Raw genomic sequence first — 51,464 nt, 5'->3', positions numbered from 1 at the left:
GCAAATGATGATAATTTTCGAGCCAATTTCCTTTCACTAAAAAATTCAATCTATTCCAGCTATGAATTTTATGGTATAATAGAACGAAATAATTCGGGAATTTATGAATATAGCTTAGGAAGAGGGCTATATAATTTTTCAGGTATTAATATTAATATTCCCCATGCTATAGATGGATATATACACTCCCATTTTGAAGGGCTTATACCTAATTTTTTCATTTGATGATGTAGCGGCTATTTATTATATGCATGAAAATGACTTATTGGCCAATGGCCTTGAATCCTTTTTTATCGGGGTGATCTCTAAAGAGGCGGCTTATATATTGAAAATAGAAGATGAAGCTAAATTTTTAGAATTTGCAGAACAAAATTTTGATTCTCAAGCTTCCTTTGACGCTTTAGAAATCTATTTTAATAATTGGTTCACGGTAAATAGGGCTTTGCAACTTTCTGATATTCAAAGTTATGAAAGTGCCTTTTTAAAAACCTTAGAGGATGCAGGAATAGTTTTATTTAAAGGAGATAACAATTCTCTTAATTCGTGGGAAAAAAGAATATTGAATAATCAAAATCAATCAACAAAAGGAGGATGTTAAATACATGAATTATGAAAAATTTTAAAATAGTATTATTTATAGGAGTTTTTCTTTTTATTACAAATATTGGTAAAGCTCAATATTTTGAAAGGGATGAAATAAAAAATTTCGAAGGTAAATGGTTAGCTATGGTCCATGGTGCAGATAGTGTCATATTGGAAATGAATATGGAAAAGAAATATCCACTCAAAAATAAAAGTGTGAATACCGGATATCAAACGGATGTGCTGTTGATGAATATAAATTATTATCAATCTGGTGAAATAGTATATTCACCTTTAAATATAGACAGTAAACATAGAAACCATAGTTTTGTAGCCGTCCTTGTATCTCCTTCCGGTTCAGATAATGTAACCTTTCAATTTACCTATGAGGATGATAATAATTCAACTGCAGGGGCAATAGGAATGGGTAAATTAAAGTATATAGATGGTGTTTTGGAAATGGAAATAGATAATAGACGGGAAGGAATTCACATAACGAGACCAAATGGAGATAAAAAATCGAAAAACAGTTCTAAACTATCCATTCCAAAACAGCTGACCTTTAAAAAGAAAGGGGAATAGTACATAAATCGTTATCTAATATAATTTTCAACCCTCCTTTGATAGTAATAATCAAAGGAGGGTTAATTTTTGTAGTTACAGAAATTTTACTGCTAAAAAAATAGCCTAAAAATAAGTGATATACTCCCGGATCTTGAATTATTTACTAATCACAATATGACCGCAGAAGCATATGGTAATCTAATTACAGAGGACGTGGTGCACGAGTACCCATATGCACCTGTTCCGTTCGCAAATCGGGTAGAGGGGCGCGACGCGGTTATGGCACACCTTGTAAACGTAACCCGGCTTGCTTCCAACTGGAACTTTACGGACATAACTTTTTCGGCCACGTCTGACCCCATTACAATATTTGTAGAGTTCGAAGGCGGTGGCTTAGTAACGGCAACCGGTAAAGCCTACCACCAGGTATACAGCGCCCGCCTGACCATGCGGGGCGAACAAATAGCCCATTACAGGGAATTTTTTAATCCAAATCAGATGCTCGAAGCCTTCTTCCCCAGCCCATCCGATGAAAAAAATGTTAAGGAGCATACAGCATCAAACCGCCTTGATTATTTCCATCATGTAGGTATCACCGTGCGCGACCTGGAAGCGACGATCACCTGGTATGAAAAACATCTCGGCTTCAAGCGATTGACTGATTTTGGCTTTCCGGGAGCCAGCGTGGCGTTTATCGGACGTGGCGATCTCAGGCTTGAGTTCTTTCAAATAGAGAAGGCAAGGCCGATGGAGGATGGACGGAAAGAGGCTGAATCAAATCTAAGCTTCGGAGGAATCCATCACTTCGCCATTTTTGTAGATGACCTCGACGGTACGCTTATAGATTTGAAGTCCAAGGGAGTTGAGCAAGCATTTACGCTTAACATTGTACCTGATGGAAGCGGAGACCGCTATACGTTCATTAGAGACAATGAAGACATGCTGATCGAGTTGTATCAGCCCGGGTCGAAGTCCGGTATGAGGCTACAGTCGTCGATGGATTCGATTTGATCCATCTAATAAGCACTACCTCACTAACTGTTTAAGGAGTAATATTTCAACTCCCTTGCCGCTCATTTTGTCCACGACTTCTTCGCGCACCTAGCTTAACTAGGTGCGCAATGGGTTCCAGGGCAGCGCACACGGCTGTCTATACTACCTATTTATCGAATATTGATTTACAAGGGCCTCTGCTGTTTATAGGCTAGCGGGGTCTGTCCAGTCTGACGCCGAAAGAATTTACCGAAGGCTGACGCATCGCTGAAGCCCAATTCTTCGGCTACCTGCATAATGCTGCGATCGGTCTGCCAAAGCAGGTGGCGAGCTTCACGTAACATTTGGCTGTCAATCCATTCCCCTGCCGTCCTCCCGGTTTCCGCTTTCAAAGTTTCGCTCAAATATTTACCGGTAACGAAAAGCAAACCAGCGTAGTCGGCTACTCGGCGACGATTCGGGTCAGGCTGCGCTACTAGCTGCTGGAAACGTGCCACCAAGTCCACCCGGCGGGTCGGGGCTATTGTCGGTGTCATGCGTCCGTAACTGTCAGCGGCTATGAGCAGTAGGATGGCGACATAGCTGCGCACAATGTCGGCCTGGTAGTGGCTTGGCCGCTTAAGGGTTTGCCGGACCTGCTCCAGCTATTGGCCTACCTGGGCAGTTTCAGTGGATGATAGAGGCATAACCCGCGTGGCTTGGGCATGAAAAAAGGGAAGTTGCCTTAATCGCGTCGGATCCGTATAAGGCGCTGAGAAAAAGGTTTCGGTAAAAAACATGGCTTCAGTGTGATAGTCGGCCGACTGCTGCTGCCAGTGGCGTAACACTTCTGGCCCCAGAAGTATTAGGGTGCCAGGTGCCACTTGGTAGTGATCCCGGTTTGCTTTTAACACCACGGTGCCCGCCCGGCATAGGCCCACGGCGTAGAACGTGGTGCGGTAGGGAATATTAGTTAATTGCCGGCCTGGCGGACTCACCATTAGGTGATAGTCTATCAAAGGAGCCTGAGACATAGGATCCGTCAGTAGTTCGGCAATGGCAAACTTAGGAATTGTGTCAGGCATAAAGTATTACTTGAATCAAATAAATTGTGTTTTCACCATAAATCTAAGTGAATGTCTTTTTCAAATTTATTTCTAAATACTTAATTAAGCAAAGAAAACGCTGTTCTTACCACTCTTCTGCTAAAAGGAATTCCATGACCCTTTTCCATCCCTTTAAGATTTCATAGAATATAAACTGTACACCATGGCCCCAACAGGATAAAGAGCAAATATTTTATTCCCTATTTTACTTATATTCAAGTTTACTCCATTTCCTGTCCGTTACCACTCCAGTTTCTCTCCGTACCCACTCCGACAATTAACGGAGCGGGTAATAAAGCGTAAACAGAGCAACAAACAGATAATCAAGAATAAATAAGTTTAAATGTTTGGTTTAAATTGTTTTAATAACTACATTATACCGTATAATCCTAATAAAGTTCCTTTATAAGGAATAGCTGGCGGAGGGATTGTTTACCTATCTTTTAATCTCCAAAGGGCTACTGAGGAGATTGCTTTTTTAAAAATTTTTAACCAAGGCATCGTTATGGCAATAGCATCCATTTCTGAGCAGGGACTCAAAGGCAAAAAGGGTCCAAACGTTTATTACTCCGTAGAGGGGATCACCTATGTCAGGCAATATGTTCGTCCCGACCATTCCAAGCCTTCTGAACTCCAACTGGCAGGCTGGAGTAAATTTAAGGTGGCCAACCGGTTTGCCGGGCCACTCAGGGAAGCATTTAATTTGGGCTTTATCAATTACAGGAAGGGCATGCGCTCCCCTGCCAAGGTGGGACTGGGCCTGCTGCTCAAAAAAGCCTTTCGGGATGGACTGCCGGAACCGGACCCCGCCCTCGTCCAGATAAGTGCGGGCAGCCTGACGGGAATGGAAAACGGAAAGGTGGACCGGTCGGATGGTCAGCACGTATTGGTGCAATGGGACAACAATACCGGAACAGGCAATGCCGCCGGAAGGGACAGGGTAAGCCTCTTGCTCTATGATGTCCTACACCAAAAGGCTTTCTTCATGGCAGAAGGGAATCCCCGGTCTGCCGGCCAACAGGAATTCCATGTCCCCTATGCCGAAAAACACCTGGGCAATCTCCACGTCTATGCCTTTTTTACTTTTAAAAACCCTGTAAATCAGAATCATCAGGTATCAGACAGTACATATCTTGGATTGATCTGATAATACATCTAGACAACAGTACCTATGGCCATACAAAGCAGCATTATCACCCTGACCGGAAAAATAGGCAACATCTCCTTTTACAAGACCCGGGAAGGCTACCGGGCAAGGGAAAAAGGGGGCGTAAGCAAAGAGCGTATCAGGACAGATCCAAACTTTATCAGGACCCGGGAAAACAATCAAGAATTCGGTTCGGCAGCAACTGCTACCCGGTTCCTGAAAAACGGATTCAGGAATTCCGTGTTGCGGGCCGCAGACCCCGGCTTCCACCCACGTCTCCAGGCACTGGCCATCCGTGCGCTGCAGACAGACCCTGATCATACCCGGGGCAACAGGACACTGGCCGCCGCCGACCTGGAAGTCATGAAAGGCCTAAAGCTAAACAGTGCCAGGACACTGCAGGGAGCGCTGAACAACTATTATTGGGTCGAAAAACACCAAGACAGACTTATCTTCCATCTGCCCGATTGCATTCCGGAGCATTTTAAGGCCCCATCGAATACCACTCATTTCAGGCTGTTTGCTCAGAGACTGGCCATTGATTTTACAGCTCAAGAGATGGACATGGTCCAGATGGAGACAGATTACCTCCCCATGGAACTTCCATCCACAGACCTCTCGTTCAGCTTGGTCTTTGACCCTCCCAGCCATAGGCAACAGTTGTTTGTGGTCGGCCTGGAATTCTTCAAGATTGTCGCAGGCATACCCTTCCCGGCAGCTAAAAAGAAATACAATGTGGCAGAAGTGGTATAGGCATACATTCTCCAGTTATTAATGGTAGTCCTGGATCTGTCCAAGAGCTTCGAGGACCTCAATCAATTCATCATCTGCTTGGGGAGGATCAAGGTTGGGGTGAGCCAGGAACCACCTTTTCGGCTATCTCATTGATAAGTTCCCGCCTATCGATTTGAGCAAAGATCAAGTTGTTCATAATGCGTCAGTTTTTGTTCTCTGATCGAATCAAATTGATAAGGATTTTAGCGGGGGGGTAAGAGTGGTGGGGTAATTGGATTTATTTCTAATATTAATGTATTACAACCTTTCAGATTAGAGTATGAAGATCTTGGGGAATATGAAGATCTTAAGATCATTACAGTCATATTGAACACCTCTATCTGAATGGAAAATTAGCATGCCGATTTCTACAATACCAAATTATTTTATTGCTATTAAATGTTTTCAAAGTTGGCATAAAGGTATACATCCAATTGGGCTTACTTTTAAATATCAAACACTCACTTGCCGATATTCTATTATACCAATTATCACATTAAAAAGATTTCAAAAAGTCCAAATAATTTTGGATACTTTCTTCAATCCTATTATTTGATGTATGTAAATCTATTCCATAAGCCGCAAAGAATGGTCTGTAATCAGCTTTTACATAATTAAAGGTGAGTTTAAAGGGGACTAATAAGTCGTCTATTGTATGTCCGTAATGGCCTTCTAACGTATACTCATCTTTGCCTGATCCTAGACTGACAGCTATGCTTATCTTTTTATTTTCTAACCTATACCCACTTTTACTACCAAAAGCCCATCCATAAATCAACACTTCATCAAACCATTTTTTTAAAAGCGGAGGGGAACTATACCAATATACAGGAAATTGAAAAACTACTTTTTCGAAATTTTCCATTAGTCTTTGTTCTGCCAATACGTTTATTTTTTCATCAGGATAAGCTTTATATAGTTGATGAATTTCAAAGTCTTCAGGATATTTTTTTAATTCCTCCATCCATCTTCTATTCACTACTGAACCTTCCATATTTGGATGAGTTATAATTACTAATGTTTTCATCAATTTAATATTTGATTTATACCTGCAAAGCTATAATTCTATATTCAATTTAGTAAATTAGCTACCAATTGTAGGGTACTAACAAAAATGTAAGTAATGTCAAATACAAAAGTAACATCGACGAACTTTGCCAATAAAAAAGTATTATCGAACGAATGTTCAGAAGTTTATACTGCCAATATCATTGGAGGTCAATGGTCGCTTCCGATTTGCTATTCCTTATTAAATGGCAAATTACGATTTGGAGAACTGAAAAAACTTCTACCAAACATCACAGAAAGAATGCTTACGTTACAGCTTAGGAAATTGGAAAAAAACAAAGTACTAACCCGAAAAATTTATGCAGAAGTTCCGCCACGGGTTGAATACGAATTAACAGCTATTGGATATGAACTTAAACCAATAATCATCGAACTGGAAAAATGGGGGGAAAAACACAAAGAATTAAAATAGAAAAGTACGAACAGGTGTTCCCATCATACATTGTCTTTTTCACCCTGAAATCCCGCACAAGACCTTTAGTGAATCTCTAGATTATTTATATGAATCTCTCATCTTATAGGTATTTACGAAGGCTGTTGCATTTTATACAGCCTGTCCCGCTTTTATGGGAAAGCGCTAATCATGCAGTCAGATAGGGAGGGAGGTTATGGTGGATTTGATTTATTTTTCTCACAGTATTTGAATGGGAAATGGTCACAGCCACAAAATAGCTTGATTTTGCACCATAAATTTTTCATAGGCTGAAAATCTTGACAGTTTACTTCCGATATACTGAACGTTTTAGCACTCATTTGTTCCTTTTTGAACACTTAATTTATACTAAACCTGTGTCCATTGCCCCTTATGTCATTTTTTCGTCTTTGGTCCAATCTTGGTAAAACGTCAATGAAAATCTTTTTCAATAGATTATTTAAAATGAACTTGTTAAATGTTGATAGAGAAATGCATTTGTTTTGGTGCTTATTTTTGGAAGAGAATCATTTGAAGGACCTCAATAGATTGGTATGAAAGAGCTAAAGACAGGCAATTTTTACGGAAATACCGATCAAACCCATCACTTGGACGGCTTGGTGCTTACAGATACGGAATATACGATCCCCCGCACTGAATGGCATTTTCATGAGAATGCTTATTTTACCTTCATTATTGCTGGAAAAGTGTTGGAATGCAACAAACGTGAAAGTTTCAACTGTGAGGAAGGTACGCTGCTTTTCCATCACTGGCAGGAAGCCCATTACAACGTCAAGCCCCCAGGATATACCCGTGGGTTTCATCTTGAAATCCATAAAGAATGGATGGAGGAAATATTTCCCTCCCAATCCAGCCCTGAAGGCAGTATGTCCATCGAGGACCCTAGTATTAAATTACTATTCTACCAGATCTACCGGGAAGCCAAAATACAGGATGACCTGTTGAAGCCGGCCACTGAAGCCCTTTTACTGAAGACCCTCTCACTCCTGACCTCTCGCACCGGAACGCGGGATCGAAACCCTCTTTGGGTACCCAAAGTCAGGGAAATTATTTACGACTCCTATCACGAACCTTTTTCTTTACGAGATATAGCACAGGAACTCAACCTTCATCCCGTTCATCTTTCACGGGATTTTTCCAAATACTTCAATTGTACTTTGGGTGAGTATATCCGCAAAATCAAAGTGGAAAAATCCCTGTCCATGTTCAGCCGCCACGACATGACCCTAACCGAGATTGCCCATCAATGCGGTTTTTCGGACCAAAGTCATTATAACCGGTGCTTCAAACAGTTGATGGGTCTTCCCCCCGCCACCTTCCGCAAAATAATAAGGCGATGTTAATCCTGTTCAATTTTGCCTTGGACCTTTAAGCTAATTTTGCATGAAACATATAATTAATCTTGATGAAAACAGCAACAGCCCTATTTTGTACAGTCTTCCTACACCTTACCTTCTCAGGAGTGGCTCAGACCAATATGATCCTATCTGAAGAAAAAATCGGTGACCACATTTCCTTAGAAAAACTTGAAGCACTGGATAGTGCCATACGCGGACAGGAATTTTCCAATATCAACAGTGTACTTCTAGCCAGGGAGGGACAGCTACTGTTTGAAAGGTATTACAATGGATATTCAGCAGACTCCTATCACGATACCCGATCCTCTACCAAAAGCATCACAGGCATCCTGATAGGCTTGGCCATTGACATGGGCTTTATCCCATCCGAAAAGGAATCCGTCACACAGTATTTTGACGATAAAAGACCCTTTCAAAATCCCGATCCAAGAAAAGATGAAATTACTATTGAAGACTTGTTGACGATGAGTTCTATGATGGAATGCGATGACGACAACCAATTTTCCAGAGGCAATGAGGAAAGGATGTACCTGATCGAGGATTATTTTCAGTTCTTTCTCGATCTGCCCATCAGAGGTTACGCCGGATTTGCAACCAAACCAGAAGATGCTCCATATGGTAGAAGTTTTAGCTATTGTACGGCAGGTACAGTGTTACTAGGTGGAATATTGGAAAGAAGTACCGGGATGCCGGTGGATGAATTTGCCCGGAAATACCTTTTCGATCCTTTGGGCATAGGAGAAGTTCGATGGCAAATTACCCCCATGGGCATACCTATGACAGGCGGAGGTTTGGGTTTAAAAAGCAGGGATTTTTTAAAGTTGGCCCTGCTGTTTGAAAATGACGGTAAATGGGATGGCCAGCAAATACTCTCCTCCGAGTGGGTTAAAAAATCCACCACACCCCAGGCATTTGTCCGTGAGTTCCGTGGAGAAAAATATGACTATGGATACCTATGGTGGCAACAGGAATTGGGAAAGGATGTGAAACACTTTTCCTATTATATGAGTGGCAATGGTGGAAGCAAGGTAGTCGTCATTCCTGACCTTGATCTTACTGTGGTCATTACCAGTACGCAGTTTGGCAGCATTGACGGGCATTTGCAGACGCTCAAAATACTGAATGAGTTTATTCTTCCAGCTGTAAAGGAATAGGTGAAATAAATCAAAATGCATGATAATACTTTGCGTTTTGAAAAAACACTATTTTAGTTTTTCAATTCAACTATTCATGATAGAATTAATCGATCTCAGCCAGGAAATCTTTTCCTGCATGCCGGTACATAAAACCCAGCCAGCGGTAAGGGTAAGTATCCATGCCACCCATGAGCAATGGGAAGGTTTATCAGACACTGGCACTGTCTCCCCTGCAGTCAATAAGTTGGAAATGGGCGAACATACAGGCACCCACGTGGATGCGCTTAATCATATGGCAAGGGAGAACTTCGGACAGTCTATTGATACCATGCCTCTGTCGATGTTTTATACTGAAGGAATATGCCTTGATTTTTCACACAAATCTTCCCGTGAACTGATAGGGGCTTCGGAAATCAAAGAGGTTTGTAAAAAAGACGGTTTAGAAATAAAGCCCAATGATACCGTGCTTTTTTATACCGATCATTACCGCAAATTTTATGGAGGAAAGGATTGGGCAAATGGCCCCGGACTGAGCGCTGATGCGGTCAGGTTTCTCGGCGAACAGAAAATTTCGGCTTTCGGAGTGGAAACCATGGCACCCGGAGTATCCGGTGTAAGCAACAAGGACGTCCACCGCATCTGCGGGGAAATGGGATTTACCCATTATGAAAATCTGGTAAACCTCCACCTTTTGATTGGAAGAGGCAGGTTTCGGTTTATAGGCTTTCCACTGAAAATTAGGGGAGGCACCGGTTCTCCGGTAAGGGCTGTGGCGGTATTTGGGGAAACTGACTTATAACCTAAATGGTATGGAACACTTCAACTTTCAGGATTCCATCGATTACAATTGAAGAATTGGGGAAGGTTGCAGAATCACCGGAAAGTCCGAGTACCTATACCCCGTTACACAGCAACACTAACTACATCTCTAACTTGATCTAATTTTTTTTATTTGTCGTTAAGTCCATTTGGGGAAGAACCTCAGATTCTTATTGGGTCAAAGCTATTACTTCAAGCTTATCTTTTTTAATACTACATTCTTTGTACCCATCATTCACTGCCATTCCCTGTCTGCTGGCATAACTGAATAATATAAATATATTAGGAACAGGGATGTTCGTCCTGTATGATGGAAAAGCGAACGGAGAAGCCATTAAAACAATTTAAGTTTTCATAAATCAGTTTGCTAATGAAATTAGGGGATATTATATAGACTGTAGCTGCCCGGCACGGCTTGCTAATCCATTTGTAAAAACGAAGCCCTGAACTCCAAAGGCGAAACATTCATTTTGTTCCTAAATAGTTTGTTAAACGATTGTGGGTACTCAAACCCCAATTGATAGGCTATTTCCGATACATTCAATTCAGAAGTGGAAAGTAACGCTATGGCTCTTTCAATCAACCGCTGTTGTATATGATGCTGCGCACTTTGTCCGGTAGCGTTTCTTAACATATCGCTTAAGTAGTTCCGGGAAAGATTCATTTTCCCGGCAAAATAGCCAACCCCGGGAATACCTTCTGTTGCAGGCAGGTCACTGTTGAAATATGCTTCCAATAGTGTTTCGAAGTTGGAAACCAAACTACTATTGGCCTGCTTACGGGTTAGAAACTGACGGTTATAAAAGCGGTTACAATAATTCAGCAGCAGCTCTATCTGGCTGATCACGATAGTTTGTGAAAATGGGTCAACCGGCCGCTGGCTTTCCTCTGAAATATCCAGTAAAAGTTGGGTGATGGTATGGTCTTCCTCTTCTGAAAGAAGCAGGGCTTCATTGACTGCATAGTAAAAGAATCCAAATTTCCGGATTTCCTTCAATAAAGGAAACCCATGCAAAAAATCAGGATGGATGACCAACCAATGTCCTTCTAGTTCCCAATCGTCCCTGATTTCTGTAATCACTACCTGATGGGGGGCAAAAAAACTCATTACCCCTATATCAAAATCATAATGTTGTTGGCCATAGCGCATTTTAGCCTTAAAATTCTTTTTTAGGGCAATACAATAAAAACCATAGGTCACTGCCTCTAACTTTTGATCATCAAAACATTTGATGGAAGTAAAATCGATCACACTAACCAATGGATGTTTGGGAGGTGATAATTCTAAAAGCTGATGCAGTTCCCGAATGGATGGTATGGTGTATGGTTTCATCCGTTTGTAATTGTTTTTTAAAGGCCAGATCTTGTCCCGTACCGGAGGTTGGGGTAGCCTGTCCGGAATTTATTGGGAAAAACCTCGCATGGTCTATAGTCATCCCGTTCTGTGAGGTTTTCCTCATACGGATTGCCATAAGGCAGGCTCGATTTCATATAATGGTTTGTAAAAAAGGGGAACAGCAGTCCCCTTTTTAAATTTAATCAAAATCAGTGGATAAGCTTAAAGATGCCCAAGTTTTCATTTCATCCAGCTCTGCCTTTCTCTTTACCCTAACAGGTTCATAGACATCTGTACCGACCACTAAGTGAAGCGGTGGCTGTTCCATTTCTGCAATTTTAACAATAACCTTGGCTAGTTTTTGGGGATCCCCATTTTGCTTTCCGCTCATGCTTGACCAAAGCTTTTCTGCCTCATCAATACCATACACTCCGATCCTGTTTTTTACGTATTGGAGCGAATCCATAAAAGCAGTTCTAAACTGTCCAGGAGCCACTACAGTGGCTTTGATGCCAAATGCTTCCACTTCCTTGGCAAACCCTTCTGTGAGACCGATCACCCCAAATTTGGCTGCATTGTAACTTGCTGCTTTGGCATTTCCGGTATATCCCGAAACAGAAGAGATGTTGATGACATGACCCGATTCTTGCTTGCGCATATAGGGCATAACATTTCTTATAGTATTTACCGTTCCAAAGAGATTTACATTCAGCGTATCCCTAAATTCTTCATCAGTCATTTCCTCCATGCTTCCAACCAGGCAATAGCCCGCATTGTTGACCAATACATCTATTTGTCCAAATTTCTCTATAGCATATTCAATAGCATTTTTTACAGCCCTATCTGAAGTGATATCCAGCTTTATGGGCAATAGCGTTTCTTTAAATTCTGCTAGCTCTTCAGCAAGAATGGAGGTGTCTCTGCTCGTAGCAATTACCTTATGTCCCTGTGAAAGCAACAGTTTGGTAAGGTCTAATCCCAACCCTTTTGATGTTCCTGTAATAAACCATGTTTTTTGAGTGAATGTATCCATAATACGAGTTTAATTTATACCTGCAAAACTATTGTTTACTGGATTATAAAAAGTATCCGTACTACTGGCTTTAGTATCTCAATTACATATTGGACATAAAATGTTCATATTTGCGGTGATGGATTATGGACCTTAAGTGATGGTGTGACAGCAAGCTGATTTGGTATGATCCTTTCACTGACATAAGCCAGCCTGTCTGAACTGACGAACAGAATCATCCAAGGTTGTATTGGCATTCAAATCAGTCATTCAGCGAATTAATACCTTGCCCCCTAAGTTTTTCAAGGTGCTCTTTCATTGTCTTTACTTGCTCGCTTGAGTGCCCCTGCCAAACAGTCACTTCCCCCACTACTCTGAAAGGTTGAGTTGAGCGGAAAGATTGAGTTGGGTTTCCTGGAAATTTCCTGTCGGTTAAGTCCGGGTCGTTTTCAATTGCCCCTGTTGGTTCTACTAAATAGATTCTTTCCTGTCCGCCACCCAAAGCTAGTTCAGCCCCCCAAACTGCAGCGTCAAGTGTCCCGGTCAAGAAGATGTATTTTGAATTTTGCTGTTGCCCGTAGTTAGCATTAAAACCAACCTCAATCAAGTCCCCAACTTTTAGGTCTGCTTTAGTCCCGTGAAAGTAGGTCTGTGTGAAAGGTGTCGCACCCTGTCCGCCTGTTTTAATTGTTTCTCTGTCACTTTGTTCCATTGTCAAAAGTCATTTGTCTTTCTGGATGTTGGTTTGTGTTGGTCGGCATCACAATGTCCACCGACGTATTGAACTTCCTGCAATGCACGAAACCCCTGTTGCCATTCAGCTGCGGTTGGCAGTCCGTTGGAGTCTAGTGTCTTTTTTGAATACTTTACTCAATGCTTTGCTTTTGCTCCTATAATATAAAGTCTTTGCTATTAGCTTCATACAAAACAATATCAGGTCCCTGAACAATAATTCTTTTATTCTTTACCTATTTTTTGACATACGCATAATTATAGAACAATCTTATTGAACCTCCTTTAATGATCAATGCTCTAATATTTCTTATGTCAACCACTCATCAGACAGGGTTACTGAAGGTATTCATTCATTTCTTAGGTAAATTAGAAAAAAATCAATTTTAATCATAGCCCCATGCACCTAAACACAGTGACAAAAGCAACAGGTATGATAGACAAAACCATCGGTGAAGTCAGGGACTACTTCCCTTATTGAATCCATCAGTATATGGATTAAAGCTTGGCATATATCATTTCATCCCCTACTCCGCCCGGTCCGTCACATTTATTTGCAACTCCCTGATTACTACTATAATTTAATGCGAAAAGATTATTTAGGATGAATGCCCAAAATTATCCAAACACCTATCATGTACATGAAGCATTGGAAGACTTTTACAATGAAAAAGGTGAAAAGGACAAAGCTGCCGAAAGTTATAAAAAGCCTCTGGCACATCAGAATATCCACCACATAAGAAAAAAGTTAAAACGTCTATAATAGCAGGGATAACCCAGCCCCTATCGAACATTAAACAAACAGAACAAATGAAGATCAGCATTCAAATCCTCATCATCCTTATCCTGAGCTTAGAAAGTGCAAGCTCCCAAACCTTTAATGCCTACGTAACAATGGTCAACGGCATTGAATATAGGATTGACCCCCGTATCGAACTATTCAATATTGTGGCCATGCAGATTGGCCATTCCGGAATGACACTTTCCAATATTCCCTATAAACAGCAAGCCCTGAAACGATTTTCTGACTACCAAGCACATCCAGCGCCCAAGGTTTTGAGGGAGACATGGGAAAAAGGCTGGGGTATAGATGATCCCATGTTTTTCCTGCTGTACCTTAATGAAGACTTCAGTATAAAGGAGGAATTGGACACTGATATTATAACCAGAGGAGGAGGTAAAGAACAGCTTGAAAGTTTGGCAGCTTCACTGAAAGAATATGCTGAAGCCTCAGATTTCTATAGCTTCTTCAATGATGAACAGAAAGATTTTTATGAGCAGGTTCTTTTTCAGACCCGGTATAACTTTAGAAGTTTTGAGGCAGTCGATGTCCTTGAAAATTTCTATGGAAAAGGAAATGGAAAATATACTGTGATGTTAAACCTTATCAGTGACTACGGAAATTTCGGTAAAATCATGGAATTGGGGGGCGTCTCTTTATTTTATGCCATCATATCCACTCCTCTTGCATCTGGGGATGTACCTGTATTCAAACCCAATCTTTCCACTCAAGAACTTATTTTGCACGAGTTCAGTCACGGTTTTGTCAATCCGCAGGTAAACCCATTTTCTGATAGACTATCCGGTTATTCCCCTCTTTACGGGCCTATAGAACAGGCGATGAAAAGCCAGGCCTATCATCATTGGCATACAGTAGTGAATGAGCATGTGGTAAGAGCCGCGGTGTTGGAGATGTTATCCCAGGAATTGCCTGAAATTTTGGTCAGGAATACCCTCTATAGGAAGGAGATGGGAAGGCAGTTTATTTACATAGATAAAATTAGAGAAAAACTGGCAGGCTATCAGCAAAACAGGGAGGTCTACCCTTCTTTTAAAGACTTTGTTCCTGAATTGATCACCGTATTTGATGAGATTACACCTGATTATATTACCGGGAGAATAAATGAACCGCTGCTTGTAGAAATGGCTGGAAATAAGAAAATTCCCAAACCGTATGATTTTCAAAAAGACAGTACTACTTTTTTTATAGTTGGAACAAAAGAACCAGACCCTATAGCACAACAGGAAATGCATGCTTTTGCTGATGAATACCGACAGATGTTCAGTAAGGATATCCGGTTTTTAACAGATGAAGAGGCACTTGAAATGGATCTGAAAAACCATGATCTGGTACTGTTCGGGACTGTAGAGGGGAATCTTTTACTGAAAAAGCATATGTCTAACCTTCCCATCAGCATCAGCGAAAAGGGAGTGGTCACCAATAGGTTTATTGAGGGGGAGGACCTGCAACTGGTTACCTCATGGATCAGCCCTTATAATAAAGAAAAATCCTTTATTGTCTATACTGCCCAAAAGACCAAAAACATCAAGAATTTTTACCATTCCATGCACAAAGACCAGTTCCACTATTGGGTGGCAAAGGATCTGATTACAATTGACAAGGGAGATTACAAAAAATATTGGAATATATGGATGGTAGATATATTCGAATGATTCCTGGTTTATATATCTTTCTAAGCTACCTCTTAGAAAACATGAAATTTGCAAAGCCTTTATTTTACACCGGGAAGGATCTGTAAGGAATAAAACCTTAAATTGATAGAAAGACATATATGAAACAAAGCAGCTCCCTTTTATTTTTTTTCCTTATAGCCTTTCAAAGCTTTGGACAGGACTATTTTAGGGAAACCTTTCCCCAGGTCTGGCAGCGGACTATTGATTATACCCTTAGTGTGGCCGAGTCCATGCCTGCAGACAGGTACGATTTCAAACCGGAAGAGGGATTTATGAGCTTTGGTGAACAGATGCTTCATATAGCAGGAAATATTGAATACCTGACAGAAAAAATTACTGGCGAAAAGGTAAGCTTCTATGATCGGGAACAGGCTGCTGCTTTTAAAAAAAAGGACATCATCAGCATACTTATGGAGGCTAATGCCCAGGTGGCAGGACTGATCTTAACCATATCATCAGAAGCATTACAGGAAGAAGTAACCTTTGGTAATGTAAAAATGAGCAGGGTGAACCTCTTCTATCTCCTCAGGGACCATCAGACCCACCACCGGGGTCAGGCGGTGGTATATTTAAGGCTTAATGAAATAAAAGTACCGGCATATGTAGGCTGGTGAATTTAATCCAATGGTATTATATGCTATATAAATTTTAACTCATTGCCATTTATGCACAGGTCATACAAAATAATTATTTGGACTTGACCCCAAACTGTTCAAAAGGCTGACTGATGAAACTTGGGAATTCAGGATAAAATATAGTGGGCTGCAATATTAACTTTTCGCTTTTTGGAACAAAACTGTCAAATCAGAAACACTTATCATATCAAGGCACGGAATAGTGAAAAAAGGGGACAAGGTTCCAAGAGAGAAAAGTGAATAAGCCGAAAGGATAACAATGGAATGTTTTGAACAATAAAACCAAGGAAACAAAGAATAAAATAAATAGAAATGATGACGTTGGACCATTTATACCAATTATAGGATAGGTATATAGGGAAACCCGGAATTCTGGAAAGGGATGAATACGAATTTGACCTAAAAAATGAAATTGCTCGGATAAATGATAATAAAAGTGCCGAAAGAACGGAATTTAATACAAGAACCTCTTGGTGCACTAATTGGTGTCCAAAAATCCCAAATTTCAAAATTAGAGCGAAACACAAGAAATATGACTATCGAAATGATGTTGAAAATATGCCAAGCATTATAAGCCAATCTCTGGTTCAGCGTGGAAATAAACGAATCAGACTTTTAAGGTAGCGTAAATATTAAACATTTCAGGTAACATTAAGTCCACTAGAGAAACCCTATCTAGGCTATTTATGAAAATAGTATTTGTCTATTCGTGAAATCCAAGAATGCTTCGCATTAGTCCTGAGGGTGATGATTAACAATCGTAGAACGTAAGCTTTGGCGGGAATAAAAAAAAATAGGTATATAAAAAATGAATAAACCAAAAACCGGGTTCAACCTTTCTTTGGTATTTGTAGCACATCAAAAGTTTTCTCCGTCCTGTATAAAGGCTCTTAATATTTTACCAGGATCATTATGACCATCAAAATACTTGCGCATCTTATATTTTTCATGACCCTATTCGGGAGTGCAGTAGCCCAGGTGAAATGGGACATAAAAGCCGGCATTAATTATTCAAACATAAGTGCTAAGGATCAAGACGGAAACAAAGCTAACACTTCGTCCGTACCTGGGATTTATTTGGGGATGGGTGTAGCGTTGCCTTTATCAAGCCAGTTTTCCGTCCATCCCTCGCTGATATATGCGAAAAGGGGTTTTAAGCAGCATGGGCCTGCATCTCATCTTGTTTGGGGAGAGGATTTTGAGGGTAAAGTATCCTACTTTGAATTACCCGTGGATTTGTTATATAGCCAGAAAATAGGTCCCGGTAACTTATTGTTAGCTGTAGGTCCCTACCTGGGATATGGAACGGGAGGCAGCTGGACTTCAAAAGGAACTGTATTGATCGGGGATATTTTAATAGAAGGAAGCGGGGATGTGGCTTTCCAAAATGACTACTCTTATGGAAGAGATATGAATACCATTGTCTATGCAAGGCCTTGGGACTATGGAGCGCATTGTAAAATTGGATATTCACTTTTTAACCATTATACCATATCATTGGACATACAGAGAGGCCTGGCCAATTTGCAACCCAGATGGGCCGATTACCGTCCAGGAGGCACCCTAAGGAATAGATCTATGGGCGTTTCTATCGGATATAGCTTTTAATGGAATTATAGTATCTTATAGTACCTAATGCAATAAGAAACTTTAAATTATGCCCATCGATGGCTCCCTGAGAGTATTGCCTCCTCCTAAAAAAAAAATCAGGGTTATACAAGAGTATAATAAGAAGAATTTAAAACCCTTGGAAAAACTGAACTGCATTATAAAATGAGAGGTGAGGGTAAGCTAAGGTGGTAAAACTACCACCAAAGACACCTATCGGATTCAATTTTTATGACTATGGACTCGATCAAATTTACAAGTCCATACACAAAATTAATCTGAATTATCACATATATAACATTATCTTAATTTGTATCATATTGGAATTAAGTAACATTGCATACAGATCTATTTCTTAAAAAATACCATGACGTGCACTAAGCAACTTTTATGGTTGCTATTGTTATTTTATAGCAATGCAGTATTAGCCCAAAATCAACTTTCCGGGAAAACCTCCAAAACTTGGAATTTTGAACATATAGGAATCCAGGAAGGTCTTTCGCAAGGATCCGTTCTCAGTCTGTTGCAGGACCATCACGGATTTGTCTGGATCGGAACCAGAGATGGGCTGAACCGCTATGATGGCATAAATTTTACCATATTCCGTCACCGGGTAAATGATGCTACCACCATATCGGGCAATATCATTAACGATATAAAAGAAGATGCTTCAGGCAATATCTGGGTAGTCACAGAAAATGGCGTCAGTAAATTGGATAAAGATTCCGGTATTTTTTATAACTATGAACTGGACCGACGGGATTATGAAAACGGAACCTTTAATGTGCTGTGGGTAGATGAAAACCAAAAAGTCTGGGCCGGCAACAACTATGGTTTATTCTATATCGAAGATAACAAACTTACACAGCACAGTAATCTTGATATCAGACACATCACTGCGATCACCTCGGATGAAAGCGGCAAACTATGGATAGGGACAAGTAATTTTAAGATTTTTCAAGTTGATGTCCAAAATCATCATGCCGGTGAATTGGAAATAAATGGTCCCGGCAAAACTTATCATGCCAGAGTAGAATCTATTTTGGTGGAGCCCAATGGTTCTTTTTGGATAGGGTCTTACGGAGAAGGTCTTTTTTATTTCAATGCTAAGGGAAATTTAGTACAACAATATGGTGCTTCTGAACCGCAACTTCAAAAACGCCTGACTAACAACAATATCCGGGCGCTGGCCAAAGACAAAAAAAACAGGCTGTGGGTCGGGACCTTTGACGGTTTACAATTAATAGACAACTTTGATATAGTTCAAACAGCTATCTATCAGAAAAACAATCCCAAAGGACTGACACATAGTAGTATCAGGGCATTAATGGTTGACAAAAAAGGCAGTGTTTGGATAGGGGCATATATTGGTGGCATCAACCTATTTGATGAAGAATATGACAAATTTAACCACCAAAACCATATACCCAATGATCCAAATTCTCTAAGTTATTCAGTTGTAGGCAGTTTTATAGAAGATAAAAAGGGAAACATAATTATAGGCACTGAAAGAGGGGGAATTAATATGTTTGACTACCAATCAGAAAAGCATGTACCTATCGGGGATCAGCGTCTAACAGTAAAATCCCTACTCCTAGATTCTCACAATCAATTATGGGCAGGTGTTTTTAGAAAAGGCCTTAACTTAGTAAACCTACAGACCAAAACTTTAGAACGTTTTCCCAAAGCGGATGATGTGAATTTTGGCTTTCTGCATACCGCCATTATAAACTGTATGATAGAAGATCCCAGTGGCGGGATCTGGATCAATACGGACAGCGGTGGCGGTTTGCATTTTTTTGATACTGAAAAAAGAAAGTTTTTGAGTTTCCCCGGACAGGAGGCCATCCACCAAATCATAAAGAACGTACCCGTTAAAAGCATGTTTCTTTCCAAAAACGGAACGCTAGTATTGGCTACGAAAGGAAACGGTGTGATCCTATTTGATCCCAAAACAGAGGAAATCAAACAATTCAAACAATTTGAAGTGGGCAATGATACATTGTTTATTGATGAATTTAATCATGTAATGGAAGACAGTAAAGGTGATTTTTACCTTTCGACAAACGGCAGCGGCATATTGATTCTTAATCCCTTGACCCATAAAGCAAAGCATATCCACAGCGGTGATGGGCTTTCCAATAATATTGTATATGGGGCAATGGAAGACCATCATAAAAACGTATGGATACTCACCATTTCAGGTATTACTAAAATCAAGGCTTCAGGGATATTTAAAAATTATACTATTGCATCCGGATTCCCACTGGAAGAGATGAATGAAGGAGCGTTTATGATAGCCAAAAACGGAGATTTTGTGATAGGGGGAAATAATGGCTATGTACGGTTTGACCCTATTGCCTTAAAAGATAACGAATATATACCACCGGTAAGGTTTACCGATCTGCTTGTTTTAAATAAAAAGGTATTGCCCGGAGATGATACAAACATTTTGTCCAGAAACCTCCATGAATCCACTTCTATCACATTATCCTATTATCAAAACATCCTCACTTTTGAATTTGCAGCTTTAAATTATATAAGGTCTGAAACCAATCAATATGCCTATATGCTGGAAGGTTTTGATGAAGACTGGGTATATGGCAATAACAGAAACCATGTAACCTATACCAGTTTACCCAGGGGCAATTACCTATTCAAAGTGAAAGCCTCCAATAATGATGGCATCTGGAATGAAGTGCCCCTAGAGATGTCGGTAGTGGTATTGCCACCGCCATGGAGAACATGGTGGGCCATGGGCATATATGGAATGCTGGTAATCTTGGGATTTTTTGTAATCCGTTATAATGCCGTAAAAAGCACCCAGCTAAAGCATGTCCTTAAAATTGAGCAATTGGAAAAAACGAAATTAAAGGATGACCATGATTTGAAGCTCCGGTACTTCATTGATGTTTCCCATGAATTCAGAACACCATTGACACTGATAATAGCTCCTTTGGAAGATTTACTTAGGAAGATTAAGGGGGAAGAAAATAAGTGGTTGAAGCGACCATTGAAAATACTGCATTTCAATGCCAAAAGGTTGCAACATCTTATTGACCAGATATTGGAAATCAGGGAAATCGAAACGGGCCATCACCAACTCAATTTACAACCTGTATTTTTAGCATCTCTGTTACAGGATATTATAGACAGCTTTAATATGTTGGCTGATCAAAAAAAGATAAAACTAAGTCTATATTTACACCATGTACCTGAAACAGTGCTTTTGTTAGATCCTGATAAGGTACAGAAAATCCTGTTCAACTTACTGTCCAATGCCTTTAAATTTACCGATCAGGGTGGCGAAATAGCCGTATCTGTAAAAATTATAAATGAAAAATATAAAATAACTGTACGGGATACGGGCAAAGGTATCCAAACCGAGGATTTACATAAAATCTTTGACAGGTTTTACAAAAAAGGCAAAGACAACCATAGTGCCGGTATAGGATTGTCCCTGACCCAGCTATTGGTAGCAATCCATGGAGGCAGTATCTATGTGGAAAGTGAGCCGGATAAAGGTACTGTTTTTACAATGGTCTTTCCATTTGATACTGCCGATGGGGAAAATTTGGAGATCCAAGAGACAAAATTTACCAAACCCGTGCCGCTTGAATATTATGATGTAATCACTGAAAAATCAAAAAATGATAAAGAAACCCTGGACTCAGGGACCAAAATTTTGGTAGTGGATGACAATCAGGAATTACGCCTGTACTTAAAGGAGCAATTGGGTGAATTTTACAAAGTAGTTACGGCCAAAAACGGAGAAAGTGGTCTAAATAAGGCCAAAAAGATTGGTCCGGCCCTGATCATCAGTGATGTCATGATGCCAAAAATGGACGGTTATGAATTTTGCCATGCCATCAAATCCACCAAAGAACTTTCCCATATCCCTATAATCCTTTTGACGGCAAAGAACTCTCAAATGAATAAGATGGAAGGATTGGAATTAGGAGCAGATGACTATATCTCCAAGCCATTTCAAATACTGGAATTGATGGCAAGAATACAGAACTTGATCCAAAACCGAAAATTATTGCATGATAAATATAAAAACCTGGGCATATCCACTGAGTATCTAATTAACGGATCAAACAGTTATGATGAAAAGTTATTAAACCGTCTTTATACCATACTTCAGGATAACCTTGATCAGCCAAATCTCACAGTAGAAGCCATAGGTGATCAACTGGGATTAAGCAGGGTACATTTGTTCAGGAAAATCAAAGCACTGACCGGTATGTCTCCTTCTGACCTGATAAAAGATTACAGGATCAAACAAGCTTGCATCCGATTGGAAACCGGTAATTTTAAAATAGCAGAAGTTGCCACAGAGGTAGGTTTCCAAGACGTGCAATACTTTAGCAAAGTATTTAAAAAAGAAAAGGGACTTAGCCCGAGCGATTATATGAAATCGAGCATGACGTTGACCGTCAAACAAGGGGAGCTTATTGATCCTGCGTAATGCTTAGGAAAGCCTCACACAGTGGTATGTTTTTTCAATTGTGGGATTTTCCCGAATAAATTCGGGACAGGCTACCCCGATCTCCGGTATGGGACAGGTTATGACATTTAAAAATCAAATTACATTTAACTTATTCCTGCTCCAATTTCAAAAAAACAGAAGCCTGTCTCCCTTGTAATTTTACTGTTATCCTGTCCTTACCGGGCATAACGTCCAGCGCTAAAGGGACTGCGCCGGAAAGATAAGAGACATTTTCAATATGACCGGGAAGATTAAAGGTGTGGGTATCTTCAGTGGTCAGTCCTTTAAAAATCAAAGCATGGGTCGGCTGATTGTTTTTGATCCATACAAAACCCGACCAGGTAAAACCGGTAGGCTCCTCACCGATCGGCAGTACGATTGCCCCCTGTAATTCAGGAAGTATCCTATGATATTCTTCCAGGCCAGATTGGAGTATATTTAAATCATCGGTACCTAAACCGGAAAGCTCCATCCAAAAAAGCGGCTGGCCAACACTGCCCACAGCAAATGCTTGTTGCCAACCGGTATTTTCCGGAGATAAGGGATCATCGGCATGATACTTATCCCTGTTCCTGTTTATATTTAAAATCTCGACCTGTAATCTTTCAGCAGGTACATATCCGGAAAGTAGCCAAACATTCCTCAAGGTACGGTAAGGGTAGTAATTTCCCCAATCGGTATACCTGTTTTCAAGAAACAGGTTGCCATATTCCTGAAGATAATGGTACCCTGCTCTTTTGTTAGCGGTAACATCCATATTAAATGTAACCTGCCCTGAAGTGGCATTAAAAACCTTATCCAATAATTTTCTGATATTGGTCTCTGAGCGCTTATCGTAAAAAGACAACCCATCTATTTTAAATACACTAATCCCGAATCTCCGGAAATAATCAATTAGGATATCCGCATCCCTCTCCCAATGGGCATAACTGTTGTTCTGGCTGGGATTAAACCACAATCCGAGCCGGATATTTTCGCTTTTTGCATAGTCCACTAATGCTTTAAATCCGTTGGGGAACCTTTCATCATGTGGGTTCCAGTCTTCTCTGGACCACTCTTCCCACTTAACACCTGATTTATGGGCAGAATTCCTGGAAAGTCCCTGTTGCCATCCGTCATCGAGCTGTACATGACTTAACCCCAGGTCGGCAGCTTTGTCTATTTCCTTCATTATAAAAGCAGCTGTCATCCTACTGTCTTTATGGACACTCATATTGTACCACACAATGTTACTGCTGAGCTTTTAAATTCCGCTGGTGTTCCAGTCACGGTTTTAACCCCAAGTACTAACTACACACTTAGGGTTAGGGCCACTGCAGGGACTTGTTCGGTGGTGGGATCTGGATGCAATTCGGGTGCGGCAATAATTGCTTTTATTATAGAATATGCAGCAGGTTGTACTATTCAAGGTCATCAAGTACCACCTAATGTGGTGGCAATGGATACAGGCTCAGCCCTCAATTATACTTCAAACTTTACTGTAACTACCAACCCTCCGGCAAGTTTTGGTGGACAGGTATCAGTTATAATCAAGGGGCAGGGAACCGAGGTAGGGAGTTGCGATCGAAGCATATCTAATAATATTAAGGTGTATTCAAATTTATAATAATAATTTTATAAACATTATTTATTCTATTTACAGCGCGCACACCTTTGTGGTGTGCGTTCGCTATCTTTTTATCACCTTTTTCACTTCGGTACGGTTGAACGTCTCTATGATCAGGAAATATACTCCGCTGGGATACGTCCTTATGTCGATTTGGGGGAAAGGTTCGCTGAAGATTCTGGCTTCCTGTAAAAATTGCCCGAAAGCATTGTAAATCTTTATATTAGCCGGAAAAAGGCAGTTGTCAATACTACTTTTGATGGATACAAAGTCTTCCGATGGGTTCGGATAAACTGTCAGTACTATACCGGCACATTCCCCCGGAGTAAGGCTGTTGTCTATGGGTTCAAGCCCGTTAAAATAGTACTGCATAAAATTCGGAAAAGCCTGTTCAAAACCATAACCATCCGTACGAAGGTTAGTGTTATTTGGAGAATCCAAAAACCGGAATTTGGGCTCTGCGTTTCGGAGGGGGGCATTAGGGCGATCAAGATAAAATAATATACGATGTATGACTCTATTCCCGTTAGGGTAACGAGGCATGGCTCCGTTATACAATCTGCCATCAGGGGCCAGTTGCAGCTTAAAGGAAGGCAATGGCACAGGGGTGGAAAAGCGGTCAGATGTTTTGAATCCCCAGGTGGTACTATCCAGCGACTGGATGATTTCATCCAAAGAACCCGCCGACAAATCGTATTGCCATAACAAATCATATAAAGCCGGCTTAGGCGAACTGTAACTGCCAAAATACAGCTTGCTGTTATCGGGTGAAAATAGTAGGGTGAAGATTGATGGAAATTCTCCCAAAACTCTACGGTTGCTGATTTCACCGGTGCTTGGGTCAAAATCATACCATTCCAAAGGAGAGCTTTCATTTACCTGCCCATCTATATTTTGGCTTATACTGATATTAAAAGCCATCATGCTACGGTCGGGCGAAATCTGAATCATCCCGCCATATGTGGAACCATCATAAGCTGGTCCAAACGGATAAAAAACCGGGGGCATGATTCCTTGAGCTGTGATGGGATAAACTACAAACCTATCTGTGCCATCCTCATGGGTCAGTACCCAAAAATCCCTACCATTGTCATGAATAGTCCCGGTGAGGACTTCCAAGGGATTGGAGAGCAGCATGGTGTTTTTTGTTCCGGGAACGACATCCCCCAAGCCTCCGTTTAAAGACATATCGATGACCGTATAGTAAAGGCCGTAATCCTCCTCAAAGCGTTGCAAAGTAAAAAGGTAATACCTGTCAGATGAACCGGGCATAGGGACAATCAGGGCGTGCTGACCAAACAACCGACCGCCGATCAAATCCCTTCCGTTGGGCATGATACGGAAGTTCCTGTCCCAGACATTAGATCCGTCAGAGTAGAACAGCAGTTCACCGGTTTCTCTGTTACAGATGGATACAGAAGTTTCTGCTGCCAAGTTCGGCCTAAAAGATTCCCTGTCAAATACCCGGAACCTATTATAATTAAAGTCAATCCCATAGTCCTTGCCCGTAATCCATACATTGGCTTCTTTTTGGGCAAATGTCTCCGTTACCGAAAATACAAATATCAAAAAATACAGACTTTTCATTTTTATTTATCCCTTTATTGATTACCAGGCCAATGAATCCCCATCCTAAAATACAAAGTTTAATTTTAATTATAATGGGACGGGCTAATAATGTAGAAACAAAATGACGGAGTAATATGTGATAATTATGCACGGGATATACTAAGGATCCGCTACAGAAGTAAGAAGGTAAAGGATCTAATGGTTTATATTCCGTCCCCCTATGTGCTTAAGAAGAAAATCACTGCTATCTACCTTATAGGTAAATTTAAAAGAAAAAGATTAATAAGAAATAGTCTCATATAATGACTCTTTCCCAAGACAGGACACTAGACTTCCCCCTAAATTCAAATTGGTGCCTTACAGCCGGGGCCTCGCCAAACAATTTTATTCTTCTTTTCACCTCTAAGCCTCCCCTATATTGGATTATAACAACTTCTTTATAGGGTTGATCACCGGCACTGCCTTCGGCAGTATGTATCCGGTAACTCACTGAATCCAATGAAATACCCCCAAAAACAAAATCAATCTGAGGTCGGTTTATCTCCAATACCTTATCACTTCTTTTATCCCATAAATTTAAAAGCTTCAGATCTCCCCCATTAAACAGATACTGATGTCTTAAGATGCTGTTTTCCAGCGTTAACGTATCGGATTTTAAATAAGCCTGAAGACCACCTTCAGTTTGTGCATTGACTGAAAAAAAGCCAAAAAACAACATGCCTAAAAAAATGATGGACGCTGCACCTTTCATGGTTTTTCGATCTCCTGTTCTACTAATTGGTTTATACTTCCCTTTTGCTTTATCAAAGTAAAGGCATCAAACAAACTGCCATCCAAGGAATAGGCTTTATAAAACAATTGGTCTTTATCTATAGAAATCACTTGATAGGTCTGCAGATTAGCGGCTTTTTTATCCATCCAGGGATGATCACTTATCGTGTACATTTTACGGCCGGCCACCGAGACTACGTATACCGTTCCGGAATGTTCATCCCAAAGTCCGAGGCCCGAACTGACATTGTTGCCCCTGCCATAAATATGATCATGCCCCTGCAGTACCATATCTACTTTGTATTCATCTAATATAGGTTTCCAGGTTTTGAGCACGCCTTCATTCATCCTGCCCTCAGCCCCTGATATGACCGGGTGATGAAACAGGACAATATGCCACTCCTGCCTGCTATCTTCTAATACTTTTCTCAACCAATCGGCCTGCAATTCCAAATCTACATTACTATCCAGACAAATGATCCTTGCATGCTCATAATCAAAATAATAAGCCCTATCATTCATTCCCTCCGGACTGTTTTCGGGGTAATTGAACTGAGCGTCCCAGTATGGACTGATGCCTGATTTATCCCCTTCTTCATTTTTTACATATTCATGGTTTCCGGGTATGGCCATTTGCGGCACTGTGCTCAAAACCCAGGATCCGGCAGCAAACCATTCCGCCCATTCATAATCATTTTGGCTGTGGTTGATCAGATCCCCGGCATGAAGGTAAAAAGCTGCATCCGGAGCCCTTTGGTTGGCCGATCTTATTACTCTGGAAAACAGCGGATAAAGGTCATTTTGGGCATCTCCCAAATAAATAAATTTAAAGGTGTTTTTTTCTTTAGCTTTGATAGGGGCGAGATCAAACCACTCACTCCATATTTTGCCATTACCGACTCTATATACATAAGGTTGGTCCTCTATGAGGTCTTTTAATATGACCTTATGGTAGATCACCCGTTCCTTCATAAATGTCGTAAAATCACTACTTATGGCCTGTAAACGAACAGGGTTTTTATAGAACGTAACTGTTTTTCCCTTGGGTGAAATTTCCAATAAACCCTTATTTGACCCTTTATCGGATGGTGAACCGACTCTCCAGGTAACTGTGGTCTGCTTAGCATCAGCACTGCTTATGGTAAGTAATATGCGGTCCGGTATTTCAGATGCCCTGTACCTAATCTGGGCATTTTCAGGGGGGAGATTTTTTTCATATTCCTGGGAAAATGCCCCATATCCGGGGATTTTGAAAACTAAAATCAAAACCCATACTTGCCATCTGGTCATGCTCTATTATTTATATTCCACCTTGTTGTTTAATTGAAAAAAAGGTTTCCGGTAAATGTTAGGATTAAAAAAATAAAAGAAGCCGGTAAAATCAATATGCTGAAATTACCGGCCTGTTTTTCATTATCGGATACTTCCGTCCGGATTTTTTACCCAGCCCTTGGTCCAGTCATTACCGGCATCACGGATAGCGCCTACATAAGGAGCCGATGTAAAAAAACCTCCGATGCTGGAAGGATCAAATGCACTGCTTTGCACCGCTGAAGGTATTATACTTCCATTACCGATTCCCTCAATGGCGGTCAAAATAGGAGCTCCATTTTCCATTCCGCTTACATTGTTGAAGAACGGATTTTGGTAGACACCATTGGTATCCACATATCCCCTAAAAGGATTTCCGGCGCCGGTATCATCCCTATAGGGGTCATTGGGCACATTAAATATAAAACTATGGGCAAAAACAGTCGGTCCGTTTATGTTTGTAATCTCTATATTATCATTGAGCCTTAATCCCCTTCTTGGGAAATCGGCTATAATGGAATTATAAACCTTTCCACTGCTGGCCCCTCTCATACGTATCCCAGAGGTATTACCGGCATCTGCTCCGGGACCAATAACAGAAAAATTGGCCAAAATAGCAGAGGATGTTTCCCTTATATCTACTTCAGAATTATCATCAAAACGCTCAGATAAGATGGAAATGCCAAATTGCATTTGCCCTGCATAGGCATCTCCAAGCCTAAACCCACCAGAGGCGCAATCTGTGGCCACGATATGGCTTAAATTTACATTTCCATCTGTGATCATAATCCCTTCACCGGAAGCTTTAAATACCTGCACATGGTTGATAATAGTTTGTTCCCCTACGTTCTGAAGCCTAAAATTTCTCACTCCTCCATATTCCATGCGGACAAACGCTATGCTTCCGCTATTGCTGCCGGCTCCATCCCCCCGAATATTAAACAAACCCCAGTCACCTGGAAGGGCTTCTCCTGTTAATGTATTATCTGAACTGATCGTAATTGGATTTTCAGCCGTTCCGGCCATGTCTACAGTAGCGCCCGGCCTGATGATAATATCCGTTAATGGTTCATTACCTGCCTTGAGGTACAACTCGGTGCCTGGTTGGACAGTAAGTGTAGTCCCCGGTTGAAAATCTAAACTTGCTTCAATCCAATATTTCCGGCCTGAAACCAGCACAACATCTGATTCTACAATGCCATCTTGAGGAACAGTGATCCTATAAAGTGTTTCCCCTCCAAGAACGGTGGGTTCATAAGCTATAGTACTTACCGTCAAATTTACTCTACCGGACTCGGTGCTCTGTGAGTTGATTACCGAAAACTCATATTCAAACTCCTGCCCTTCCGTAGCCGTCTCCGGAACCTGCTGTTCATCATAAATGAATGTGCTTGCTTCAGATGGAAGTGCTACCCTGTCCAACAAGCCACCTCCGGAAAAAACGAGCAGTTCTCCATTGCCGCCTTCCATATTTACCTCCAAAGTGACCACTATAGGCTCCCCTATCCTGACTTCCATATAATCATCACCGGAAAGCGAAAGCTGTGGCATAGCATAAACCGGTTCATCATCTTCACTACATGATGTATTCATGAATGTTACTAAACATAAGGCTATGAAACCTGATGTAAATCGAAATAGTTGATACTTTTTCATTGAAATTTTATTTAGGTTAATTTTATCGAATGCTGCCATCTAAATTTTTAAACCAGCCCCCTTGCTTTGTCCAGTCATTGGATTGGTTTTCAACTGCCCCGATATAAGCTGCAGAGGTAAAAAAAGCCCCTAAGGCGGAGGGGTTAAATGGGGAAGGTTCTGATCCTATGATATTATTGAGATCAACCCCTGAGCTTGAATTGTCCCGAACATTATAATTGCCGGACTCAAAGAAGAAAGTTGCTGCCTCTTGGGAGAAATTCACCTGATTGCCATAGGAACGGATGTTGTCAAATACCATGTCTTGTCCCAATTGCTCAATAGGAAGGTCTTCCACCCGGGCAGCATCATTTGGAAAAGCAGTGATAAGTGCATTTTGGAAAATGCCCAAAGCTCCTCTGCGGATCCTGACCCCCCTTCTGGTGCCGTTATTCACACCTGGTTCATACCCGTTTCCGATCAAGGTGACATTGCTGATTCTAAATTGAGTGCGGGGCTGAAGAGTCAAAGAATTCTCATCATTTCTCAACTCTATGGATCTTGCCTGGTTCCAGAAATTTATAGGTACAAGCGTATTTATTCGTTTGGTTTGAAAAATCCAAAATTGTCCGTTTCCCTGCCAGCCATGATCGGCCCAAAAACCATAACCTCCATGGCCTATGCCACCCAGATACTTTAAGCTGACCCTTCCTCCCCTGATCCTAAAGGCTATGTTCTCATTGCTGTATACCTGGACTAACTGTACTGTAGTACCTGATCCTACTCCGTTCAAAGTCAGTCCATGGGCGCCGTTTTTGCCGGCATACTCTATTCTCACATATTTTAAAATACCCGAATTGTCATTTGGGTTATTGCCCCCATATCGATAACCGTTATCGAGAATAGCATTGCCTTGATTGGACGGGGCAGAACCATATATGACTATTCCCCCCCAATCCGTAGGTGAAGGATCCTGTCCCATGATCAATTTGTCACTGGTAAAGACTATTGGGGACTCCTGTACACCTTCAGCTATTATCCTGGATCCCTGTGAAACGATTATTTGCGACCGAAGCAAAGGATCTTCATATGTTTTGAAGTAAACCGTTGAGCCTGCATCAATGGTCAGCGTACTGTTATTTTCTATAGAAAAAATACTGTCGATCAAATAGGTTTTTTCAGCTGAAAAGGTATAATCATTATTGACTTTTCCTTTTACTACCGTAACTAGCGTACCGTTTACGGATTCTTCCGATTCACTGAAAGTATTTCTTATGGAAAGTGTCACCTCATAATCATCAGCACGGTTTTCCTGATCAATCAGTTCAAACCTAAAAACATGATATGATCCTGTTTCCTGATCCAATGGTACCGTATATTCAAAATTATATATAGCTGAAATATCATCGGTATAGTTTTGGGTCTCATATATTTCCCCATCTCTGAAAACAATGAATTCACTTATGCCACTTGCTGCCTGAAGTTCAAATTCAAGAGACACCCGGTTACCGGGTTCCTGTACGATCTCTCCGGTATCTGTAAACCTTAATAACAGATTTGGAGGACTCAGTTCAAAAGCTTCTTCACGCTCACAAGAAAGTGAAGGTAAAACAAGCATGAGTAAAAGAAATATTCTTTTGATTTGCATAACAATTTGGATTAAAATCTAAAACCTATCCCTACTCTGGACCACCATCCAAAATAAGCTATCCTGTTGATTCTTTCCCTTTCGCCCTGATACCGTATACTTGGTGCATTGGTGATGTTTACCCATTCCCCAAATAATCTCCACTTATCACTTATATTATAGGAAGCATTGGCATCTATCTGGAAACGGGCTTCTTGGAAAATATCATCCTGACGCTGTGAAGCCAGCGAATTGGCAAAAGTTCCGTTATAATTCCCCATTACCCTACCGATAAACCTGCGATAATCAAAGCCAAGTGATGCATTGAATGTATGGGCGGCCTGACCCGGAAGGTTAATATCCGTACGGTCCTGGGTAAAGGCATTTGAATGGGCGAATGTGTAGTTTGCATCAATATTAAAATGCTGTAAAAATCCGGGTAGAAAATCAAGGGCCCTTACAAAATTTACCTCCACCCCCAAAACAGATGCCTTTTCCCCATTCTGCTCCTGACTAAAGATAAAACCCTGAGTCCCCGGATAGCCGGGAAAATCTTCCAATAAAGAAGGATCTATCCTTGTAAATTGAAAATTATTTATATCCTTATAAAATGCACCGGCTGAAATGATCCCTACATTGGCAAAGTAATGCTCAAACATCAGATCAAAATTCCATGCACTGGAAGGCAAGAGCGCTGGATTTCCCAAACGGAGGGTTATTGCGTCCGCATCAAAATTTACGAAAGGCACAATATCCACAAAATTGGGCCTGGCATAATTCATATTGGCTGAAAACCTTAAGGCTGTAAAGTTATCCATACTGTACTTCATGTGTAAGTGGGGCATTAAAAACCCATAATGGCTACCGCCTTCAATCGGAGAACCCGTTACAGTGGTCCCTATCCTAAAAACCTCATAGGCATCATATCTTACATCATTATATTCATACCGCAGACCTGCCAACACCATCAATTTGTTAAATTGGGTCCTGCTCATCAAATAAGCGGCATATATGTCTTCATAGGCATCGTAAGTATCGCTTAAAGATAACCTTTCTGCATCCCATGCATTGTCGGCAGCGGTTAGCAATATGCGGTTGCGGTTGATATATCCCTGAAATTCATTTCTCCCTATCAATGGTCCAAAACGATAATCCGTTTGTAAAAAATCAATAGGTTCTGTCCTTGATAAAACCCTTAAAAATGCTTCATTGGTATTGAGTATATTATTCGGGTCATTAAAGCCAAAGACCTGATTGTTCCTGAATTTAGAATTGGTCTGGGACCGTATTTTTCCTCCGAATTTGATATAACTGGGATATTCCCTATAAAAATCAAAATATTTGGTTACATCTATTCTGGCCACCGCATTGGTGGCATCAGTACTTTCAATGTCTTCTTCATACCGCCTAAAATCGCGGTAAAAGAAAGGATCATACATACTTTGCTCATTGGAAGCCGGCCTAAAGAAGGGTACATCACTGTATATTCCTCCCGGATTATCGGCCACAATATTTATTTCATCATTTGCAAAATCCCCCCTATCCGAATGAAAAGTCCGGTTTGATAAGGTATAGTAGGCTGACCAATCAATCTTCCAGTGACCCAGCGTATGAAATCCCTGTAAATTAAAACTTTGGTTGGTCTTTAGTTCATCCCATATATTGATATCCCTTCTTACCCTGGCATTGGAAATGGAATCCAAAGAGTGAAAAACAGATCCACTTCTATCCATATCAAACCGAAGGCGGTTCCTCACATCGTTGTCTTCCCTACGGTTGTACATGTAGTTGAACACCACCTCATGGTTTTTATTGAATTTATAGTCAATAGTAGCCGTAGCACCTATCCGTTCCCTTTGATTAATAGTCCTGCGGTACTGGTAGTTGGCCATGACCAAAGTATCCGTATCCATATTTCCGATAGGCCTCCGGACCCCCTGCCAAGTGGCATCGGTACGGTCTTCGGAATTGTTTGTGCTATAATAGGAGGCGCCCAGAATAACGCCCAATTTTCCTTCACTTACCCTTGGGTTGGAAAAAAAGCGCTTGTCTACCCTTAATTTTCCAATCCCGTTGATACCGCCTGAAATATCGTTGTATCCTAATGCTGATTCTGCCCTAATGCTCAGTTCTTTCTTTCTGGCAACCGGTGTCCGCAGATTGATTACACCCCCTATTGCGTCCCCGTCCATATCTGGGGTGGGGGCTTTTGTGATCTCTATACTCGCCAACTGATCGGCGGGAATTAAATCCAGTGCCTCGTTCCTGATCCCGCTTTGCTGAACACTGGGCATTTGCTCCCCATTGATCTGTATGGCAGTAAAATGCTGGGGTGTACCACGGATGGAGACCGTAGAGCCCTCCCCTTTATCCCTTTGTATGTTTACACCGGGAACGCGTTGCATGGCTTCGGCTACATTCAGATCCGGAAACCTGCCGATAAGATCGGCTGATATAATGTTCTTTATATTATCTGCCGTCCTTTGTTGGTTTAAAGCCCGTTGCTGGCCTTCCAAACTTGCCCGCACCTCAAAAACATCCAAACTGGCAACATCCTCTCCCATGCTTACCGTCCCTAAATCCATGTCCATGTCGGATACATGGATAGAAATCCGTTCTTGATTGAATCCAATAAACCTTAACAGAAGGACCACATCACCTTTTATACTCACCCGAAGGTTGAAATCCCCGTAAATATCTGTGGCTACACCATTGTAATCCCCATCAATCATAACCGATGCCCCATATAGTGGTTCATTGGTCTGGGCATTGATAATTTTACCTTTTATGGAGATAAAATCCTGGGCATAAACAGCTGTGGACTGAAGCAACCATATAAAGATGATAGCACAGCAAGGTAAATTCTTCATATTTTATATTATATAGTAGAGAAAGAGTAGAAATACCAAAAAAAGGAAACCAAAGAGTACCTCTCTTATTTGATACCATTTTTGCTTTTTAGAATCCGGAAGTTTCCTTTTATCCATTTTATTTTTGCTGTATGATTTCTTGTGCAAGATGGAGAAGTGTTACAGGATATATAGCGTAAAATGGTTACAGGATATAGGTGAATTGGTTACCATTTTAATAATTAATGGTATAAATACTGATAATTAATCGGTTCCAATCCTATAGTAAAATGAATTGTACTCGATAAGCCATAATTTGGATTCAGAGCTTGCTATGCCAGCAGAGGTGAAAAAATACTGTTTTTTGAATAGGGCACATCCAAAACTTATATATTAAACGATCTAAACCATCCGCATTTATTTCGGTATTAAAAACTTTCATTCCAGATGAGGCGCTTACCTATAAGTATATTCATCAATTAAACACATCACCACTAATATTCCCTATCAAATCCAATCTCTATGATTTTGGTAAAGTTATGTTAACATCCAATTAATCACCAAATGATCTTTGGAGACTAATTTCGGAGCATGATGAAGCCCTACCAAAACAAGGATGACAAAGACCTCTTTTACCTAGTAAGTAAAAATGATGAAAAAGCACTGAAAGAACTGATTCTCAGATATGAGCGCTTATTGATGCGCATCGCGGTTTTTTACTTGAAAGAAGTTACTGATGCTGAGGAGGTTGTAGGAGATCTGTTTTTCAATATTTGGCAAAAAAGGAAAAATTTAAAGATCGATGGGAATATCAAAAACTATTTATCTATCAGCATAAAAAACAACTGCTTTTCCCTGCTACAGAAACATAAAAAAAGAAAAATCATTTCCTATGGCCATGATTATGAGGGGGTATATCCGGATAATATAAAATCTGATGACCACATCATCATGGAAGAGCTGCATACCTCTCTGACCTCTTTTTTGGAAACCTTGCCAGAACAGAGAAGCCTTATTTTTTCATTGGCAAAATTTGAAGGGCTAAGCTTTGAAGAGATCGCTGACCTATTGAACATTTCTCCTAAAACAGTTGCCAACCAAGTTTCCTTAGCTTTAAAAGGGGTCTCCATACATATCAAAAACAGTCAATAATGTTAAGCTTTAATATTTTTTGTTAACAATCTATTAACAACTTCTGTCGGGATTATTTTTTTATTTTCAGTCATAACACATGAAAGTACTACCATATGACTGAAGAAAATTATCAGCTACTATTAGTCAGGAAAATCACCCAGAACAGACTCAGTTCCGAAGAACTAAGCTTGCTAAAGCAGTATCAGGAAGTTTTAGATCCGGAAGGAGAGCTGGAAAAAAATCTGAGATTGGCCTGGGATTCGAGCACCGAGGCAGTCCAGGGAAAACCTTCCTCCCGTATGGCTGATAAAGTCGCAGACCGCATTTATCTGGAAAAGGCCAAGAAATACAGAAATGTAGGATTGTTCACGAAAATAGCCGCGACTATAATTTTGATTATAAGCATTTCACTATACCTGCAAAAAGGTGGTCATAAAGATGCCGAATGGGCTACCTTCACCGCATCGACTGGCCAACTCGGTAAGCTGACCCTACCTGATGGTACTAAAATCACCGCAATGCCAGGCACTTCCATTCTCTATCCCCTAGCATTTACCACTGACCAGAGGCTAATAAAAATATCAGGTACAGCCTATTTATCGGTGACACGAGATCCTGAACGACCTTTTATCGTATCCGCCGGGCCCACTACCACCACTGTATTGGGGACCTCTTTCTCTGTGCATTATGACAGCCTGGCCCAATCAGGCCGTGTAGCGGTAAAGGAGGGCAAAGTTAAAGTAGAAACGGCTTTCCAAAGTACCTTTCTAAAGGATATGGAAGTTATTGAAATTTCTCACCATGATCAGACTACCCGTATGGACAAATTGAAAGATCTTCGGGATTTCGATTGGACTCAAGGGTTGCTTACTTATGAAGACACTCCAATCCATGAAATACTTAATCAATTGTCCAAATGGTATGGTGTGACGATAACATCCTCCCAAGCGGAAAATTGTGTTTTTACAGGTAGTTTCCGTGCCGAAAATTTACAGGTAATCCTTTTAAATATAGCCGAATCCAATCACCTTAAAATAGATAAAATAGCTAAAAACCATTATGTTTTAACCGGTAAGGGCTGCTAAAAAACAAGGAGACAACGGCAATTGTCTCCTTCGGTCTTTCAGAGGTCCTTTCAAAATCGTTTCTCAACACAATCCAATCAAACCGATTACTCAACTTATCAAAGTTATGAAAAAAAAACTACTAAAACATTGCTGGAAAATGACTAGAAATGGCATGTTTGCGATTATAATGCTCTGTGCTGTCGGCAGTATGGCGGTAGCCAAAGAATCTACTGCCCAAAATGTATATAAGGTACCCCTTACCAAGGTCCAAAGGCACCTGAATATAAAAGACGTCATACTTAAAATTGAAGAAAACACCGAATTTCGGTTTTCATACAGTTCAAAAATAACTGATCTGGGAAAAGAACTTGAAATAGCATCTCCAAAATCAACAGTAGGTGAACTGCTCGAAGAAGTATCCAGACAGACAGGATTTGGATTTAAACAGGTGAATAACCACATCATTATTTTCCAGCCTGACGACCGTACTGTCAAGCAAAAGATAAGCGAAGACGGCAAAGGTGAAGTACAGGGACGCGTATATGATGCCGTCAATGGAGAGCCATTGGTAGGCGTCACCGTTAGGGTAGAAACCGTCTCCGGTATAGTAGGTGCGGTTACCGATATCAATGGAAGTTACAGGATACAAAATGTACCGGTGGGAGAACAAATTCTGATTTTTTCTTACATAGGTTATAACAGCATATCCAGACCTATCTTTATTGATGAAAAAAGTCCTTCCAGTCTTTCTATACGACTGTCTTCTGCTCTGGATGATCTGGATGAGGTGACCATCGTCGGGTATAGGAGAGGCCAATCCAGGGCCTTGAATGTGCAGAAAGAATCTTTTAATCTCAAAAATGTGATCTCTTATGAGCAGATAGAAAGATTCCCTGATTTGAATGTAACAGAAGCACTGAAGCGCGTACCGGGAGTAGTGACCGAACCGCAAAGAGGTGAGGCGCAAAGTGTACTGATACGCGGCCTAAATTCCAGTTTTCATACCGTGACTTTAAACGGCCAAAGGGTGGCCTCCACCGGCGAGAGTGATAGGGAAACCAATACTGCCATTATACCGGTAGGTATGATTTCCAGCATGGAAGTGATCAAATCCATCACTGCAGACATGGATGCGGATGCCACATCAGGATCTATCAATCTACTGACTACGCGGCCGGTAGGCGATAGCGTACTCTTTAAAGCCACTGCCGCCAGTGGGTATAACCATATGTCCGGTAGACCGCAGTGGTTAGGAAGTGCTACTTATAGCAAAAGGGTGGGTAAACTTGATTTTGTCCTAAGCGGGACTTACCAGAAAGACAACAGGGCCACTGAAGATATCCGTCATGACTGGGGTGTAGAGGATTTTGGAAACGGACCTCAGGATGTATTGGCCGGATTAAGGCCATCGCTGTACGAAACCGAGCGTACAAGGATAGGCTTGGGTGGACAAATGGATTACAGTATCAATGACAGGTCCTCTTTATATTTAAGAGCGGTGTATAATAACTATGATGAATATGAAATCCGTAACGATGCCAGACATTCTCTCTCAGACGGCACTTATCCAACACCTGGTTTGGCCAATAGGGGAAGGTATGAAAAAGTATTAAGAGAATATAACAGGATCACCAACCTCTTAAGTCTCAATGCTGGAGGGCAACAGGATATTGGCAAAAGCACCTTAGACTATAATGTTGGCTATTCCTTTGGAACGTTTAATGTACCCCTACGGGAATATTATGCCTTCAGACATTCGGGAAGACCCAATTATAGTTATGATATTTCCGATAGAAAATTTGCTACGGTCCAGCCATCGGAAGAAGTGAACTTATCCGATATGGATCAAATGAATTTCAGATATTACGAAAGAAGGAGAGATGATGTGAGGGATACTGATAAATTTGCCACTATTAATTTAAAGACCCCATATCTCTTAGGTGATGGCAGAGGCAATATAAAAATAGGAGGCAAAGCATGGCAAAAGACAAAACAGAGAGATATGCTTGAACAGCGCTGGACCGGCTTCAGTGATCTGACCATGGCCCAATTTTTTCAGCCAAATAACCGGAACCTGATCAGCGGCAGATATCCGATCAATGGAGAAATAGATTGGGTAGCAGGCAAAAACTTCTTTAACCAAAATGAAGCTTTGTTCAATCTAGATGAAAACAGGACAAGAGAAAACTCTGACCCCAATAATTATTTTGCCAGAGAAAACATATATGCCGGGTACGTCATGACGGATTACCACCTGAACAGGTTCAATTTTAACGTAGGACTGAGAGGTGAGCAGGTAATGAACTATTACAGAGGGAACGAAGTGCTGTTTGATGAGGAGGGCGACTATCAGGAGACTGTCGCTACCGAAAGCGGTGACATATCTTATTTTAACCTGTTTCCAATGTTCAACTTGAGATATGAGCTTTCAAAAACAGCCAATATCAGGGCAAGTTTCACCAATACCATCGCCAGGCCCATGTTTAATGATCTGGTTCCTTATCGCTTGGTCAATCAGGATAACCAGATCATATCAACTGGGAATTCAGACCTTCAGCCTTCCAAGGCTACAAACTTGGACCTGTCCTTCGAAAATTATTTTCAAAACATAGGCTTTGTTTCATTGGGGGCTTATTATAAAAATTTGAACGATTTCATCTACAATGAAACCATATTTATCCAGGATAATAGCCAATTTAATGGTTACCAACTGGTCACTCCTATGAACGGGGAAAGCGCCTATGTATATGGGCTTGAGATAGCCTGGCAGCAAAAACTGGATTTTCTTCCAGGGTTTTGGAGTGATTTTGGGATATATGCCAATTACACCTATTCCAAATCGGAAGCCAAGATTATTGTACCCGTAGAAAGAAGGATCGCTTTGCCAATGCAAACACCTCATGTATATAACGTAGCCCTTCAATACAACAAAGGCGGGTTTTCTGCCCAAGTATCTTACAATTGGAGAGACACTTGGCTGGACAGCGTGGGAGGTAGTGCGAGTGCACCTTCCATACAGGAGCTGGGGGAATTGTTCTTGGACAGGTATTTTGAAGCCATCGGTCAGTTGGACTTCACCGCTTCCCAACGTGTGAGCCAGAATTTCTCCCTATTTACCAATCTGAACAACATTACCAATTCTTCACATAGACACTATTTCGGAGACCCCATCTACCCTTACAGAGATTCTTATCATTCATTTTGGGGGATGTTGGGATTGAGATATAATCTTTAATCTACCTATGCTGGGCGTTTTGTATATGGATAAGCCATCCGGCGCTCTAAACAAGTATTGACCCTTAAGAAATATTTATAAACATATGAAACAACTATATCCGGCCATATTGATCATACTGATCATGAGCCATTGCAATACCAAAGTAGAAGAAAGCGATGATAGGATCATAGCGCCTAAAGTAGTCACCCAAAAAGCCAAATACGACACTGATGACCCTGCAATCTGGTTCAACGAGGAAAATCCCGGAGAAAGTTTAGTATTGGGTACAGATAAGGATGAAGATGGAGCCCTTATGGTATATGACCTGAGCGGCAACATCATAGAAGAAAAAACCATCCGAGGTCTAAAACGACCCAATAATGTAGATCTACGTACGGTCCGTATGGATAATGAACGGGTATCTATAGCCGTAGTCACCGAAAGACTGACGGATAAAGTCAGAATATATACCGTTCCTGACATGCTGCCGGCGGATAATGGCGGTATCGATGTATTTATAGGTGAAGAAGACCGTGCTCCTATGGGCATTGCGCTTTACAATAGACCAAATGATGGTGCACTATTCATGATAGTAGGCAGAAAAACAGGTCCTGCCGAAGGTTATCTTTGGCAATACCGTCTGGAGAAGGAAAGTAACGGCCACTTTTCTGCCACAAAAGTCCGAGCTTTTGGAAAATACAGCGGAAAAAAAGAAATAGAAGCTATCGCTGTGGACGATGAACTGGGGTATGTATACTATTCTGATGAGCAGGTGGGTGTAAGGAAATACTATGCAGATCCCGAGAAGGGAAATGAAGAATTGGCGCTTTTTGCTACTAAAGGCTTCACGGATGACCATGAAGGCATTAGTATCTATAAAAAAGAAAACGGTAAAGGCTATATTTTAGTCTCTGACCAACAGGCAAACCAGTTCCATATTTTCACCCGTGAAGGACAGGCGGAAAATCCCCATCAACATGTCCTTTTGAAAACCATAAAAGTAGCCGCCATGGAAAGTGATGGTTCAGAAGTCATTAATGCCAATTTAGGTCCCATGTTTCCCAACGGTTTATTTGTAGTCATGTCCACAGACAAAACTTTCCATTTTTATGACTGGACAGATATAGCAGGCGATCTAGCAGAAGGCATATAACTATTAATCTTTGAATATGGGTTAGATGTTAAGAAAATCGTAATATCAACCCATGAATACACCTTTGGAAACAAAGTTTCCAGCATTCAAAAGTCGAGCTTCCGATACCGCTCCATCGGCAGTTAGCCATTCAAAAATCCTGATAGATAATCGTATCTATTAAGATTTTTTGAATGGCTTTTTACTCGTGATCAAATCTTTGCCCCTCAAGCCATCAGTAAACCATGGCAAAATCAATGTAAATATACTCACGACTTAACGCATTGCTAAACAACATTAAATTTATAAATGCAACTTAATTGCATTTAAATTAAAAGTAGTATCTTTACGGAAAGTCTGAGCAGTATGACTAGGAGAGAAATCATAAAACAGGGAGGGCTGGCTTTGACAGCATTTTCTTTGCCTTTATCATTTAGCATTTTATCAAAACAAAATCGTATGAGAGATCGGGATCATTTTGATGTTATTATTATAGGAGGAAGTTATGCTGGACTTTCCGCTGGAATGTCATTGGGCAGGGCATTGAGGAATGTTTTAATTATCGACAGTGGAAAACCATGTAACCTACAGACTCCTCATTCGCATAACTTCATAACACAGGACGGAAAAACCCCAAAAGAAATTTCCACGCTAGCCAAACAGCAGGTTGGAAAATATGATACGGTAAGGTTTTACAATGGTCTTGCTACAGCAGGTACCAAAACCGCTTCCGGGTTTCAAATAACTACAGATACCAAGAATATCTTCACAGCCAAAAAATTAATTTTTGCCACTGGCATAAAAGATATAATGCCTGATATAGCAGGGTTTGCAGCATGTTGGGGCATCTCTGTAATCCATTGCCCATATTGCCATGGGTACGAAGTAAAGCACGAGAAAACAGGGATTTTGGCCAACGGTAATGTTGCTTTCCATTATGCCCAACTCATAAGGAATTGGACAAATGACCTAACCATATTTACCAATGGGAAATCGACCTTAACTCAGGAGGAAACTGAGAAAATCCGAAAACATCATATTGAGATAGTAGAAAAGGAAATATCTTCCATAAACCATCAAAATGGCTATATGGAGGAAATTATTTTTGCAGATCAGTCCACATTTGGGCTAAAGGCCATTTATTCCCGCCCATCCTTTGAGCAGCACTGCGGCATCCCAGAGCAGTTGGGATGTGAATTGAATGAACAGGGACTTATCAAGGTAGATATGTTTCAGAGGACCACCGTGGAAGGTGTATTTGCCTGCGGTGACAATGCCAGCCCCCTACGTGCTGTTGCCAATGCTGTGTCAGCAGGGAACATCGCTGGTAGTATGGTCAATAATGGCATGACCGAACAAGCATTTAAATAGGAATGCCCTTAATTGTTCTTCCGGCCCTATCATTCAGCGGCAACAATTTGCCCTATACGCCCCTTTTTACATAGAAGAAGGAACTATAGCTGCCTAAAGGATCAATAGGTTTATTGCCATATATTTTAATGCTCGGCAGGTCATGTTTTTATGCCATATATACTTCCAAAGCATTTAGCTAAACTAAAAAAGAGAAAAACCTTGTAATTAAGATACCAATCGGTATCTTTGTGTATGCGTAATCCCGAATTGACAAAAGAAATGATAATCAGCAAATCTGCTGTACTATTTAATACCCAAGGATTTAAGGCTACCTCATTGAGCGATATTACAAAAGCGACAGGGTTTACAAAGGGAGCAATCTATAGGCATTTTACTGATAAGGAAGACTTAGAAGAAAGCGCATTCCTATATATGGCAGAGCAAATGAAGGTTAAATTTAGGGAGAAGATTAAGGGGGGAAAGAATGCACCTGAAAAATTATTGGCAATATCCAAATTTTTCCAGACCTATCTATTAAAGCCTATTATAGAAGGCGGATGCCCTATACTGAATACAGGTGTAGAAACGGATGATACCAAACCTCAGCTCAATAAGCATGTACGAATTTTAGTGGATACCCTCCAGTCCTCGGTAGAACATATCCTCCAAAAGGGGATCACCTATAAACAGATCCGCGAAGATGTGCCAATAGAAAAGTTTGCATCCGTGTTTTTAGCTACTTTAGAAGGAGGGGTATTGCTATGCAAAATACGCAATAATCCTAAAGATTTGATATGGGTGATTGAAGATTTGGAAGAGAAGATTAAACATATCAGCATTTAAAAAAATTTTAGCCTATATGATACCGATCGGTATCACATCTTAAAGATTATGAAACAATTTATATATCAATCTCTTGGCCTCTACCTTAACACCCTCAATAGTATCAGTCCCAAAATAGGAGGTCAGGCAGGGTTCAGATTATTTTGTAGGCCCATGCGGACAGGGTTTAGAAGGCAACACCTAGAATTCTTCAGCACCTCGGAAAGCGAGGATTTCAATTTCAATAGCATCAATGTTAAACTATACAAATGGGGACATGGACCTAAAAAAATACTTTTTGTCCACGGCTGGCAAAGCCACAGTTACCACTGGAAACAGTACATAGAGCCAATAGACAAAGATGAATATACCCTTATTGCCTTTGATGCTCCCGGCCATGGCCAAAGTGAGGGCAACCAGTTTCACGTTCCCATGAATGCTTTCCTAATAAGCCTGTTGGTGGAGAAGTACCATGGATTTCATGCTGTGGTAGCCCATTCTATTGGAAGCTTATCGGTGCATTATGCTCTTGCCTATTATCAAATTCAAGGTATCGAAAAACTGGTAACCATGGCATCGCCCAGCCGGGCAGCGGAACTTTTTGCCTTTTATACTTCCATATTGCAACTGAAGAAACACACCATAGAGAATGTGACCAATGAATTTCAGATGCAGGTCCGGCATAAAATAGAGGACATTTCTTTAGCTGCTATGGCCAAAAACCTGGATATCCCCGGCTTGATCATTCATGATAAAGATGATCCGGATACTCCCTTCCATAATGCATTGGAACTTTCAGCGGCATGGAATAAAGCAGTTTTGATCCCTACTGAAGGTTTGGGCCACAACTTAAAGTCAAAAGAGGTAGTTAAAACTGTAGTAAATTACATCAGTTTATCATAAAGTTTAAGGGCATTATTTACTGTGTGCCAAGAGTAGGAATAGCCGGTCCCAACTTATTCGATAAAATATCGATGATGCCCATTTGCTTAAAACTGGGTATATGGTCTCCCGGCTATCATAACAGCCTATAAATATGCATGAAAAAAAATAGGGACCAAATTAGTCCTAATCCGACAAATAATATTTCCAATTTATATGTAATTAGCAGAAATTGTTAATCCAAAGCCTAAAACACTTTGGATTAACAATTAACATTGATCAAACAATTTCCCTAACCAGTTCTGATTTAGGCAACCTAACTTTCTTTTGATTCACAAGAAAATCGTTTTCGGCATCCCGGTATCCCAATGATAAAAGGACTACACTTTTTAATCCCGCTTCTTTTAGATTTAAAAGCTCATCCAATTTCTCATTATTGAAACCCTCCATTGGTGTGGTGTCTACCTGCAAATTAGCCGCGGCTATCAAAGCCGTACCAAGAGCAATATACGCCTGTCTGGACGACCAAATAAAATTATCTTCATCTGTACGTGACAGTAATCCCCCTTCAAGTGAGTGCTTATAATCAGCTAAATCTGCTTCAGCCACTCCCCTCGTTTCAGCCATAAGCTTGATTAAGTCTTGTATTCTTTCTTTGGTGATGCTATCAAATGCCGCAAAAACCATTAGATGGGAAGATTCGGCAATCTGTTTGTTAAAAGAATCTTTGGCCAGTTCTTCTCTGATCGCTTTGTTTTTAATCAAGATGATCCTGTAAGGTTGCAGACCAGTAGATGATGCTGATAGTGCCACTGCATCAATGATCCGATTTATTTTTTCTTCCGTTACTTTTACTTTACTGAATTTTTTTACAGCATATCGCCAGTTCATTACTTCAATTAGATCCATTAGAATAAGTTTTTTATGATGTTACAAATTTCAGCATTTTATACGTATTTTTGTCACCAAGTTTCAAAAAGTAACAGTGACAAAAAAGTAACATGGTAACCTATGATGGAAAATAACGAAGTCAGTATTCCCCAATGTAAAGTAAAAATAATGGCTATCTCCGATGCCATGTACATCATGGGGGGCAAATGGAAAATGCATATCATCGCATCCCTGTGTTATGGAGCAAGAAGATATTCCGAACTGTTGGAAAATATAGACAATATATCTGGCAAAATGCTGAGCAGAGAGCTTAAGGAAATGGAAACCAACCTGCTTATTGAAAGAAAAGTGATGGATACCAGGCCTTTTACTGTCCAATATGAACTCACTGAATACGGAAAAAAATTGCTCCCCGTAATAGACAGCCTGGCCGATTGGGGAATAGAGCATCGAAAGATTATAATGAAAGGTTCTCTTGAAAAGGAGCACCAGTACTAGCAAAAACATAATACTCTGCACAAGCTTATTAATGAATGTCTATGGCATGTCTACTTCTCCAAATAGAGAATAGTACAATTATAACTGACATTTCATCATAGGGCTTATGCAGAGCATGCTTCTATTCTGAAAGGACTTACATCTATATATTACTCATTATTTTTTAGCCAGAGATAAATGGCATTGGTCCAGCCAAATCCATCCTGGTTGGGATATTCACCCCCCCCGGCAGGTGAATCTGGGTTTACCACATTATATTTTTCCATCATCTTACCAGTTTCTTTAAAAACATCATCATTTAGGGTTATCCATCTGTTTTTCAACTCTTTGGCTGTATCATCATAACCATAATTACGTAAGGCTACATATGTTATGTATTGCATAGGAGCCCATCCGTTGGGAAAATCCCACTGCTGACCACTTTCAGGAAGCGAAGATACCACTCCACCTTTATGTAAAAAACCCTCGGTAATGTGTTTATGAACCTCTTCAGCTTGTGCTTTGGTAGCCATTTTAAAGAAAAGCGGATATACCCCTGCCAGTGAAAGAATTTTGGTAGATTTATTTGATTCTGAATCATAATCCATGAAAAATTTATGGTCTTCATTCCACAGATTATCCATCATCGCTTTTTTGCGCTTCTCTGCCTTTTGGTGGAAATAGGTAGACGGTTCAGTGAAAGAGCTATGTTTATATGCTTCAGACAAAGTCATTTCTAGGTCATATAGCAGGCAATTAAGGTCTACGGGGATAATATCAGTAGTGTGAATGGTTTCCATTTTAGATGGTTCTCTAAACCAACGGCAGGTAAAGTCCCAGCCAGATTCACATGCAGCCCTGATGTGTCTGTAAAGTTTACCTGGCTCGACACCAAAAGCAGCTGATTTATGGGCCATTTCCACATCTTCGACATAGGACTCAGGACGGGGAGCAGGGAGGTCATCCCAATACCGGTTTAGGATACTTCCATCAGGCATGAGTAAGACCCTACGAAAACTGGTTTCCTTATCAGAAAGCCGAAAATACCCATCCATCCAGTAGTTATATTCTTTTTGCATATGAGGGAGATACTTGGCATATACATCTGTCCCATCAATATCGGCTAACAGCCGTATCATCAGGGCAAAAAACGGCGGCTGTGAACGTGTCAAATAATAACTGCGGTTAGCATTGGGAATATGTCCATAGGTATCAATTAAATGGGCAAAATTATCCACCATGTCCCTTATCAGTTCATGCTCACCGGCGGATTGGAGGCCCAACATTGTAAAATAACTGTCCCAATAATATAGACCTCTAAACCTTCCCCCGGGCACTACATAAGATTTCGGAACTGGCAGCATGGAACAATTTGTCTGAGAAGTACGGGTCAATAAAGGCCATAATTTACTGATGTGCTCGGTTACAGGCAATTGCTGGTTGCTTTCGTATTCGGTTTTGATCGGAGAGGGGATTTCAAAATATTCCGAAACAAAATCTTTAAGATCAAAATCCTTTTTATGTTTCTCGATTTCATAGAGGCTTAAAATCTCCTCGGGAGATCGCTTGGGGAAACAGTCTGCAAAAGTAATGGAATCCGGAAACACATGGTTCATCTGGACATCATGGAAAAGTGGCCCAAACAACTGATCAGGTGGCAAAATGATGGGAACTACACTGTAAATCTGAGGTGGGTCTATAGGACTCATTTTTTATAGTTTTTGTGATTAAAAATGTTCAACATATAAATTAACTGTTTTGAAAATCTAAAGTTTATAAATGGTGTACCCAACATAAATTAAGCCTACCTTATAAATTACCCCATTCATTATAAAAAAAAACCTGAAGCTGACCATAATTTTTAATAGGAGGAGGCAGGAATAAATGGCATCAAGTGATAAATGAAAAGGCATATGGCAAAAACCCATGGAAAGGTCCTTTTCATCATAAGAACCATTAAGCTATAAAAACTATATAATATATTATATGAATGTTATTTCATATGATCATTGACCTCAAAATATAAATAATAATGATTACTGCATCCCGGATTAAAATGGGAGGTACAATGTGGGCAGATATTACCTGATGCCATATAATCTTCTATGCTCAGCTCTTTGCGGCAAACCCCGCATAAAATCGCATTTTGGTCAAACTCCGACCTGGGCCAAACCTGATGTTCATGGTCAGTTTCTTCTTCATGACATGAAAAACAGGGATAATACCTATTACAGCACTTAAACTTAATGGCAATAATATCGAGATCCGAATGCCAATGAACACACCGTGTCTGGTCATCAACGGATTGGCCATAGACATTAACCCCTCCAATGTTTACAAGGTTAAAGGGCTCCTTTTTCGTCTGCTGTGCCATAGTACTGTGGATTAATAGCATGTTCATGCTTGCCAACAGTACTGATATAATTATCCTACTTACCTGAGGCAATCCGTTTATCCGGAAAACCACCTTTACAAAATGCATACTGAAATCATTTAATAAAATGCTATGGGTTATTTAAAAAAAATAATTTAAACGTGGTGTTTTCTCCTACTTCACTTTCCACTTCTATCCTTCCTCTCATGGCTTCGATCTGTGTTTTGATGATATATAAACCGAGGCCCCGGGCATTTTTATTGCCGTGAAAAATCTTGTACATTCCAAACAATTCATCTTTGTACCTTTCCACGTCAATACCGATCCCATTGTCCTTAAAAGAGAGGACGGTGTACTTTTCCTGCTCATCCCATCCTATATCAATGGATAAAGGACGGTCAGGAGATTTGTATTTTAAAGCATTGGTCAGCAAATTTAAAATGATACTTTCAAAATAGGCGGGGTTAGTGTACAACTGCGCTTTTTTATCAAAATCATAGTGGATGGTAGTATTGGCTTCTGTGACCAGTATTTGGATACTTTTCACTATCCTATTTATCTCATGCTGTATGTTAAAATAGCTTAAAGGTAAATTGGTCTGTGATTGGATGGCTATTATGCTATTAAGATTATGAAGTGTTTCATCGAGATTGCCTGCGGTCTCCTGAAGAATGGACCACATTTCTTTACTGTTTTCTATGTCTTCTTCATTTCCCAAATCTATGATGCCTATAATATTGGCGACGTGGGACCTTATATTATGGGAAATGATATAAGTGAAGTTCACCAGCCTTTTATTCTGTTCGGCTGTAACTTCTACCAAGCTCTGCAGTTCTTCCTGTTTGATGATCAGAGGGGTGATGTCATGGCCTATACATAAAATCTCCGCAGGCTGGCCCTCATCATCCATTAACACTTTAAATTCCCACTGAGTGGAAAGCACTCCATTAGGCACTGGTTTTCGGAGAATTACCCAATGGGACTTTTCAGGATCTTCAAAACATTTTATGACTGTTTCTTTACAAACCTCATGGTCTACAGGCATGATAAGGCTCAATGATTCTTTGCCCAGATAGTCCTCTTCCCTTATACTTAACATCTTACAGAAGAAAGGATTCATGTAAGTATAATTCCCATTCAGGTCGGTTTTTATGATATAGAATGAATTATTTTCAATAATGGATCGATAATAATCATTGTCTTTTGCAATCTGATCATATATCCCTTTGGTACTATCGGTCAAGTCTCTCTTTTCTGACATAAATATTGATATCATTTATGCTATGATTATAGCAAATCGTGTTAGGGTTAGGCGGAATACACATATAGTTTATGACTAACACCTTATCCTCTTTAAATTACACAAATAACCGTAATAAAAAGGGTGCAAACAGTTTATTTTCATAAATTAATTATGAAAACTCATTTCAATCCCTTAGATTCTAGTGCAGGTATCTATCAGCTAGTGGCTAATACTTTTACTTCTAAAACTGCCTTTAAGGGTTCATGTTACAGAAATGAAGACATGTTAAAACAGTTAAAATCAGTTAAGTGATAATCGGCTATATCAAATGTTAGTTCTGTATTACCATTGGTAAAGGCCACTACGGCCATACCGGCACCTTTTGCTGCCTTCATACCTGAATAGGAATCTTCTATGGCCAGGCACTGAAAGGGCATAAGGTCAAGTTCTGCCGCTGTCTTTAAATAAATAGCAGGATTAGGCTTACCTTCCGTCACGCATTCAGCAGCTGAAACCACATCCACCAATTCCGATACGTTCAGCTTTTGCAGTACAGTGGGGATTATTCTTCTGGGTGAATTGGTGGCTATACCTATTTTATAACCTTCTAATTTTAATTTGCCCATAACATCCTCTATCCCACTGATCTGACAGCATTCTGATTCTATCAATTCGATAACATGGGATATCACCCTGTTTTCTACCTCTTCAAAACTTACATCTTGCCAGGGATGATAGTCATACCAAAACTTAGTGACTTGACTAGTAGTCATTTTCTGAGTTTTCAGCGCAAGTGCTTCAGTCACCTTTACCCCCAAAGCGCTGAAAACTTCTTTCTCCGCCATTTTCCAAAAAATCTCAGAGTCCACTAATACACCATCCATATCAAAAATTACCGCTTTGTACTGCATCATGATTGCTTTTAATTATTTGATTCTATTGCAAAGGCAAAAATAAACCTACTTCCACACCCTCACCAGTAATATTCCTTACCTCCATTCTTCCCTTGTTTTTCAGCATGTATTTCCGGGTCAGCATCAGGCCTAGACCTGTTCCCCTTTGTGATTCGGAGACAATTAAGCCATCGTTAATTTTCCTCAAGATTTCTGGGCTTATCTCTTTGCCAGGATTGAATATCATCAACCCCATCATATCATCTTTTTTGCTACTGGAAATTGAAATTATTTCTCCTTCTGGTGTAAATTTAATAGCATTTGCGATTACATTTCTGATGCCAATCATCATCATATAAGGGTCCGCATAGAGGTTAGGAAAGTTCTCCAGATGTAAATGTACAGAAATGGATTTTTCTCTTATGGCAGTGTCCAAAAAATCAATACATTCCTGTACATGGCCGGTAAGGTTTACATATGCAGGCTCCCACCTTTCTCCTGTCATCTGATTCATGGCCCAGTGAAGTAGGTTCTCCAAGGATACATTGAGTTGTTTAGCTTGAACACTGAGACGGGGAAGAAGTGCTTTCAACTCTTCCAAACTAAAATAGTCATTACTGGCCATTTCAGTCACAGTAGCAAGTGAAAGGACCGGGCCTTTGAGATCATGACCCAGAATTTTAAATATTATCTGCTGGTGGGCACTCAGTTCGGCAGATTGGGCAGCCAGAACCTCTATTTCTTTGTTTTTTCTTATCAGAAGCAAATTGGCTTTGCGAGCCTTACGGCCGTTTCTGTAGATAAAGTAAGCGGTTAGGAATAATAAACAAATAAATACGATCAATATAGAAATTATAAACAATCGGCGAAACGCCAACGTTTCTTGATCCACTATTTGCTTGTCCAGTAGTAGCTTTTCTTTTTCAAACAAAGAAGATGCTTCTATCCGGGCAATTTCAAGGTTGTGTGTTTGCTTATTCAGTGTATCTACCACGGCCTGATACTGTCGGGCAGCTGAAAGCGATTCTTTATAATCTCCAAGCAATTCATATAGATCAGATATAGCAAAAAGGGCATCAGCTTTTGTTTGGGTAGATTTTGATATATTGGCTGCTTCCAAAGATTCATTTGCGTATTTCAGTGCTTCACTATAATCCTCTGTATAGGTATAGAATCTAATCTGACTCGTCAGTGCGTAAGCCAAATTGGTATAATCCTTTCCTTTCCGTGCCAGGTGCAGCCCTTTATCAAAGTATACCTTAACCGAATCGATCATTCCATGCCTACCAAATGTATTTCCTAAATTTAAGTAGACATTGGCCAGGTCATCTATATTTTTTTCAGCTTGCAGCATGGCGATAGCTTTATAATAATAAGGCAATGCGTCATAAATATTAGTATGTAGGTTTTTAACATTGGCATAGTTAAGGTAAAAATTTGCCAAAACTATAGGACTCTGCTGTCCATCACTCTGGTCGATAGCAAGCTGGTGATAATATAGCGAATTGGTTATATCTTCCAGCTGTTCATATACCAATCCGATGTTATTGCTCAAACTTGCTACCTTGTTATTATCCTTTTCCTGCATCCATAATTCCTGAGCCCTGATATAGTATTTGACGGCCTGGGTATAATTCCCTTTTTGGTAATGATAAACGCCTATATAGGAATAGCTGTTGGCCATTCCCTTATTGTAGGATATGGCCCTGCTCCCAAGCAATATCTTTTCAGATAAATATAACATAGAGTCTAAATGATGCCCCTTAAAATCAAAAATCCGCTCGGAAATATGATCTATTTCATACCGCTCCAAAGCTATTTCAGAAGGGTCAAATGCGTAAACAAATTGATGGGTAAAATCTAGACTTTGGGCTCGAAGGTGAAATACGCTTAAAGAGATGAGCACTAGCAGTGTGCTGAGGAAAATCCTATTCATGGCGATTAAAATTGCGCCCTAAAATAGCGGAAAAATTTTTTTAATTTTAAACTTTAACTTTCAAAATTCACCAACTGCACAATGGAAACATATTTACTAAACCTGGTATAAGTAAAAGGCTGTCAGCTTAATCATATAATATATAGAGATAATCCATAATTGGAAAAATCTAAAAAATTCTGATCAATACATCAATGCTTTTCAAACATAGCCTATCACCCTATTCCGTAATGACCCCAACTTCTGCAAAAGATGCATTTTTTCCATCAGTAGTCCTCTTGGATTCCAGGCGGATATATCGCGCATTCACCTTTCTGTCCAATGTTATCCTTTGGAGAATAGGGCTGTTCTCTATGTTCCCAAATTCTCCTTCTGCCACCAGCTCCCAATTTATGCTGTCCCTACTGGTATAAAAGCGGTATTCTT

At 40.4% G+C, this 51,464-nt stretch carries 47 protein-coding genes (1 of these 47 only partly in view); 25 read left to right on the top strand and 22 right to left on the bottom strand.

The genetic code is table 11. The annotated features are described in order from the left end of the window. The 4 genes from EL17_RS23825 to EL17_RS23410 all read left to right on the top strand — a co-directional run. Positions 1-225 (top strand): hypothetical protein (locus tag EL17_RS23825; RefSeq protein WP_035069417.1); only part of this gene is annotated, 225 nt, incomplete at its 5' end. Positions 226-247: 22 nt separating this feature from the next. Continuing rightward, positions 248-598, top strand: a complete 351-nt coding sequence (locus EL17_RS02125; RefSeq protein WP_035069414.1) for a hypothetical protein — start codon at positions 248-250, stop codon at positions 596-598. Positions 599-609: 11 nt separating this feature from the next. Then, a complete protein-coding gene (locus EL17_RS02120) occupies positions 610-1,164 on the top strand; it encodes a hypothetical protein (protein WP_035069412.1) in 555 nt (184 codons plus the stop codon). 111 nt (positions 1,165-1,275) lie between these two features. Next, entirely contained in the window at positions 1,276-2,157 is an 882-nt protein-coding gene (locus tag EL17_RS23410) for a VOC family protein (protein ID WP_316932620.1), read from the top strand. Positions 2,158-2,324: 167 nt separating this feature from the next. On the opposite strand, the gene EL17_RS24325 is transcribed toward EL17_RS23410, so the two are convergent. Beyond that, positions 2,325-2,675: a helix-turn-helix domain-containing protein gene (locus EL17_RS24325; protein WP_164674910.1), complete on the bottom strand. Its 351-nt coding sequence runs from the start codon at positions 2,673-2,675 to the stop codon at positions 2,325-2,327. A gap of 108 nt (positions 2,676-2,783) precedes the next feature. After that, positions 2,784-3,119: an AraC family ligand binding domain-containing protein gene (locus EL17_RS24320; protein ID WP_394332154.1), complete on the bottom strand. Its 336-nt coding sequence runs from the start codon at positions 3,117-3,119 to the stop codon at positions 2,784-2,786. Positions 3,120-3,729: 610 nt separating this feature from the next. On the opposite strand from EL17_RS24320, the gene EL17_RS02100 reads away from it, so the two are divergent. Further along, positions 3,730-4,371 carry a DUF6266 family protein gene (locus EL17_RS02100; protein WP_035069405.1) on the top strand — a complete coding sequence of 214 codons (642 nt, stop codon included), beginning with the start codon at positions 3,730-3,732 and terminating at the stop codon, positions 4,369-4,371. A 24-nt stretch (positions 4,372-4,395) separates the two neighbouring features. After that, complete coding sequence (locus EL17_RS22450) at positions 4,396-5,124, top strand: hypothetical protein (RefSeq protein ID WP_051719738.1); 729 nt, start codon at positions 4,396-4,398, stop codon at positions 5,122-5,124. A 517-nt stretch (positions 5,125-5,641) separates the two neighbouring features. On the opposite strand, the gene EL17_RS02090 is transcribed toward EL17_RS22450, so the two are convergent. Beyond that, entirely contained in the window at positions 5,642-6,172 is a 531-nt protein-coding gene (locus tag EL17_RS02090; protein ID WP_035069403.1) for an NAD(P)H-dependent oxidoreductase, read from the bottom strand. Positions 6,173-6,268: 96 nt separating this feature from the next. Here EL17_RS02090 and EL17_RS02085 point away from each other — a divergent pair, with 96 nt between their 5' ends. The 4 genes from EL17_RS02085 to EL17_RS02070 all read left to right on the top strand — a co-directional run bounded on the left by EL17_RS02085 (position 6,269) and on the right by EL17_RS02070 (position 9,939). Continuing rightward, the gene (locus tag EL17_RS02085) at positions 6,269-6,625 is read left to right on the top strand and encodes a winged helix-turn-helix transcriptional regulator (RefSeq protein ID WP_035069400.1); all 357 of its coding nucleotides are present in this window, start codon (positions 6,269-6,271) and stop codon (positions 6,623-6,625) included. Between the two features lie 554 nt (positions 6,626-7,179). Beyond that, entirely contained in the window at positions 7,180-7,989 is an 810-nt protein-coding gene (locus EL17_RS02080) for a helix-turn-helix transcriptional regulator (RefSeq protein ID WP_035069397.1), read from the top strand. A gap of 62 nt (positions 7,990-8,051) precedes the next feature. Then, the gene (locus EL17_RS02075; protein ID WP_205623519.1) at positions 8,052-9,158 is read left to right on the top strand and encodes a serine hydrolase domain-containing protein; all 1,107 of its coding nucleotides are present in this window, start codon (positions 8,052-8,054) and stop codon (positions 9,156-9,158) included. A 76-nt stretch (positions 9,159-9,234) separates the two neighbouring features. Further along, positions 9,235-9,939, top strand: coding sequence for a cyclase family protein (locus tag EL17_RS02070; protein ID WP_035069394.1), 705 nt, complete (start codon positions 9,235-9,237; stop codon positions 9,937-9,939). A 190-nt stretch (positions 9,940-10,129) separates the two neighbouring features. Here EL17_RS02070 and EL17_RS23400 read toward each other — a convergent pair whose 3' ends face one another. From EL17_RS23400 to arr, 5 genes are all read right to left on the bottom strand, one after another. Beyond that, positions 10,130-10,294, bottom strand: a complete 165-nt coding sequence (locus EL17_RS23400) for a hypothetical protein (RefSeq protein ID WP_164674908.1) — start codon at positions 10,292-10,294, stop codon at positions 10,130-10,132. 83 nt (positions 10,295-10,377) lie between these two features. Next, a complete protein-coding gene (locus tag EL17_RS02065) occupies positions 10,378-11,292 on the bottom strand; it encodes a helix-turn-helix domain-containing protein (protein WP_035069392.1) in 915 nt (304 codons plus the stop codon). A 17-nt stretch (positions 11,293-11,309) separates the two neighbouring features. Continuing rightward, entirely contained in the window at positions 11,310-11,450 is a 141-nt protein-coding gene (locus EL17_RS23395) for a hypothetical protein (RefSeq protein ID WP_164674907.1), read from the bottom strand. Between the two features lie 44 nt (positions 11,451-11,494). Further along, on the bottom strand, positions 11,495-12,328 hold the full coding sequence (locus EL17_RS02060) for an SDR family NAD(P)-dependent oxidoreductase (RefSeq protein ID WP_035069389.1): 834 nt from the start codon (positions 12,326-12,328) through the stop codon (positions 11,495-11,497). Positions 12,329-12,569: 241 nt separating this feature from the next. Then, positions 12,570-13,019: an NAD(+)--rifampin ADP-ribosyltransferase gene (gene arr / locus EL17_RS02055; RefSeq protein WP_035069386.1), complete on the bottom strand. Its 450-nt coding sequence runs from the start codon at positions 13,017-13,019 to the stop codon at positions 12,570-12,572. Positions 13,020-13,643: 624 nt separating this feature from the next. Between arr and EL17_RS23390 the strand changes: the two genes are divergently transcribed. The 6 genes from EL17_RS23390 (at position 13,644) to EL17_RS02030 (ending at position 22,228) form a co-directional block, all read left to right on the top strand. Continuing rightward, on the top strand, positions 13,644-13,802 hold the full coding sequence (locus tag EL17_RS23390; protein WP_164674906.1) for a hypothetical protein: 159 nt from the start codon (positions 13,644-13,646) through the stop codon (positions 13,800-13,802). A gap of 47 nt (positions 13,803-13,849) precedes the next feature. Next, positions 13,850-15,493, top strand: a complete 1,644-nt coding sequence (locus EL17_RS02050; protein WP_035069383.1) for a DUF4932 domain-containing protein — start codon at positions 13,850-13,852, stop codon at positions 15,491-15,493. Positions 15,494-15,612: 119 nt separating this feature from the next. Continuing rightward, positions 15,613-16,128 carry a DinB family protein gene (locus EL17_RS02045; RefSeq protein WP_035069380.1) on the top strand — a complete coding sequence of 172 codons (516 nt, stop codon included), beginning with the start codon at positions 15,613-15,615 and terminating at the stop codon, positions 16,126-16,128. A 445-nt stretch (positions 16,129-16,573) separates the two neighbouring features. Beyond that, positions 16,574-16,723, top strand: coding sequence for a helix-turn-helix domain-containing protein (locus EL17_RS23815; RefSeq protein WP_240485918.1), 150 nt, complete (start codon positions 16,574-16,576; stop codon positions 16,721-16,723). A 338-nt stretch (positions 16,724-17,061) separates the two neighbouring features. Then, positions 17,062-17,757, top strand: coding sequence for a porin family protein (locus EL17_RS02035; protein WP_051719737.1), 696 nt, complete (start codon positions 17,062-17,064; stop codon positions 17,755-17,757). Positions 17,758-18,124: 367 nt separating this feature from the next. Next, positions 18,125-22,228, top strand: coding sequence for a hybrid sensor histidine kinase/response regulator transcription factor (locus EL17_RS02030; RefSeq protein WP_084166085.1), 4,104 nt, complete (start codon positions 18,125-18,127; stop codon positions 22,226-22,228). Between the two features lie 130 nt (positions 22,229-22,358). Here EL17_RS02030 and EL17_RS02025 read toward each other — a convergent pair whose 3' ends face one another. Next, positions 22,359-23,462: an alpha-galactosidase gene (locus EL17_RS02025; protein WP_051719736.1), complete on the bottom strand. Its 1,104-nt coding sequence runs from the start codon at positions 23,460-23,462 to the stop codon at positions 22,359-22,361. Between EL17_RS02025 and EL17_RS02020 the strand changes: the two genes are divergently transcribed. After that, entirely contained in the window at positions 23,451-23,855 is a 405-nt protein-coding gene (locus EL17_RS02020; protein WP_035069375.1) for a hypothetical protein, read from the top strand. The two genes, EL17_RS02025 and EL17_RS02020, sit on opposite strands and share 12 nt — an antisense overlap. Positions 23,856-23,918: 63 nt before the next feature. Here EL17_RS02020 and EL17_RS02015 read toward each other — a convergent pair whose 3' ends face one another. From EL17_RS02015 to EL17_RS01990, 6 genes are all read right to left on the bottom strand, one after another. Further along, positions 23,919-25,442, bottom strand: a complete 1,524-nt coding sequence (locus EL17_RS02015) for a T9SS type A sorting domain-containing protein (protein ID WP_035069372.1) — start codon at positions 25,440-25,442, stop codon at positions 23,919-23,921. A 277-nt stretch (positions 25,443-25,719) separates the two neighbouring features. Beyond that, positions 25,720-26,175: a hypothetical protein gene (locus EL17_RS02010; RefSeq protein WP_035069369.1), complete on the bottom strand. Its 456-nt coding sequence runs from the start codon at positions 26,173-26,175 to the stop codon at positions 25,720-25,722. Further along, a complete protein-coding gene (locus EL17_RS02005; RefSeq protein WP_035069366.1) occupies positions 26,172-27,485 on the bottom strand; it encodes a purple acid phosphatase family protein in 1,314 nt (437 codons plus the stop codon). The genes EL17_RS02010 and EL17_RS02005 overlap by 4 nt, the downstream gene beginning before the upstream one ends. A gap of 123 nt (positions 27,486-27,608) precedes the next feature. Further along, on the bottom strand, positions 27,609-29,099 hold the full coding sequence (locus tag EL17_RS02000) for a hypothetical protein (protein WP_035069363.1): 1,491 nt from the start codon (positions 29,097-29,099) through the stop codon (positions 27,609-27,611). Positions 29,100-29,184: 85 nt separating this feature from the next. After that, complete coding sequence (locus tag EL17_RS01995; protein ID WP_035069360.1) at positions 29,185-30,789, bottom strand: hypothetical protein; 1,605 nt, start codon at positions 30,787-30,789, stop codon at positions 29,185-29,187. Positions 30,790-30,800: 11 nt separating this feature from the next. Then, complete coding sequence (locus EL17_RS01990; RefSeq protein WP_051719735.1) at positions 30,801-33,638, bottom strand: TonB-dependent receptor; 2,838 nt, start codon at positions 33,636-33,638, stop codon at positions 30,801-30,803. 570 nt (positions 33,639-34,208) lie between these two features. On the opposite strand from EL17_RS01990, the gene EL17_RS01985 reads away from it, so the two are divergent. From EL17_RS01985 to EL17_RS01955, 7 genes are all read left to right on the top strand, one after another. Next, positions 34,209-34,769 carry an RNA polymerase sigma factor gene (locus tag EL17_RS01985; RefSeq protein WP_035069354.1) on the top strand — a complete coding sequence of 187 codons (561 nt, stop codon included), beginning with the start codon at positions 34,209-34,211 and terminating at the stop codon, positions 34,767-34,769. Positions 34,770-34,864: 95 nt separating this feature from the next. Then, positions 34,865-35,836 carry a FecR family protein gene (locus EL17_RS01980; RefSeq protein WP_035069353.1) on the top strand — a complete coding sequence of 324 codons (972 nt, stop codon included), beginning with the start codon at positions 34,865-34,867 and terminating at the stop codon, positions 35,834-35,836. Positions 35,837-35,942: 106 nt separating this feature from the next. Beyond that, positions 35,943-39,053, top strand: a complete 3,111-nt coding sequence (locus EL17_RS01975) for a TonB-dependent receptor (protein WP_084166084.1) — start codon at positions 35,943-35,945, stop codon at positions 39,051-39,053. Positions 39,054-39,138: 85 nt separating this feature from the next. Then, positions 39,139-40,188, top strand: a complete 1,050-nt coding sequence (locus EL17_RS01970) for a phytase (RefSeq protein WP_035069348.1) — start codon at positions 39,139-39,141, stop codon at positions 40,186-40,188. A 438-nt stretch (positions 40,189-40,626) separates the two neighbouring features. After that, positions 40,627-41,538 (top strand): NAD(P)/FAD-dependent oxidoreductase, encoded by a 912-nt coding sequence (locus EL17_RS01965; RefSeq protein WP_035069461.1) that lies wholly within the window; start codon positions 40,627-40,629, stop codon positions 41,536-41,538. A gap of 261 nt (positions 41,539-41,799) precedes the next feature. Beyond that, entirely contained in the window at positions 41,800-42,363 is a 564-nt protein-coding gene (locus tag EL17_RS01960) for a TetR/AcrR family transcriptional regulator (protein ID WP_164674905.1), read from the top strand. 48 nt (positions 42,364-42,411) lie between these two features. After that, a complete protein-coding gene (locus tag EL17_RS01955; protein WP_035069343.1) occupies positions 42,412-43,245 on the top strand; it encodes an alpha/beta fold hydrolase in 834 nt (277 codons plus the stop codon). Between the two features lie 258 nt (positions 43,246-43,503). On the opposite strand, the gene EL17_RS01950 is transcribed toward EL17_RS01955, so the two are convergent. Beyond that, entirely contained in the window at positions 43,504-44,133 is a 630-nt protein-coding gene (locus EL17_RS01950) for an NAD(P)H-dependent oxidoreductase (protein ID WP_035069339.1), read from the bottom strand. A gap of 102 nt (positions 44,134-44,235) precedes the next feature. Here EL17_RS01950 and EL17_RS01945 point away from each other — a divergent pair, with 102 nt between their 5' ends. Continuing rightward, the gene (locus EL17_RS01945) at positions 44,236-44,613 is read left to right on the top strand and encodes a winged helix-turn-helix transcriptional regulator (protein ID WP_205623518.1); all 378 of its coding nucleotides are present in this window, start codon (positions 44,236-44,238) and stop codon (positions 44,611-44,613) included. A 149-nt stretch (positions 44,614-44,762) separates the two neighbouring features. Here the strand turns inward: EL17_RS01945 and treF are convergent, their stop codons facing one another. The 6 genes from treF to EL17_RS01915 form a co-directional block, all read right to left on the bottom strand. Further along, positions 44,763-46,301, bottom strand: a complete 1,539-nt coding sequence (gene treF / locus EL17_RS01940) for an alpha,alpha-trehalase TreF (protein WP_051719734.1) — start codon at positions 46,299-46,301, stop codon at positions 44,763-44,765. A gap of 284 nt (positions 46,302-46,585) precedes the next feature. Beyond that, entirely contained in the window at positions 46,586-47,074 is a 489-nt protein-coding gene (locus EL17_RS01935) for a CHY zinc finger protein (RefSeq protein WP_240485917.1), read from the bottom strand. Positions 47,075-47,096: 22 nt separating this feature from the next. After that, positions 47,097-48,242, bottom strand: a complete 1,146-nt coding sequence (locus EL17_RS22445) for a PAS domain-containing sensor histidine kinase (protein ID WP_084166082.1) — start codon at positions 48,240-48,242, stop codon at positions 47,097-47,099. A 233-nt stretch (positions 48,243-48,475) separates the two neighbouring features. Further along, positions 48,476-49,123: a hexitol phosphatase HxpB gene (hxpB, locus tag EL17_RS01925; protein ID WP_051719732.1), complete on the bottom strand. Its 648-nt coding sequence runs from the start codon at positions 49,121-49,123 to the stop codon at positions 48,476-48,478. 22 nt (positions 49,124-49,145) lie between these two features. Further along, a complete protein-coding gene (locus tag EL17_RS01920; protein ID WP_035069333.1) occupies positions 49,146-51,038 on the bottom strand; it encodes a tetratricopeptide repeat-containing sensor histidine kinase in 1,893 nt (630 codons plus the stop codon). 220 nt (positions 51,039-51,258) lie between these two features. Further along, positions 51,259-51,464 carry the 3' portion of an alpha-L-fucosidase gene (locus EL17_RS01915; protein ID WP_035069330.1) on the bottom strand. It continues 1,885 nt past the right edge of the window, so 206 of the gene's 2,091 nt are visible here — the last part of the coding sequence; the start codon falls outside the window, past its right edge — the gene reads right to left on this strand; its stop codon occupies positions 51,259-51,261.

Origin of the sequence: Anditalea andensis (assembly GCF_000714815.1) — a bacterium.
GTDB lineage: Bacteria > Bacteroidota > Bacteroidia > Cytophagales > Cyclobacteriaceae > Anditalea > Anditalea andensis.
The sequence above is the reverse complement of the archived record's forward strand: the minus strand, read 5'-3'. Positions and strand labels throughout refer to the sequence as shown.

Coding starts and splice junctions, on each gene's coding strand:
- EL17_RS02125 (WP_035069414.1), top strand. CDS start 248: ATGCATGAAAATGACTTATTGGCCAATGGCCTTGAATCCTTTTTTATC.
- EL17_RS02120 (WP_035069412.1), top strand. CDS start 610: ATGAAAAATTTTAAAATAGTATTATTTATAGGAGTTTTTCTTTTTATT.
- EL17_RS24325 (WP_164674910.1), bottom strand. CDS start 2,675: ATGACACCGACAATAGCCCCGACCCGCCGGGTGGACTTGGTGGCACGT.
- EL17_RS24320 (WP_394332154.1), bottom strand. CDS start 3,119: ATGGTGAGTCCGCCAGGCCGGCAATTAACTAATATTCCCTACCGCACC.
- EL17_RS02100 (WP_035069405.1), top strand. CDS start 3,730: ATGGCAATAGCATCCATTTCTGAGCAGGGACTCAAAGGCAAAAAGGGT.
- EL17_RS22450 (WP_051719738.1), top strand. CDS start 4,396: ATGGCCATACAAAGCAGCATTATCACCCTGACCGGAAAAATAGGCAAC.
- EL17_RS02090 (WP_035069403.1), bottom strand. CDS start 6,172: ATGAAAACATTAGTAATTATAACTCATCCAAATATGGAAGGTTCAGTA.
- EL17_RS02085 (WP_035069400.1), top strand. CDS start 6,269: ATGTCAAATACAAAAGTAACATCGACGAACTTTGCCAATAAAAAAGTA.
- EL17_RS02080 (WP_035069397.1), top strand. CDS start 7,180: ATGAAAGAGCTAAAGACAGGCAATTTTTACGGAAATACCGATCAAACC.
- EL17_RS02075 (WP_205623519.1), top strand. CDS start 8,052: ATGAAAACAGCAACAGCCCTATTTTGTACAGTCTTCCTACACCTTACC.
- EL17_RS02070 (WP_035069394.1), top strand. CDS start 9,235: ATGATAGAATTAATCGATCTCAGCCAGGAAATCTTTTCCTGCATGCCG.
- EL17_RS23400 (WP_164674908.1), bottom strand. CDS start 10,294: ATGGCTTCTCCGTTCGCTTTTCCATCATACAGGACGAACATCCCTGTT.
- EL17_RS02065 (WP_035069392.1), bottom strand. CDS start 11,292: ATGAAACCATACACCATACCATCCATTCGGGAACTGCATCAGCTTTTA.
- EL17_RS23395 (WP_164674907.1), bottom strand. CDS start 11,450: ATGAAATCGAGCCTGCCTTATGGCAATCCGTATGAGGAAAACCTCACA.
- EL17_RS02060 (WP_035069389.1), bottom strand. CDS start 12,328: ATGGATACATTCACTCAAAAAACATGGTTTATTACAGGAACATCAAAA.
- arr (WP_035069386.1), bottom strand. CDS start 13,019: ATGGAACAAAGTGACAGAGAAACAATTAAAACAGGCGGACAGGGTGCG.
- EL17_RS23390 (WP_164674906.1), top strand. CDS start 13,644: ATGAATGCCCAAAATTATCCAAACACCTATCATGTACATGAAGCATTG.
- EL17_RS02050 (WP_035069383.1), top strand. CDS start 13,850: ATGAAGATCAGCATTCAAATCCTCATCATCCTTATCCTGAGCTTAGAA.
- EL17_RS02045 (WP_035069380.1), top strand. CDS start 15,613: ATGAAACAAAGCAGCTCCCTTTTATTTTTTTTCCTTATAGCCTTTCAA.
- EL17_RS23815 (WP_240485918.1), top strand. CDS start 16,574: ATGATAATAAAAGTGCCGAAAGAACGGAATTTAATACAAGAACCTCTT.
- EL17_RS02035 (WP_051719737.1), top strand. CDS start 17,062: ATGACCATCAAAATACTTGCGCATCTTATATTTTTCATGACCCTATTC.
- EL17_RS02030 (WP_084166085.1), top strand. CDS start 18,125: ATGACGTGCACTAAGCAACTTTTATGGTTGCTATTGTTATTTTATAGC.
- EL17_RS02020 (WP_035069375.1), top strand. CDS start 23,451: ATGGACACTCATATTGTACCACACAATGTTACTGCTGAGCTTTTAAAT.
- EL17_RS02025 (WP_051719736.1), bottom strand. CDS start 23,462: ATGAGTGTCCATAAAGACAGTAGGATGACAGCTGCTTTTATAATGAAG.
- EL17_RS02015 (WP_035069372.1), bottom strand. CDS start 25,442: ATGAAAAGTCTGTATTTTTTGATATTTGTATTTTCGGTAACGGAGACA.
- EL17_RS02010 (WP_035069369.1), bottom strand. CDS start 26,175: ATGAAAGGTGCAGCGTCCATCATTTTTTTAGGCATGTTGTTTTTTGGC.
- EL17_RS02005 (WP_035069366.1), bottom strand. CDS start 27,485: ATGACCAGATGGCAAGTATGGGTTTTGATTTTAGTTTTCAAAATCCCC.
- EL17_RS02000 (WP_035069363.1), bottom strand. CDS start 29,099: ATGAATACATCATGTAGTGAAGATGATGAACCGGTTTATGCTATGCCA.
- EL17_RS01995 (WP_035069360.1), bottom strand. CDS start 30,789: ATGCAAATCAAAAGAATATTTCTTTTACTCATGCTTGTTTTACCTTCA.
- EL17_RS01990 (WP_051719735.1), bottom strand. CDS start 33,638: ATGAAGAATTTACCTTGCTGTGCTATCATCTTTATATGGTTGCTTCAG.
- EL17_RS01985 (WP_035069354.1), top strand. CDS start 34,209: ATGATGAAGCCCTACCAAAACAAGGATGACAAAGACCTCTTTTACCTA.
- EL17_RS01980 (WP_035069353.1), top strand. CDS start 34,865: ATGACTGAAGAAAATTATCAGCTACTATTAGTCAGGAAAATCACCCAG.
- EL17_RS01975 (WP_084166084.1), top strand. CDS start 35,943: ATGAAAAAAAAACTACTAAAACATTGCTGGAAAATGACTAGAAATGGC.
- EL17_RS01970 (WP_035069348.1), top strand. CDS start 39,139: ATGAAACAACTATATCCGGCCATATTGATCATACTGATCATGAGCCAT.
- EL17_RS01965 (WP_035069461.1), top strand. CDS start 40,627: ATGAGAGATCGGGATCATTTTGATGTTATTATTATAGGAGGAAGTTAT.
- EL17_RS01960 (WP_164674905.1), top strand. CDS start 41,800: ATGATAATCAGCAAATCTGCTGTACTATTTAATACCCAAGGATTTAAG.
- EL17_RS01955 (WP_035069343.1), top strand. CDS start 42,412: ATGAAACAATTTATATATCAATCTCTTGGCCTCTACCTTAACACCCTC.
- EL17_RS01950 (WP_035069339.1), bottom strand. CDS start 44,133: ATGGATCTAATTGAAGTAATGAACTGGCGATATGCTGTAAAAAAATTC.
- EL17_RS01945 (WP_205623518.1), top strand. CDS start 44,236: ATGATGGAAAATAACGAAGTCAGTATTCCCCAATGTAAAGTAAAAATA.
- treF (WP_051719734.1), bottom strand. CDS start 46,301: ATGAGTCCTATAGACCCACCTCAGATTTACAGTGTAGTTCCCATCATT.
- EL17_RS01935 (WP_240485917.1), bottom strand. CDS start 47,074: ATGCATTTTGTAAAGGTGGTTTTCCGGATAAACGGATTGCCTCAGGTA.
- EL17_RS22445 (WP_084166082.1), bottom strand. CDS start 48,242: ATGATATCAATATTTATGTCAGAAAAGAGAGACTTGACCGATAGTACC.
- hxpB (WP_051719732.1), bottom strand. CDS start 49,123: ATGATGCAGTACAAAGCGGTAATTTTTGATATGGATGGTGTATTAGTG.
- EL17_RS01920 (WP_035069333.1), bottom strand. CDS start 51,038: ATGAATAGGATTTTCCTCAGCACACTGCTAGTGCTCATCTCTTTAAGC.